Below are 44,829 nucleotides of genomic sequence, written 5' to 3'. Positions count from 1 at the left end.
TGAAATTTATTTAAATTAATAAAATAATACAGTACATGAAATTTCATATGAGATATGTCATATATATTCGTTATATTTTTACTTTTACCTTTTTAATAATAAGAATACAAAAACGACTCTTATCACACGAAAAGAGTCGTTTTCTAACTTTATACTTTTAATACTTTCATGTTAAAAATGCGAAAACTAAAATACTATTACCTAAGAGCCTTAACTATAACTTTAGTTGCCTCTGCAATGAGTTGATTATCATAGGTTGCCTCTTTCTCATCTTTACTAGATAAAATTGCGATGATAATTGGTGCTCTATTCGGAGGCCAAACGATAGCAATATCATTTCTTGTCCCGTAACTGCCAGCACCTGATTTATCTCCAACTACCCAGTCAGTTGGTACGCCTGCACGAATAAGTTTGTCCCCTGTAGCATTTCCTTTCATCCACTCTGTAAGAATTTTACGTTTTTCAGCTGGAAGTGCATTTCCGACCGTAAAAGCTTTAAGATTCGTAGCAATTGCTTTCGCTGTACTAGTGTCACGAATGTCTCCTGGAATAGCTTCGTTTAATTCTGTTTCAAAGCGATCAGACATAGTAACCCGATCCCCCATCTTTCTAAGCGCTTTTTCATATCCTTTAGGTCCGCCTATTTTATTAAATAAAATGTTCCCTGCAGTATTATCACTTGAACGAACAGCAGCCTCAGCAATTTCTCCTAGTTTCATTCCAGTATCTACATGTTTCTCTGTAACAGGTGAATAATCCACTAAGTCTTCTTTCGTAAATGTGATTACTTCATTTAATGTATCAATTGAGTTTTGCTGTAGTAATACTCCTGCTGCTAAAGCCTTGTAGGTTGATGCGAAGGCAAATCTTTCGTTAGATCGATAAGAAATTGTTTGATTTGTACCAGTATCAATCGCATATACACCTACTCGAGCATCAAATTTTTTCTCAAGTTGAGAGAACTCTTTATGCGTCGCCTGATTTTTATGTTTCACTTGTCCAGTCTTTTCTTTCGCTTCAACTTGCAGTGCCCCTCCTGTAAAAGCTTCTAGGCTTGTAATACTTAAACCTAATATACCAACGCATATTCCTATTTTTAGCATCCTCTTATTTTTCAAAATCATCATTCCTTCCAAATTTTTAGCACCTTTTTATACGTACACATAATAGACAATCACCGAACCAAATTTGTTCCATAAACTAAAAAAATTATAGCTAGTATGAGAGTTATTAACAAAATAAGAGATAGTAGCTACGACGCCTCTATCTCCTATTTCATATTTCATTTTTTTACTTATAAATGGCTTTATATGAACAGGTTCTTTCCCTGAGAAAAGTACTCTAATTTTGCTTAGAACTACCTGTACTAGTAGCTTCACCATGTATACGTTGCTGTTTTAAATCAAAGTATACATCTAATACTTCCTTTCCGATTATAGAATTAATTCCATTTTTATCATCATGAAGCCATGGAACTACTACGGAAAATGCTACTTCTGGATTATCATATGGAGCATATCCAACTAACGTTAAGTTGTAACATTCCATACGTTCTCCTTTTGCATTTCTACCAATCGGGTCATCTCCACCATATACAGTTTGGGCTGTTCCTGTCTTTCCTGCTGGTTTATATGGCGCGTTTTTGAAATATTTCACGCCAGTTCCATCACCTTCTTGGAATACCCATCTAAACCCTTCTTTTATCCGATCAATATGTTCTTTCTTCATATCAATTCGATTTAATACGACAGGCTCTATGGAACGTATAACTTTGCCAACCTCTTCTTTTATTGATTGTTCTCGTATTTCTTGTACAATTTGAGGTTGCATTCTATAACCACCATTCGCAATCGTTGAAATATATTGTGCTAATTGCAACGGCGTATACGTATCATACTGACCGATAGAAAAATCTAGTAAAAACCCAGGTTGACTATCTACTTTTCTCGTTTGTCCAATTATTTCATTCGGTAAATCAATACCTGTTGGGACACCTAAACCAAATTGCTTGAAATAATAGCGCATCGTATCAAATGCTCCTTGTTTAATATCCAATGAGCCATTTGGTACGTAATTAACTCCCGCAATTTTTAAAGCTGTCTGGAACATGTATACATTCGAAGATACTTGTAAAGCCCGTAAATCATTAATATTACCAAATCCGGATACATTCCACGATTTCTTAGCTTGTGTACCTTTAAATTTCATCGGCGCGTCATAAAATTGATCTCCTGGATGTATTGCGCCTGTCTCATATCCAGTTAATAAAGTAGCACCTTTTACAGCTGACCCTAGCTCATACGAAGTTGTCATGTTTCCTAATGCCAAATCCTCAACCTCTATTTTCCCTTCTTTTTCTACAATCTTTTTGCCTGCCATTGATAAAATTTGTCCGTTATTTGGATTCGTCATGACAACAAAAGCTCGATCGAGCAGTGGCTCTGAACTCTTAAAAGCTCTCAAGTTTTTCTCTATACTTTCTTCCACTTTCTTTTGTAATTCCATATCAATCGTTAATGTTAAACTATTACCACTTTTTCCTTTAGAGATTATTTCTGTGCTAACAATGTTTCCTGATTTATCAGTAATATTTTTCACTTCTTCTTTTGTGCCGTGTAATACATCTTCATATCGTTGTTCAATATAACTTTTTCCAACACGATCATTACGGTTATATCCACGTACTAAATAAGAATCTAAATTTTCTTTCGGTAATCCTTCTTCACTACTCGTAATATTTCCTAATACAGAACGAAATAAATTACCGTTTACATAATTACGTTCCCAATCAACAGTTGCATCTACTCCTGGAAAATTCGCAAGATTTTCGCTTATCCGCGCATACTCTTCATCTGTTACATCTTTTTTAATGATTTGTGGTGTTAGTTGATAACCTGAACTCATTTTACTTTTAATAGCTAACACCTTTAAATCTTGTGCTGTTAATTCTGCTAATTCTACCTCTGTAACACGACCTCGTCTTAAGTCTTCTATTTTTTTATCTAACTCTTTTCCCTCTATACCCTTTTCTTTAAACTTTTCTATATCTTTCTTAGTAATCTTTGTCTCCGCACGTTTCGAATTCAACTGCATCCAAAAATCTTTTTTATCGATATCTGTTAATTTATTTATATCTTGTTCAGGCATTTCAAGTACTTTCGCCAAGTCTTTTGCTGTTTTTAAAATATCTTCACTCGTAATTCCCTTCACCCTTGTATACGTAATTGTGCGAAGAGATTTATTATTAACAACTGTTTTTCCTTCTCGATCTAAAATTTGTCCACGTGGAACTGGAATACTAGTTATTGCATTTTGACTACTTTCCACTTGGTTCTTATAAGCCTCTCCCTCAACGATTTGTACCTTTCCTAGCTGCATAATAATAGCTGAGAATAGTACAAATATGCAAAGGAACATTATATTTAATCGAATAGATATATATGTCTTCTGCTTCTTGCCTTTTTGTTCTTTCATAAATCCTCCATTTAATCCTTTCAGAAATTGCTACAAATACTAAAAGCATTCCTTATATATTAGATACCGATAATCGGTTATAAATATCGCCTCAATTTTTTGCTTAATCCTTGTAAGCAACCATTCCTTTTCGTTTAGCTACGGAATTAATAACTCTCCCTTCCTGTTTTCTCTCTATTTTTTTGCCACTTGCATGAGAAGTGCTAAACTGTATAATGACTCTTATTAAACTTACATATAAACTTGCTAGTAAATTTTCATGCTAATTATTCCTTTCTTCATGCTGTAATACTTAATAGACAACCTAAACAATAAAGTTGTTCCACATTTACAAAAAAAATAATTAAATATAAGATGAAATAGGCTACATAAGGGAGGGTTATATGTTACATATAAAAAGATGGAGATTTTTTGCGGTTTTTTCTATCGTAGGTTTGATTTTACTAATTTTATTAAAAATCAACTTCATTTCAATTACTATCGCAACTTCTTCAGCTGAAAGAGGAAAGATTTTTGATCAAAATGGTGTAATACTAGCTACAAATAAGAAAATTAAGTCTCTATATTGCACTTCTAATGACGAAAAGCTATCGAAACAAGATACATCAAACACATTAGCTTTTTTTAATCAATTTTCAAGCGAGTTTCAACATGATATTTCTACAGAGAACATAAAATCTCAATTACAACAATCTTGTAAAAAGCAGACTATGAATGATATACCGTTATACTCTGATATAACTGAGAATGAACTTGCATTCATAAACAAAAACAAACCCAATAATGTAATAATTAAAGATGAATGGATTCGATATTATCCTAAACACGAAATTGGTTCACAAGTAATTGGGTATGTAGAAAATGACCTTAATTCAAAGCATAAGGCTGTTGGAAAAAGCGGGATTGAGCTGCAATATGAAAATGATTTAAAAGGAAAACCAGGTAAAACTCTTATTTTTAAATTGAATAATAAAAAATTCTTATGGAATATTCAAAAAGTACAAAAAGGTAAAGATGTACGGCTAGCTTTAGACTCTGAGTTGCAGCAAAAGGCAGAAGAAGCATTAAGATCTCAAATTAAGAAAACACCTGATGCTAAAGCTGGTTATGCTGTAGTAAGCGATGCAAAAACTGGCGCGATTTTAACTATGGTCAACTCGGCAGTTTTTGATCCAAATATATTAAATACACATGTATCTTCTAGAAAAGAAAATATTAAATCTCTTTCGCAAAATAAAGCGATTCAAAAATTAAAGTATGGTGAATCTTATGTAAATATGGCTTCTACTATAAAACCACTTACTATTTTAATTGGATTAAACGAAAAACTTTTTCAACCCGAAGATACTTATTTAGATAAAGGTACTTTTCAGTATGATAATCAAAATAACATTACGAATGCACCTGGAACACCAACAGGTGAGATTACACCGAGGCAGGCTATCATTAATTCATCTAACACATTTATGACAGCAAAAGTAGCTCTGCCCCTATTCAACCAAAATAATGGGAATATAGAAAAAGTGGCACATATATGGACAGATTATTTAATGCAATTCGGCCTACGTTCTAAAACCGGGATTGATTTACCCTTTGAAGAAGACGGACAATATGAATTCCATCCATCTAATAAGTTTGAAAATGGGATTTCTGCTTTATTAAATGCCTCTTGGGGAGGAAATGAAGTGCATACCCCTCTTCAACTCGCTCAATATGCAGCAACTTTGGCAAGTAAAGGTGATAAATATAAACCTCAAACTGTAAGTGCAATTATTAGTCCGGACGGTAAGGAAACAAAAAAGTTTAAACCAATTTTAGAAAGTTCAAATCGTTACCCGATGAACTTTTGGAGTGTCGTGCAAGGTGGAATGAGTCAAAATATAGAGGAAATTAAAAAGTTGCCCTTTGACGTCGCAGGTAAAACAGGTATTACAGGTTTTCCGAATGAGCAAGAAAGAATGATAAATCATTCTCTTTTCATTGCTTATGCTCCTACTGAAGATCCACAAATTGCCATTTCTGTCGTTATTCCTGGTAGTAATTCAGAAAAAAACATTGCCGCTCTCGTTACATCAGAAGTTTTAAAGTCTTGGAATATACTTCAAAAGAAGGATAAAGATAAAGAGGAAGGTTCATTAAAGTGAACCTTCCTCTTTTACCATATAGATTCTATATTCGTTATTTCCCATATACCTTCATGATTCTTTTCGAACATGAAAGAATATTTAATATCAGTTAAAACATACTTTTTTTGTACATATCCAGTAGTATCACCGTTAATAGTCGATATTTTTATATATCCATCATTTTGCACTTTTTCCGGGATCCAAGCTTTTACCATTTCATTAGATACTTCATATAAAACTTTTGATTCTCGTTTTGGTTCAGCTAAAATTTTCGTTTTGTTTCCAGTAACAGTTGCATATATAAAGTGTTCTTGCTTTGATTGATTACTTTCTGTCATTCCACTTGGCACTTTGTAAACTTTCTTCTTATCATTTACAAATTCTCCCCCCATTGCAAGGGCGACTTGCAACTCATGAAAAATATCTTCATCAAACTTCAATTCATCCTTCTTATAACTCTTCCCTTTAAATAGAACTTCATCATTTAATGCTCTATACAAATCATTTTCACTTTTTGAATTTGTGCTTTGATATAAATCATTCATAAATTGTTTTAATGATGGATCTTGAGCAGATTCATCTTTTGTTTTAGGCTTAATTTGAGTACTACTTTCTACCGGTGATTTATTATCATCAGGCCAAGGTTGTTGAACAATAAAAAATAACATTGTACAAACCAAAACAACTACAATAGGTAATGCTTTTTTACGAAATGGTCTTTTATGTTTTACAAAATCCACTTCATTATTTTCATATATAGACTGCTTTATTTTAGAAATAAATTCTTCTTCATCTTTACGATTCTCCATTGGCCCTTTTTTTATTTTTCTATACCAGTCAGGATTTTGTTTATTGTTCATCACTACTACCCTCCCCTATTAATTTTGAAACCTTACTTCTCGCTCTACTTAATCTCGATTTTACAGTTCCAATGGATACTCCTAATGTTTCAGCCATTTCTTCATAAGATAATTCATATTTTGCGTCCAATATAATTATTTCACGGTGCTTTTTAGGTAGTTCTAATACAACCTTCCACACATCATTCATTTCTTCTTGCTTAAAAAATTCTTGTTCTGCTGACAGGGATTGCTTATCGTCACTAAAAAATCCTATTAAAGATATCTTTTTAAAATAGGAGGATTTCAAATAGTTTATTGCCGTATTTCTTGTGATTTTTAATATCCACGTTTTAATAGATGACTCCTTTCGAAATGAATTCCAATTTTTAAACACCTTTATAAATACATCTTGCGTGATATCATCTGATAAGTGTGGATCTTTCGTAATAATAAATGAATAATTCCATACATCTTGCCAATAGTCTTTTATAACATAGTCCAGCTCATCATGATTACACTTTTCAATAAACGTCTGTTCCATTTCCACACCTCAAACTTATTTGAATAAACATAAAAACTGCCCTCACTTTTATTATGGTTTCAATATATAGACAAGATACAAGTTTCATTTGTTCCATTGTTTATCTTTTTTCAAGCAGAATAATACTACTAAAAACAAGTAAAGCATACAATGATAAAATTCCACTCATGAAAATCTGTTTTTTTGAATTTAACGTAACACTCCACTTGTCCATTTCAATTTGCTATACTCTTCTATTTACCATTAGCAATGCCAACTTTTCAGAAATAAAAATTAAGATAAGGTATTAACTTTCTAGAGTCGCAGCAAAAAAGCATTCTCGATTAGAAAGAATGCTTTTTTGAAATTTAATTGTTCTATATTTTCCCCAATTTATATCTTTGAGTTAAGCAAACATGTAATAAATTTAGTCAAAAAATTCACCTTATAATTAAGTATTATTTCTGAAATACATGTTTTACTTTTTCACCTGGAACATTACTTCCTCCTCTTCCTTTTACATCTTCAATCATCATTGTAACAATCATGTCTGGCGCATTTGCATCGAAAGCTGCGAACCATCCCAGTTCTTTTCCGTCTGCTTCTTTCGACTCTTTCAGTTCTGCTGTACCAGTTTTACCAGCAAGCGTTACACCATCAACCTTTGCAATTCTCCCTGCACCATCAGGGTCATTAATGACTTTGATTAATGCACTCTTTAATATCTCTTGATTCTTTTTAGAAACCACATTTTCTTTCCAATTCCCTGCTACTTTTGCTTCTTTTAAAAGATGTGGCGACGGAATATTCCCTTCATTCACAATCGGTGCATATGTTAATGCTAAATGAAGTGGCGTCATTAATACTTGTCCTTGTCCATAGCCCGTGTCTGCTAGTTGAATATCGTTTTTTATCCCATCTTTTGCAATGATTGAAATAGGAAATTCGTATTCGATTGGTAATTTTTCATGAAATCCGTACTTTTTAAATTCCTTTACATACTGATCTTTTCCCATTTTCAAAGCTTGTTGAGCAAAATAAATATTATCAGAGTACTTCATTGCCTTATCAAAATCAATTGGACTTGCATCCTTTACACGCGTTACATAGTAATTTCCCCAAGATGAATCTTTTGTCCACTTCAATCCTTGAATTTTAAATTCTTCCTTCGGATTTATTGTGTTTGTTTCCAAACCAATTGCACCTGTGATCGTTTTAAATACGGAACCTGGTACAAATGCTTGTGTAAAGCGATTCGTCATTGGTAGTTTCGAGTCGTTACTCCATGCTTCTCGTTGGGCTTTCGATGCTCCTCTAACTATTATATTTGGATTATAAGCAGGGCTACTTATAAGTGCGATTGTTTCACCTGTTTTAGGATTGACCGCTGCACTAGACCCTGCTTCAGTTTTCATCTCATTAAAGATTTTTTCTTGAATTGCAGCATCAATTGTTAACGTAACATTTTCTCCTTCTTTTGCTTCTTTTTTTGCTACGTTTTTAATCTCTTTCCCCTTCTCATCTTCTATAAATACGCGTCCACCCTTTTCACCACGCAATTTATTTTCTAACACTTTCTCTAAACCGGTCTTACCTACTAAATCATCTGCTTGATAACCTTGTTTTTGAAGTGATTTTAACTCCTCCGCATTCACCTTTCCTATATATCCAGTTAAGTGTGCCGCTGCTTCACCTAATGGATACGTACGAATATTTACTGGGCGAGATGAAACTCCTTCTAATTCAATATAATCATTCTGTCTGGTTCCCTCTTTTAAAATACCAATTGGTACAAAGGAGTCTGGTTTTATCCATTTTGCTGTGAGCTTTTGTTCGACCTCTTCTATAGACATATCAAGTAATTGTGCTACTATTTCTTTCGTTTGCACTGCTGTTTCGCCTAGTTTCTCTGGAATAATTCCAACCTCAGTCGCTTTACCATTCGTTACAAGCCCTTTTCCATTTCGATCATATATTTCTCCGCGTTTTCCTTGCTCTATTTGCATACGTACTTTGTAATCTTTTTTCATACCTGGGAAGATGAAGTCTGGTGTCCAATCTGTTTTCCAAGACTCTTTATCTTTCACAAGTTTTGCTTCATGGATGAATGAAACTGGTCCTACATCCGTATCCATCTTAACTTCAAAAAGAAAAAGCTCTTTATCTTTCGTATTCTCTCCTTTCATTTTAACTTTTAAATTTTTAGCTCCAATCCCCTCATAGATTTTTTGATATTTTTCTGTGAATTCTTTTTTAGAAATCGATTTTTTTGCATGATCTGATAAATGATCGTACATATTTGCAAAATTTCTATCATTCCATAAATTGATATATTCTTCAAATGCTTGTTTTGGCGGTTCGTTTTTATTACATCCTACCAACAAAACTGCGAAACAAACGAAAAGCAGCATCCATAATTTTTTCAATTCAATCTTCTCCCTTATTTAAAAATGATGATTCCTTTCTTAATTTATTTAATAGAAAATGTTTTAACGCTTAATAGACAGTGTAAGTAATGACATTGTTCCATATTTTAAAAAAATAGACCTAATTGGAATTCATCAGAAATTAATAGATACAAAAAAACGCCATACTTTCTGTAAATTTCTACAAAAAGAATAGCGTTTTCTTATTTTATCTTTCTATATATGCTATACCGTGAGCTCCTTGATTTACAGAAGGATCTGCATTTCGATCTCCTGGATCAACTTCAATGGTATGAACATTCTTGTAATTAACTAAATCTAATACACTTATTGTCCCTGATCTAAGGTTAGAAACAAATCCAACCGTTCCGTCCGTAGAAGAACGCATTGTAATTGGGAGTAAATCTACTTCTATTGTACCTAACACATTTAACGATTCTCCATCAAGAACAGAAACATACCCTGGTGCTGGAGAAAACATATTTCTTGTTCTCTCTCCATTCTTATTCTGAAAACGCGTATGTCCTACCAATACTTTCCCATCATTCGTTACATGAACCGGAGTAATTAAATCTGAAAATGATTTTGTCTTTATAATTTTATCGGTTTCTGTATTAATGATGCTAAGTGTAGGTTGCTCCTCTTTGTAGTCTCCAAGTAAACATGGTGAAGGGATGTAAACTCGATTACCTTTAGGAGAAATAGCTAGTTCTTCACTACCATTGGGCATAGATACTTTTCCAATTAACTCCTTATCATGTGTATCTAAAACCGATATAAAGGGCGCCTCTTTATTAGAGGAATATCCTTTTGTACCATCTGGAGTCGTAACAAACCAATGTGGACCTGCTGCTTCTGTATAGATTCTATCTAGCACTTTTCTCGTGTTAGGATTAATAATTAAAATTCCTCCTTCACCAGATTCAACACTTACATACAATAAGTCTTTTTTTTCATTATAAACTAAACCATGTGGTGCAAATTCCGGCGAGATATCAATGATATCAATTACTTTAAATTGATCAATATCGATAACTAAAATTTCATGGCTTTTTTCCGGATTATTTCTATAAAAACCTGAGCGATAAGTAATACTTACATATAACAATTGACGCTTAGAATCGAAACATAATTCATGAGGTTCTGTAACTGGAGAATCTATAACCCCTATTCTTTCAAAATTTTTCGCATTGAAGAAATGGATTTGATTACCGCTGGAGCTAACGACCGCCAATATAGGATTATTTTCTTTAGAAATATTCATTAATTAAACCCTCCTTGTTATTTGTTCCAAATTTCTTAAGTTCCATAGAAATCAGCATATTTAAGTAATTTGTATTATTACTAAGACAAATTATAAACAATTTTCACCTCCTTTCATTTAAATTAGTTTAACTTATAATAAGCTAGACTAACTTTTATTCCGTAAAAATAAGTTGAATTTAATAATCCAACGTATTTATCTACCTTCTCCAACTTTAGCTTTTATACTTACATGTATTTTATTTAATAACCTTCCAATACTTTACTCCTCAATTAATGATGCACAAAAAGCACAGAAAGTAAGTAATTAGCGAAATACCATTTCTTTGTCTCGTGCATTATCAGATACTCATAACATAAGTAAATCAAGCTTAGCTGCCATTGAATCAGTTTCCTTTGCTGCCGTTTTTTTAAATTCATTCTGCGTACAGCTCTATTCTTTGGGGAATCGTTCTATAGATTGACAAATTTGCTTCAGATTCTTGTTTTTTATTGAACTATTCCTGTGTTGAAAAACTAATTATAATTAGTTAGCTTAACTAACTATAATTATAAATACATTCACATTTTATGGCAAGAGTTTTAAGAATCTTCGAATAAATGAATAGAGAGATAGAATTATTTTCATCCTAAGATACATAATCTTAAGTTGATAGTGATGCATAACGAGAATTTCGTACGTTAAGAAAAAAACTTGCTACATATGTATGTAGTAAAGTTTTTTTATTGTTTACTTCTCGCTCCACAATCAGCTTTTTTAACTAACACTTTAATTGTTTTAACAGCCTTTTGTTTAATTCCCACAAAGCCGTTTTGTTACTATTTCATTTCAAGAAATCTCTTAATCTAATTTAATAAACAACAATTTCAGTTGGTAGCGGGTTTGTAAATCAGGAAATTGAGACGTAGTCTACCATTACTTCTTTTGGAATCATACTCCCTCCTGTTCTTAATACAATATCCCTGTAAAAGCAGGCTCTACGTATTCTCCTAAATTATCAAAATCAACAATATCTAACACAACATCATGGAGCTTGCTCGCGACTTTGACATTGCCATTCACTACATAAATCGCAATTCGTTTTTCTTCCATCTGTTTCATCCTTTCTACACCCTAGTTTTACAAAATAAGAAGTCATCAAAACTTATATTTATTACTTTCTGTTATCTCCTCACTACTGTTCTATGCATTATGTATGTAAATTTTAATTGCCTACTAAAAAATAACGTATTTACAGGATGTATGAAAATTATACAAAAAGTAATAATTCATCGTTTACCCAACAATAGATAATATGGATAAAGAAAAAATACTAGAGAATATCACAGTGTAGTAGTCTCAAGTATCTTTTCATAGTATTTTAACGGCTATGCAATACGAAGGGATAAAAAAAGACCTCTTACGGAAAGATAAGAGGTCATCAAGAAGATAAAAATGTTGTATTTGAAACACGCGAGTTTCTAATTCATATCATAACACAATATATTTATATATTCAATATATACATAAAACAAGGGGTATATGTTCAAAAAACACACGGAATATTAATTTGGAACAGTATGTTTTATTCTTTTAACCTATTTCTTCTACAATGCCGTAATTGTAACAATGGATGGTCTCCTCTATATACTGATGAGCAATTGTAGCAAGTTTTTCTAAATTCTCTTCCGTTACCTCATGAGTAAACAGAACAAAATTACTGTCGGATTCGGAGTCTGTTGAAATGGAACCATCGATCCGTTATGAAATGTTGAGCTTGCATCTCCTAGATTCCATGTAAATATTCGCTAATTCCAATCCCCTTTCGTGTCTATTTTATGTTTAATATAGTCTCGTACCGTATAAACGGGAAATGTTGTTAATTTGAAAAGAGAGCGGAATAAAATTTCTTTATCGCCTCTGTTCTTTCTTCTGTATGATAGAAAAAACGGAGAAAGATGGAATTTTATCTATCCTCATCACTTGTTAGAAAATTCTAATTTGATTAAATTAAAAGAAAATGATATATTGATTTTAGAATAATAATCCAATTAATGGATGACAACCTGATACCTGTAAGTGGACTATGACAATGTCAGATAAACGGGAGGAATTTAATATGAAAAAATTATGTTCATTTGCTTTAATCGGTGCCTTAACCTTTTCGGGTTTTATCGTTTTAGACAGTACGCTACCTGATAAAGCGCGCGCTGAAGTAAATACGATTAAGCAAGCTTCAGCTGTTGTGGATGATTGGCCATGGCAGACGTATTTCTTATTGCATCACAACGTGGACTATCTACAAGAATTAGCCCCTGGTACGTTAAAACAAGGTGATACGTTTGATACGACGGTATATATAGGCGGAAAAGATGTAGGTGTTGTAAAGATTTATCGATTGAACGGAGAAGGTAAATTGCAACGCTACAAAACCATTTCTGCAGGTGAGGCTGGACACCACTACTATTCTAGGTTCAAAACACCAATTACAACGGTTTACACACCAAGTACATATGTGGCAGTACTAAAAGTAGATAATTCATATTATTATGGTGGCTCCTTCCAAATTACAAAGTAAAACATATAGGTATATTTGTCTGAAACGCACTGGGTTACGGTGCGTTTTTGTTATCTAACGAATAAATGATCATGCGGGAAGTCAAAGCATATTATCGAAACGGAGCTGAATGTGATGAAAATTGTAACAGTTAATGCGGATGCAACAGTCCATGTTGGTATTTTAAAAGGGATGACAGGATGTGTTACTAGTTATGATGCGGATACTGGGATGGCCGAAATCTAATTGGATCCATTTACAACGGTTATAATTAGGTCTGTATTTCTAACGCAATAAGGTTTGTATAGGACTCTTTAGAAAATTAATATTTGATTTTTATAGTGACTCAATACATTATATGATTAAAACTGAGTTACATATTTTAAAATCATCAACAGGAGAATCTGCAAATTTACGGGTTCTTATTTAAAACATAATGCCAGAAAAGCTGAGGTGAATAAAGTGCAAATTTTAAAATCTTTAAAACGTGACGTATACATTTTTCTTCCATTGTCTATTTATTTTTCCTCCATTTTTATTTCATTCTATATTATAGAGAATACATTCAACTTGCTAAGTTTTTTACCAGCACTTGGAACCCTGTATGTCTGGGTAACTAGTGTGATAGACATTAAAAATAAAAACTACAAAATAAAATAAAAAAGCATCTGAACTAGATGCTTTGCTCTTAATGTTATAGAATATTGACGCCCATGACCATACAGCTACCAAAAACAATACATACCAAACCTAAAAATATTAAAAAATCTGGCAGATCAAAATGTTCGAGTAACGCGCCTATTAATAATAAAAAGGGATATACTAGAATTTCAATCCAGGTTACGCCCCCTGCTTTCTTTATTTCTCGGTAAGATACAACGCTGACAAGTAAAACGCCTACTACAATCAACCCTATCCCTAACATCATCCATTCATCCTTTTGAAAATTTAGTATTTCACTTTCATATACTGCTCTTTTACGAGCACCAATAATTCCCTCAATTTCTTCTCTACAGGATGTTCTTGATTTTCAGATACTTCTCTCCCGTATGATGAAAAGCTTTGTGAGCAAGCACTAGTTGTAACTTCCAATTTCGCGTATGAGAATGTATGCTCATTTTCTTTACCAATGTTTTCAGTAGTGCTTCCATTTGAACCAACGCGTATACAGCTTTCATCAAGTTTGGTGCGCTTACCTTCCTTGTTAACCGTGTAATACGTGTCATTGACATCCCCATATTTCATATCGGCTGTAGATGTAACTGCGGTCCCGTCTGCAGAAAAAGTGACGACACGAAATCCATCTTCTTCTGGCAACAACTCAGCTCCTGGAACATTATATAGTACCAATAGGTCTCCTTCGTATGCTTCTGGAATGAGATAAATGGTATCTGTAGTGTCTTGTCCGAATCGGATACAACCGCTTAAAAGAATCATAATAAAGATCCCACAATACATTATAACTTTTCTCATAGAGTCTCTCCCGTTATGTGTAAGAATGGTATAGTATGTATTATATAATGCAATATATTTCCTTGGATAGAATAAGTTTCTAGTTTGAAGACGATTTTACTATTGTTATATAAAATATTTATGTCAGTGGATGATTAGCACGAAGAGAAATGGAGTGAATTGATGAGCAGACGTTTTGCATTAACATATGAAAATAAGATTTTGAGAAAGATAATGATTACCGTAAGCATTATCATACTCGTTTTCATTGCAACAGGGTGTGATTCTGTCCAAAATGATGCAAAGGATGTAACGGAGATTCCGCTAAACAGCAAATTAGAATCCCTTATTTCAGAAAGTATCATTGCCTGGAATCAAGACAAATTAAATCATACAGAAAAACAATTTGAGACGCATGTAATCTATGGAACTGAAATGAAGGATGAAAAAATGTATGTCTACCTTCATTCCCTCATGCAAGGATACAACCGCGAAACACAGACAGTTTCTCAAGCAGGACATTTACTTCCAGTCCGTGTGACGGTCACAAAAAATGGGGATGATTACATCATTGAAGATTACCGTGAACCAGGAGATGGTGCTGAAAATGAACCTACTTTGCGCAACATGTTCCCGAAAAAGTATGCGGATCAAGCACTCACTATCTCAAATGAAACGATTCAATCATTAGAATCTCGTATGCAAGAATATGTTTCTAAGTGGCTGGAAGATACAAGTAATAAAAGACAAGATAGATAACAAATAAAATATTCATAATCGAATATTTTACAAAAAAAGGAGAGATATAATCTCTCCTTTTTCTACTTTATACCTAGCATTATTTGTTATATCCACCAAGTTGCTGTTCTGCTATAGCAACGAGACGTTTTGTGATTTCTCCACCTACAGAGCCGTTCGCTCTTGCAGTTGAATCCGCGCCTAATTGTACGCCGAATTCTTGTGCAATTTCATATTTCATTTGATCCAGTGCACTTTCTGCACCTGCAACCACTAAAGAGTTGTTACGATTGTTTGCCATCATATATCACCTCCTGTACGTTTAATATCCTACGAAACAAAGAAAATATTATCGGTAAATAAAACCATTTATAGTTTGTTCTTTTATCCACTATTTTACTTTTCCGTAACGATTTCAGCAGAATAACAGTATGAGTTTCGTTTATTCGCATTAATATACAGAATGGAAAATATGTTTACGAAGAGTTATATTTTTTATAAACATTTATTGATGTAGATGTATTGCAAGTTCTTCTAAAATATTGACAGATAATATGCCACGTATTAAATTCAAAACATTTAAATATTAAGGAGATGAGTGACTGATGTCAGTTAATAAGATAGAAGAATATTGGTATATGTACGCTAAAGAAAATGGGTTAAACATGAGTGTTCCAGATTCGTGGATGTTTGGAGATGGTTCCAAAGAAATGGGAGATAAATTAGGAAGTTTAGTAGTTAAAGGAATCAAAACAGGAACATGCGCTGCACATTGTGTTTATGAGCTTGAAGGGGAAGAAATTCAAAAAGTTGGTCAGTACGATATTGTATTGGATGGAGACAATAATCCATTAGCAATTATAAAATATACAAAGATCGATTTACTAAAAATGAATGAAGTAACAAGTAATTTTGCAAGATCTGAGGGTGAAGGCGATTTAAGCTATGATTATTGGTATAGTGAGCACGTTAAATTTTTCACTTGGGAATTAAGTCGGTATGGACTTAATTTTACTCCAGACTTAATGCTAGTTTGTCAAACGTTTAAGGTAATGGATGTTTATAAAGATTAAACATGAATAAAAATCAAACATGTTTATTTTATATTATGTTTTTAAGCATTTCGTCATGTAAAAAAACAAAATCCCCTTCAGGAAAGCTGCTAAGCTAGCGTAAGGTGCTAAATTCCCTCAAAGTATCTCAAAAGCTGGATAATCATTTAATATTTCTGTACTCTCCAACTTACAACAAAACACATCGCAAAATATTTTTACGATGTGTTTTAAAAGGGAAATCATCATCAAGTTTTTCACCCATATTTTTATAAGGAGTTTTACCATTGAGGATAAACGCCTTCATTTCAAAACAGTTCTTTTCATTTGTATACGATATGTCTCACACATATAGTATACAAATTATTACACTTACTTTTCTTCACCGCTTGCTTGCATGGAATTAAAAGTCCAATTTAATTTCAACGCATCTCCTTGAAATACATTTTGTTCTTCAACGTTATCTACGAATGTAAACATTACATAAAATGTATCATCATCACCTGGAGCAAGTCCATTTCCTTCTCGATCTACAATACCGTTCTTTACAAGATTAGGAATATTTCCATTTTGCGTAGCTACCTTTAATTCAGATAATGTAGTAGACCAAATTGGAACCTCATTTTTATCCAAGTTCCACAAGAAATCAACACGGATATGATCACCAAAATCAGCATTTCCATTATCCCCTTTCGCATCGATTACACTGTAATCTGTCAGGAGTTTCACATCTCCTATTGCTAAGGTTCCTTTGTTTACTAATTGAAAACCACGTTCCATTTCATCACCTGGTTTCAGATTGTCCACATTAATAACAACTTCTGGATTCACACTCAAATCTAAAGTACCCGCCGCAAACGTGTTTTGTGATACTTCCTTATCACTAAAATATGCATATGTTCCCCCGCCAATTAAGGATAAGCCAAGCACTGCAGTTACAACACCCATACCAAGTTTTTTCTTCATACCCATTTCACAAGTCCCCCTATTGTTAAAGTTTAAACTACAAACCTTATTTCCATCCCACAAACAACAATAATAATTAAGCAACTTCCTTGTCCCATAATGAAAGCAAACTTACTTTAAACTAGTTACTTCATGTACCCAAACGACTATGACTCTTAAAATGACCGGTATTGTTACCTTAAATCATTACCGGTCATTTGTTAACCAATCCATTTCATTTAATATCCATTGTCTGATGCCTTTATTTACTCTAGAAGTTTGTCCACTTATTTTTTTGGTTCTAAGCCAATAGAGCGTAAGATTTTATCTAATGTCACTGGACCTACATTTTCTTTCGGTTTCTGATTTTCTTTAGCATCTGGACTCTTTTTCAAGAAGTTTTTCTCAATAAAACGAATATCTGTTTCATCTACAACACCATCTTGATTTATATCTCCATCTTTTACAGATACTTTTCCTTTTCCATACGATAAAGCTGCTATTCTAGCATCTTGAATGTCTACCATTTTATCTCCATTTACATCACCTGCAAGGTTATCATCCATGTCAACTCTAAAGTTTTGTCCCACTAATTCACCGTCTTGCACCTTCCCTATTTTTGTTGTTAATTTACTATTTAAATGACCTGGCATTTCTACGAAAATATCATATTCTTTATCGCTTACTGGGACACTATGAATTTCAAATTGCCCGTTATCACCAATCGTTCCTGTATATTTCTTTCCATCCTTGCCAACTGCGTACACTTTTGCTCCTAGTTTTGTATAGTCTTTCTTACCTAAATACCCCTCTTCATTCAAGAAAGCTTCCGGGCCAATATACCCTGTAATCGTTGAATGTTTCGAAACAATAGCAAAAGATTTATCTTTAAACGCAGGAATCTCAATACCTTCTGATGCAACAGCTTTTGTATAAGAGAACTTCTCTACTCCAAATGCAGTTAAATCATTAAAGTATTCATCGTTCGTCATCTCGAATGTAACATCTAAAAATGGTGTATCTCCATCTAATCCTTTAAATTCTTTTCCTTCTAATGATGCCCCAACTTTCACCTTGTTTTCCCAAGCTCCTTCTTCACTTATCTTCGGATCTTCTAATTTAAGGTTCAGTCCATGTTGTTTTACATATTCCGTAAGTGCTGGATTTGGTTTCACATCTGTAAATTTAAAGAGCTGCTTGTAATAAGGAATTTCAAATGTACCTGACATAAGCTGTTTTACATTATTAAGATTCAAAGTTAATGTAATTTTCTCTCCTAATTTGATTTTATCTTTGTCATAACTTGGAACAGCGTATTCTGTCCCTTCCTTTACAAAGACGTAATCTTTATATCCAGTTGCCATATTCCCTGCAGTTGCAAGATCATATCCAAATAATTTTAAATTTAACGGCTCGTTTATTTCCTCTGGAAGTACTCCAAATTTAAAATCACCATTTGCTTGAATTGTATTCAGCCAACCTGATGGAAAGGCTGAGTTTTGATAATATACAATTTGGTTCGCTTTTTGATCATACTGCAAGCCTTTTGCCTTCAATGCATCTACTGTAGAATCATAAATATTACCATGCACCCATAATGCACGTTGGCCGTCTTCTTCTTTAAACATAGAATCATTGACTTCATGTATACCAGGTTGTACATCCTTAAATTTCATTTCCGGTATAACATTATCAATGATAATGCTATCGCCTTTTGTATACGATTTTCCTTCTTTATCATATCCAACGAAGTTCAATTCGTAATCTCCATCAGGCAACATAACAGGTTTATCCCCAATTGGATGAGCTGGATCTCCTGTGAATGGAAGTACATACCCTCCCATACCAGAAAACATCATATATTCAATATTCGGTGTTAGACTACTTGCATTAAGTGTACCAACGACTCCTAATGCCTTTCCTGTCTTTCGGTCCTTCACAACTGCATCAATAGTTTCAAGAGGACTATTTAGTTTAAATGTCAAAGGCGAACTTGGTCTCTCCATAAACGGATGGAATTTAGATGCATCTGTTGCCATTGCATCTCTCAGTAAATCTACAGACGCAATCCCTTTTTCTGTGAATTTAACTGCAAATGGTACTTGATATACTTCTTTTTCATTGTTTTTATTTGAAATATGAATATAGCCCTCATATCTACCAAATTCAGCGTTTTCTGGAATGATAATTTCAGGGCTAATTTCCTCTGATGTACTAGGAGCTACTTTAATAGAATCTGGTACATTTAGCTTCACACCATACTTCGCTGCATCTTGCACACCTACACTTGTAGATGAAAACTCTACTTCTAATTTAAACTCTTTTCCATCAGTTTTACTGCTGTTCTTAATTAAGACTTTTCGACTATCTTTAATAGGCCCATTTTCAATTTGATTTTTATACCCAAACGCAATAGAACCTGTTTTTTCTTCAATTTCTACTTCTTCATCATCTACAACGTTTGATGTTTTATCGATAACCTCGATAGATGTATCTGCATGAACTGCACGATATGCATCAATTCGTCCAGAGCCCACCTCAAATACAGAACGCTCTTCTTTTAGGTCAACTGCGGTATTCATAAGTGCTTCTTTTACTTCAAATGGACTATAGTTTGGATGTTCTTGTAAAATAAGTGCCGCTACCCCTGCAGTATGAGGAGTTGCCATAGATGTACCTGACATACGTCCATACGCTACCGGATAATTTTCTCCATCTTTTGAATCATTAATATATTCAGGAACAGTTGAGAAAATAGACACACCTGGTGCTACAATATCTGGCTTAATATCATCTGTTTTAGTTGCAGGACCACGGGAGCTGAAATCAGCCAAGTGATCTCCCTCTGTTTTTATATTACTAAGTTCTCCAAATGCTAACGACACATCTCCTTGTACAGCTTTTGCTTGCAATTTCTCACCATCTACTTTTGTTAAGCGGAACGATGGAATAGATGAAGTACTTTCCCCAAGATAACTTGTAATTTCCCCATCTACATTGTTGTATACAATTACCGCCTTTGCGCCTGCTTCCTTAGCATTTTTAATTTTTTCATCAAATGTAATCTCACCACGTTGGATAAGAGCTAACTTCCCTTTTACATCTTTCCCTGTAAAATCACCTGATTTCCCAAGCCCTGCATATACAACCGATAAGGATTGTCCTTTCAAATCTTCAATCTTATCAGTAAAGCTTTTTCCAAGTAGCATCATCTTATCTACATGTACATCACCTGCATCGGCGGAAAACGTTGGAATATTCACTGCAGCGTCACTGGCTCCAACTGTAATTGGAAGTGCTGCTGCACTAGGTGATCCTATAGTACCTTCTTCCGGACCACTATTACCAGCTGCTACTACTGTAACAACACCTGCTAACATCGCATTGTTCACTGCAACAGAAGTAGGATATAAAGGATCATTAATAGACGCTCCTAGTGATAAATTGATAACATCCATATCGTCTTTCACTGCTTTATCAATCGCAGCAAGAATACCGCTTGTTTGTCCACTTCCATATGGACCTAATACGCGATATGAATATAAGTCTACATCTGGAGCAACGCCCTTCACTGCATAATCCACACTATTCTGTTTGTCTGCAGCAATTGTCCCAGCTACATGCGTACCGTGGGATGTATAATATGCACTTCCCTCATAAATCTCAGGATATCCTCCAGAATTTTGCCAATCCTTATACGTTGTCTCCATTGGATCAGCATCATTATTAACAAAGTCCCATCCTTTTATTGAGTTCGGATCTATTTTAGTTGGATCTTCACCTTGTTTTGCACGATACCCTTTATATGCATCTTTCAAATCCGGGTGGTTGTAATCAATACCTGTGTCTAGTACACCTACCTTAATTCCTTTTCCTGTTATTTTTTCATCATGTAGCTTGTCTACACCAATTTGTGGTACACTATCTGCCATTTTTGGTTCAACAGCAGTCTTAGCTGTTTCTTTCGGCAAATCAATTTTAACCTCATGATCTTCCCATACGCGCTTAACGATACCGGTACGAACTAAGTCTTCGATTATATTTGCTGGTAAAGAAATCGCTACACCATTAAAAGCATTCTTATATTCTCTTGTTATCTTTGCAGATTTTACATTTGTCCCTTTCTCTTTATTCTTTTGAAGCTGTTCAAGCTCTGCTTTAAATCCTTTATGTGATGCCTCTACCTTTTGTTCCGCATTTGAAAGAGCTACTTTTTTCCCTTTAGCCGCTTGTTTTAATACCTCTATTTTGCTAGGCGCTTGCTTAAATTCTATAATCACATTCACATTATTAGGACTTGTTGTATTGATACCTGGCGAAATAACAAAACCTGGTTTTGTATCTAACGTTTTTAAGGCATTACGTTGTTCCTTTGTAAGACCTTTTAAGATAGCATTTGCATCATCAATTCCAGTTAAAGTAGATGTATTTACCTCTTCCGCTAATACGTTATATGGAATTCCTTGAGACAATAACATTCCAACTGTTAACGTTCCAATAAGAATCTTTCCAAATTTCCCTCGTTTCATATTACATCTCCCCATTATTAATATTATTTTTTGAAACAAATTGATTCTTAAATTCCCATGTAGCATTGGAAACTCTATTAATCTTAATCTTTTGTATCATGAAAGATTTCCAACACTACTACCATCCCCATACCTCACATAGCTAACCACTCACTTTACTCTTTCTATAAGAGCCCTCCGTCATTTATTTCCAACAAAAGATTTTCACAAAATGAATTATTAACAAGATTAAAATGTAATTCTATTTTTATTATTCCACATTTTGATTATTCTGAAAATTGAACAAAAGGAGTATCTTTTCTCTAAGGATTCTATGCCTACATAGTACAAAAGAACTACCTTGTCCTTTATTCTTTGTAATACAGAATAAAGCGACACGATAGTTCTTTGATAGATTTCTTATTTAATCTAGCGGAACTAATTGATTTCGGACTGCATAAATCACTGCTTGCGATCGACTTTTCACATTTAGCTTTTTAAAAATTTTATTGATGTGAATTTTAACTGTTTTATCACTAATATATAAAACTTCAGCAATTTCTTTATTACTAAGTCCTTTTACTAGTTCAAAGAGAATTTCCTTTTCACGTTCCGTCAGTTCATTTTCATTTGATTCTACTTTCATTTTTTGCTGATGATATGTAATTAATTTTTTAGTCATACGCGGATGAATGACTGAATCGCCTCGATATAACATTCGAATTGCTGCTACTACCTGATCTGATGATGAATCCTTCAATAAATAACCATCAGCACCGGCCTGGAGTGCATCCATTAAATACTCATCATGTTCATACATTGTAAACACAAGTACACGGCAACTCGGATATTTTTTTTTCACTAACTCTGTAGCTTCAATCCCATTTTTCCCTGGAAGATTAATATCCATCAAAATACAATCTGGTCGGCATTCTTCTACTTTTCCCAATACTCCATCCCCAGAGCTAGCTTCTCCAACCACTTTCATATCAGATTCATCCTCTAGTATGCTCCGAATTGCATCCCGTAAAAAAGCATGATCATCTACTACTAATATTTTAATCATTTTACGCACCCCTTGTTTGTGAATCTGGAATTAACAGTGTAATTTCTGTCCCTTTTCCTACAGAACTATCAATCTGTAAAGTAGCCCCTAATTGGTCAGCTTGTTCATTCATATGTAATATACCATAATGTGGCTCATTCTTCGTTTTAACCATAGACTCAAATAGTGAAAAGCCAACTCCATTATCCTTAATCCTTAAAAGCACGTGTTCACTTTGATAGCTGAGTAAAACATCAGCCTTTTTTGCCTGTGCATGTTTTACAATGTTTTGCAAACTTTCTTGTAATGTATCAAATATAACTCTTTCTTTTGAAAAACTAAGCGCACGTGCATGACCTCTTTCATGATATGTAATGTCTAGTTCATATTCTTGTCTTAAAGATTTTATTTTACTTGCTATCGCCTGCTTAAGTCCCAATTGTTGTGTCGGATATGGTTTTAAAGCATAAATAGAATAGCGAACTTCTCCTAGGCTTCCTCTTAAATCTTTTATGCTTTTCTCTACTACTTGCTGCATATCTTTTGGTTTATCACGGTATTTTTTCTGCGCGGATTCTAGTTGGAATATCACCCCGGCTAATGTTTGCGCAATACCATCGTGAATTTCTCGAGCAATTCTATTTCTTTCTTCTAAAATCATTCTTTTTTCCTGTTCAGAAATTAATATCCTTGTTTTAACTACGTTAGCTAATTGGTTAGAAAATGTAGCTAACGACTGTACATCTTCTGGAAAGAAGCCTGCATTTCTACTTTTCCCTGCAACAAACATTCCGACTAGTTCATCATTAACAATAAGAGGAAAATATACAAGTGAGCGTATGACACTTTCAAATATTTCATCTCCAGGAGCCGTACCAATTTTCCAATCATTAAATACAAGGTTTTTAGAAAGTCCCTCAAACGCATCGTAATTTTCTAAATGATCAGAAATATCAAGACGAACTTTCCCATCTTTTAATAGAATATTCCAGTTTCCATCATCTTTTGTCCATATTACATATGCTTGTATGCCAAAAAAACCTTTAAGTGCTTGTTTAATATGCTTCAAGTTTCCTCCGGTTAATCCTCGACTAATTTCGGTCGTAATAAGAAATAACTCATATAATCGTTCTTTCTCCATCCTTATCCGTACAGAAAAAGAACTAATAACGGAAGTTGCTACAAGTGGAAAAAAGAAAAACAGTACTGTAACTTCGTTTACTTCCACACTATATGTACTAATTAGTACATGCATCAGTGCCGCATAAGAGAAACCAAAAGTTTCGCAAAGAAATACCGTAATAGTTTTTTTATACCATTGGTAAATTGAATATGGCTGCGGAAGAAGTATCATTAACAAATCGTAAAAACGATTGTTGAAAAAACAAAAAAACACGCAAAATAATAACAAAGATATTAAATTCTCATACAGAACTGACATACCTATCTTATTAATTATTAAGGACATACATTTGTCTGAAAACCATTTGGCAAAGATCAAACTAAGTGCATGTTGAGTACTATTAAATAACATTCTTTGTATCGGTGAACGACGATGCATGTGAATAATTAGCGTGACAAGTACAATAGCAACAATAGTTATATGGATTCCAAACTGCCAACTCATAGCGTAAATTATCGGAAAGGTAAGCGAACTAGTTCCTCTCCAAAATCTTACAGGAAAATACTCTGCAATCCCCATAAAAAGTAACAACAATATTAGTATTGTTAGATGAGAAGGGATTTTAATTTCAAGTAAAGATATAGTTATAGTAACCAAACCAAGAAAAGAAATAAAATAAAGATAAAAACTAGCAATCTTTTCTCTCATAAAGATAGAATTTACATCTTTCAAAACAACCCCTTCTTTCCTTATAAAAACTTCATTTTCTCTATTATCCAACAAAAAACCGGCACTGGCAAAATGGAAGGACATCCACTAGCCAATCACCGGCTGTGTACTACACCTAAAAAGGCAAGACACAATACTAGTATATATCAGTTTGTGAAGTTTACCCATTAGTCAAATGGTGTAATTGTACATACTTTTAGACTTAGGTCTACTAGTACAAAAGATGTATACGCAATTTAAATTTTGATTCACTAAAAAAATTCTAAGAAAAATAGGAAGGCAATCGTAGTAAATACTTATCTATATTAATTTCATCTAAATCTTTAGGTTATGTATGTGTCAAATACTCCCCATCTAATATTTGCAAATAACCCATGAGATAATCTCCTTATATACTATATATGAAGTTTATCACTTAATATTTATTGAAGAAAAAGCGATGCATACAATAATCAAATCTAATTAACATATTATTTGATTATCGGTAGCGAGATTAAAGAGACTCCCTACTCTCAGGAAGGAACCTCCAATTCATATTATTCCCCCTATTTCTATGTTTCTTATTTGATTCTAATTAACTAACTGATTAGGGTTATTGCAAATCAAAATAATAAAACCACATCTCCAATTATTAGATAACTATCTAATACATTGGAGGTGCGGTTCACTTAGATCATTGATGTTTCAGCTATTCTCTTTATTTGAAAATTACATCTACCATACTAATTTAATATTATATTCCTGAAGCCAACTATTAACTTGAAGTAAATAATCTATTATACCTCGTGCATCATTACCTGAAATTACTTCGTCTTTTCCTTCTGCAATAGCACGAACTCTTTCTACATTAATTAATGGCAAAATAGGTGATTCAGGATTGTTCAACACATGTAACATCCAATCACTAATACCTTGTACATAAGAGGCATCCTTTGTGCTTGGATATGCACTTTTTTTGCGATAACGCACATCTTCTGGAAGTACATTTTCAAAAGCTCGACGTAAAATACCTTTTTCAATATTGTCTATGCTTTTCATTTCGAATGGAACATTCCATAAGTATTCTACAAGCCGGTAATCGCAAAATGGAACTCGTACTTCAAAGCCATTCATCATACTTGTGCGATCTTTTCGTTCTAGCATAAATGGCAAGAAACGTGTAATAAACATGTAAGACATTTGACGTTGCTTCATTTGCAGATCACTTTCACCTTCTAAAAAAGGAACCTCAGCAACCGCATCTCCAAATTTTTGTTTTTGATATTTTTCAGGGCTAATCTTCGCTTTAAAATCCTCTGATAGAATTTCTGTGCTATACCATAAATTAACACTCCAAGGGAATATCTCTGCATCTAGAAACTTCTCTTGATGGAACCATGGATATCCTGAGAATACTTCATCTGCGGATTCGCCTGAAAGTGCAACTGTTGCATCTTTTTTCATTTCCTTAAATAACAAATAAAGAGACGTTTCTAGTTCTCCAACTCCAGGTAGATCACGCGCTCGCATTGGAGTTAATAAATACTCTATTAAACTATCTGATCCTACCTCTATAGAATGATGCTTTGTTCCTACATATTCAGCCACACGTTTCACCCAAGGCTCATCACGATCAAAACGAAGGAAGTCTTGCTCAAAATCTTTTTCATCATTGATGAAGTTCAGGGAATATGTATGAAGACGTTCCCCTTTATTCCCAAATTCGTTTCCTGCTAAACCTGTTAAACCACTGGAATCTAAACCTCCGGAAAGCATAGATACCACTGGTTTATCAGCAATTAACTGACGTTTAACCGTATCTTGTAAAATGGAGCGGATTGTCTCGACTGTTGTATTAATATCATCTACATGTTTTTTACTTTCAAGTTTCCAATACTGTGTCGTAGTCGAGCCATTAGAGGTAAACGTCATATAATGGCCAGCACGCACTTCATGTATATCCTTGAAAATAGCATGACCAGGAGTACGTGTTGGTCCAAGACAAAATATTTCAGAAAGTCCTTCTTTATTTACCTCAGCATCTACAAGTGGATGCGAAAGTAAAACTTTTAACTCTGAACCAAAGAGAATTGCGCTTCCCCTTTGAGCGAAAAATAACGGCTTCACGCCTAGATGGTCACGACCAAGCATCAATTTCCCAAATCTTTCATCCCAAATACCAAAAGCAAAAATCCCATTTAAGTGTTGAACACAATCTTCTTGCCATTCTAAGTAAGCGTGTAGTAATACCTCTGTATCCGATTTGGTCTGAAATTCATGACCTTTCTCCTCAAGTTCTTTACGTAATTCTTGATAGTTATAAATTTCTCCATTGAACGTAAGGCCAATCGTATCATTTCCATCTTTATACAGCATAGGTTGAAGGCCACCTTCAGGATCAATGACGATGAGACGTCGATGACCTAATGCCGCTCGTTTTGAAAACCAATGCCCCTCTGCATCTGGTCCTCGGTGAATGATAGCATCTGTCATTTTTTTTAACGTTTCTTGTTCATGAGACAGGTCTTTAGACCAGTCTATCCACCCTGCAATTCCACACATAGTGTCTACCTTCTCTCAAATAGTATAGAAACCGACTAAAATCAAATATCAGTCGGTTTTCCGTAAAAAAATCCGACTAAAAACATCTTTTAGTCATGTTTATATAATAAAATGAATTGAACAAAAAATCAAATAATTCAATCAAGAAAGAAATCACTTTCCCCTTCACTTGAATTCTCATCGTCCGATTAAAAAATTATTACCTCAAACTTTCAACTTTATCCCTAGGTTATAAAGTTGCATTCTATTATAGTTATATACTAGAAATAAGAATGGTGTATGTTATTCTATAAGAAGCAAATAGAGGACTTTCTATTAGGAGTTACAAAATTAAAAATGAACTGATACAGAATGTAAAAACTGAAAACTCGCTAAATATTTCAAGGATAGGGTGTAGACAATGATCAAATTAAAAAAAGAAAATAAAAAAATGAAAATCATTCAATCTGCCACAATACTGTTCTCTACGCGTGGTGTCCGTAACACAACGGTTGATGAAATTGCAAAGACAGCTAAAGTTGGTAAAGGTACTATTTATTATTACTATACAGATAAAACTGAAATATTATGCGACTGCTATATGCGTCATATTCAGCTTAAACGCTCACAATTATTTAATTTATATAAAGAAGAAAAAGATGTTTTACTTCGAATACAAAAAATTCTTCATTATATCAGCCTAGAATATCATCAAGATCCATTTGTTTCTACACTCTTTCAAGAATATAAAGAGTACCATTCACCTGAAATTACAACTTGTTTTAAACAATCTGAAGAAGAAGCAATTAACATGATAAGTAAATTACTCGAAAAAGGTTATCAGCAAGGGGCTTTGCATAAGGTCCCATTACCGCTTACAGCTTTTATGTTAGTACGAATGATTTTTAACTACGAACAGGATTATATAAAAGATGATAAAAGTGATACAGAATTTCTGCAGTTGCTAAAACATATGCTTCTTAAAAACTAGTTTTAACCACATACAAAAAATAAGTGCGGTGCAATTATATGAAGAAGAACGTGAATAATGGCGGTTTTTTATGAGTTCTTTTCACTCTAGACAAACATACGAAATATCCAACGCTTATGTAAAAATGAATGAAAAAATCATATAAATTTTTCTGAAATTAGAAAGCCTATACTTAAATCTACAATAAAATAGTTCAGTAAAAAGAGCGTGTTTTCATCTATCTAAACACGCTCTTACAAATATTTAAACCCTATATGAATTGCTTATTCCATTCTGATTTTCTTTTAACTAATATATCTCTTTATATACGATTATCATGCCAGAAGTTTATTGGAAAATGATTGTTCTCATCATAAGCTTCAAATTCATACCCTTTTTCTCTTAATCCTTTTATAATTGCTGGAACTGCCGCAACAGATTGTGGATGAATATCGTGCATTAAAACAATTTCCTTTGAAGACGTCGCACCTGCTAAGACATTTTGAACAATTTTTGCGGCCGCTACATCCACAGGTAATTTATTGTATTTCCAATCTAGAGAATCAATTGTCCAATCCCATACTTTTAAATTATTTCCGACCACTTCATTTCGAAGTGATTCATTTAATCCAGGCATTGACCCATATGGTGGGCGTGTTAAATTCGGGGAGTTTCCAATAACATTTCTAATTAAAGATTGATCCTCTTTCATTTCCTTCACATATTTCTGATTGGTGTATAACTTTTTAAAATCATGTGTCATACTATGCATGCCCACATAATGGTTTTCTACATGCTCTCGTTTCACTAAATCTGGGAACCTTTTCACATTATCGCCAATTAAAAAGAACGTTGCTTTCACATCATTTTTCTTTAATACATCTAATAGGTTAGCTGTATATTTTCCTGGTCCATCATCAAAAGTTAAATATGCAACTTTTCTTTCTTTACCATCAAAACGATTAGGTATTGGTTTTTTTAATTCATTTTTAGGTAGACTGCTCACTTGTTGAACACTGTTTCCCTCTTCCGCATTTACCAGCTTAGGATTTGTAATAGATTGAAACATGTAATACCCTATTGCTACTAATGTAATAGCCAACAATACACTTATAATTCTTTTTTTCTTAAGCTTAATTTTCATATTATAATCTTCTTTCTATCAAATCATTCCACTTTATGTCGTTTAGTTTTACTATCCTATTAGCTTATTAAGTTTTTTAACTTAACCAATCTCAATTTTGGACTAATCATTTTAATAATCTATATAGGTGAAAATTAGTGCCCTGCACTAACGTTCATGGCATTTCCTATAATAGTTAGAACTACTGGAAATAATACTGGTCCTAAGGTAAGGACAATGTTTAAAAGTATAATAAAACTATATAGTAAGCTGTAATTTTTACTATTACCGTTTTCGAATACTAGGATGACTAATGTTATTACAGTAATTAAATGTAGTAATAAAATTATCAACCAATAATACATCATTATAGTAAGATTCCACTTTCCTAATAGTTGGTATGTTACCCCTATTATTATCCCTAATATAGTAACATTAAAGGAAATAAACAAAGTTCTTTTTAGTATTTTAGGAAATGTTTTGTGATCCACAGTTTTATTATATAAACCGATTAAAATGCCCAAAGATAGATATGCTAGTAATAGCCCTACCCAATTCCAGATCCAATCTTGATCCCCCATTAAATTAAACAAAAGCGAAAGGATCCCTCCTACTGCAAAAATCGAGGAGATCATAATACTATTTAAAGCTGATTTCATACTTTTTTCACTTCCTTAAAAATTTTACAATACAGCATTGAAGTCTACTCTTAAGTTGTCCTTTACTTATTAGAATCCTTTTCATTAAAAATCTTGTATGGGAATCCCATCATATAATCCGGTCATCATACCTATTAGCATATACGAAGAATGGGTAGCCCAGCAAAAATTACATGTACATGATCCCATACCATAATTTTTAAACTAAACGAAGCTCCACCAAATCCTACTCCACATGGTAGATATACAAATAGAGGATGCGATCCATCAACTTTTATTTGTATATCAATTATTCAGACGAGTAGCAACTACTGCATTACCTTAACATACATGCTTTGATTTTTCATCGTTAATAAAATAGCACATTTGATTCTTATTAACTTATGTTCCTCCTTCTTCTACTGCTTTACTATAACCAGCTGTATATTCAAAAATAGTAGCCCCTTTGTTTCTAAGTAAATCTTTTTCCCACTTTTTCGCAGCTGCTGCCATATGTACATACAATATTTTAAAATTAATCATAATTTATTATAATTAAGTATATATTAACAACATATTAAGTATAAGTAAATTAAATTAATAATAATTTAATTTACTTATTTAAAGGGGATTACATATATGAACGATATTAATGTTGGTCACAAAATTATGACATTTAGAAAAGGTGCCGGATTAACCAGTAAGCTTTTAGCGGAGTTAGCTGATATAACACCTTCCATGTTAAGTCAGATTGAAAAAGGAATTACAAACCCTTCATTACAAACACTAAAATTAATTTCTGTAGGATTAAATATTCCATTGTTTAATTTTTTCTTAGAGGATACCAATACAGAAGAATTAGTTGTACGAGCTAACCAAAGGAAAAAAATAACTTTTCCTGAAAGCGGCAATGTTTCGTATGAGCTATTATCTCCTAATTTAGATGGAGCACTAGAATTGGCTTTAATGAATCTGTTACCTCAAACTGCTTCATCTATGGAGCCTGTGGCACATAAAGGGGAAGAAATAGCATTTATTATGGAAGGACAAGTGAAACTATATCTAAATGATGAGGTTTTACTTCTCAATACAGGTGATAGTGTTAAAATCCCACCTTATGCAAAGCATAAATGGGAAAACAACTCTTTAAACAAAGTCACTGTTATATTTGGAGTAACTCCACCATCTTTTTAATTTCAAATACTAGCGAAGAAAAGTTAGAGAAAATAATTCTCTAACTTTTCTTGTATACATAACTTTATTTTAAGAAAGTAAAAAACTTATCTCTCAATTATATGAGATTATAATCTAAACGATTAAAAGTAGTGAAATAGATCTTTTTAATTACATACTTAATTTACTTTTTAATGTCCAGTATTTTTCTCCATTCGCTTCAAAAGAGAATTCTACCCATCCATTTGGATCTTCACGATAAATAAAGATGGTTGTTCCAGGAGTTACTGTACCAACTTTATTCTCCTCGACAGCTACATCTGGTCTACTTTTAATTTTTAAATTAAATGGATAAGGTACCTGATAGTAAGTAGCTGATGATACAACATTTGAGCTTGAATCGTCTGCATACATTTTATATGGAATTTCATTAGATAACGCGTCGACATCTAATGTTTCAGGATTCTTTGGTAATTTTTTTGCATATGTATAGTCTTCTACACGAAACGGTTTAATACGTTCCATAATGCCTGCAATTTTCTTAGCCCAGCCTTTATCTGATGCATATTTCACGTTCATGCCAGTTAATGTTGGCCCGTTATAATACATACCGCTTTCTTCCAAATATCTTTCTCGTACATAATTAGCATTATAAGCAATGCTATCGCCGTAGCTTGGTAAATATTTCGCATATTTAAACGGATCTCCATCATATGCACGTAGACCGAATAGATTATGTTTTTGATATGCGATTTCTGATTTTCCGTATCCAGATTCTAAAATCGCATGTGCTGCTAAATAATGAGCACTCACACCATATTGATTTTGCGCATTGATAAAATCTTGCCCATGGCCAACTAAAGGACTATCCGAATGATATTTCGCAATAAAACTATCAATCTCTTGAGCTGTAATTTTCGAAGCCACTGTTAAATTTAAATCTTCATATGAGGTAGCAGTAATAATCTCTTTTTCATCGTTTAAATTTTGTTGTAACATATCTGTTTTTGCAGTAAGTTGAGCAGCTTCAGCACGTGTTATAAATCTATTTGGTTGCCAACCGTTCTCGGTACCATTAGAGATTTTTAAATCTATTAAAATATTGGCGTATTTTTCTCCCCAATGCCCTTTTAAATCTTCAAATCTAACCTGCTCGTTATGATTTGCTGTGCTTTGTAGTTTATATGCATTTACTAGCATCGTAGCCATAGCAGCGCGAGTTACTTTTCCAGATGGATTGAAGATTCCATTACCTTCACCCTTAACAATACCAGCTCTTTCAGCAGCAGCAATATAAGGAGTAGCCCAGTGATTTTGTGAATCAGTAAAAGATGGTTTTGCATTAGGATCAATTTGTATCCCTAAAACTTTTGTCATAATTTTTGTAGCCGAAGCTCTGTCCAATGAGTCATTTGAACCAAAAGTTCCATCTGGATAACCATTCAATACCTGTTTATCAACTAAATAATTAACAGATTTATCGGCCCATACAGGAACATCAGGGAATGTATGAGTATCTGCTAAAATATTAGAAGAATAGGATAATATAGATCCTGCAAGGATACCTGTTGCAATTAATTTGTGCTTCATTAAAATAAACACCTCTACCATTGTATTTATCAAATTGGGATTTTCTATTTACATGTTTGTAATAATAATAAAATCGTATTATCACACATTCAATTTGATGTAACGAGTATAGTTACTTATATAAACAAGTGTCAATGAATGTCTTTTACAAAAATGTATAATGTTTACATTATTTTAAATTTACATGATCTTATAATTGACTTATGTATAAATTTTGTAAAGGACCTTTTGATAGATTACTTATTAGCTTACCTGAAGAAATCTCTTTAGTAGTTAATTTGCCAACCTTTCTTGTTTACTATTAATCAATTAAAAAAAGAATTTTTTTGTTTAAGAGCTACTTTAAAATCTTAAGTTGATGGATGTGTGAACGTACCGCTACTAAAATTCTTGCTTTTAAATCATTATTAATGTATTATGTTTACGTATCAATATAATGATTATAGTATATAAAAAGGAATCAAATCTATAAGTAAGATTTAAATCCTTTTCCAAGTCAAAAAGACTTTGCCAAAATCTCATATAATTTATGCTTGTCTTTTTAATATGTATCTAGTAAAAACATATTTTTTATCAATGGAATTCTGTTTTCAATATAAATTGAAACTTTTAAATAGATGTTTATTTAGTTTCGATAATAGAAATTAGTGTTCTAAACAAGGAATTATACAAAGTGATCTGAAAAACCTGAGAGATATTGTATGTAGTTTGCTCATCTCCAGGTACTACAATAAAAGAGCCTTACCTCTCTAGGCAAGACTCTACTAGTTTAGTTGTATAATATTTACATGATAACTAAGAAACAGAAAACATATAACACCAAATAACAGCACCCTATTACTCCTCCTACAGCTAATACCTGTTTAACCCAACTCTTAAATTTTTGATTACTGTAAATCGCTTGCACTCTTTCCATATTTCCTCCTATTAAGGAGAACCCTTAAAGACTCTCACCTCGCTATAGTACCATTTAAAAATGAATAATAGAGATCTAATGTATAAATATGCAATATTGCATACGAAAATGTATTGTTATAATTGTAAGCGCTTACTATAATAAGGTTATAAAGATTTATCACATCTTAATACGAAAAAGAGGAGAGAATAATATGGAAATCGCAATGGCAGTTTTAAAATTTATAGGTGGAGCAATCCCATTAATTCAAGAACTTCTAAAAGCATTTATGTAAATTCACTATTTAGCAATTATTTATAAAAATTATCATACAAATAATCTGTATATCAAAAATGAATTGGCTTACATATCATTTGCGTGATCAAGGTCCCTTTAACATGACTAAGGGGCCTTTTTAAAATTTTTAAATAATTAAGGTTACGTCACATCACCATCAAGTTAGCAAAATAAAATGAAACTTTAACTTGATGGTGATGGGGTAACAGTTGTGATTTAGAGATAAGATCAGATTATACAAAGTTTTGCACGTCAGCGATACCGGAAATAAAGTTCGCCTTTAGTAGCAAGGATCCCCAATAAAGATAGTCAACTTGCCTATTTAGGAATAGGAGTGTCCATTTAAATGATGCGTTCCAAGGCACTACTCTTCTTCTAAAATAGCGTAATAATATTCATCCCACCATTCATTCCCATGTGGTATACACTTCCTGAAATAGCCTTCTCTTCTCATTCCAATCTTCTCCATTACTCGATATGATGGGGTATTTTGTGGCTGACATGTAGCTATAATCCTATGTAATTTCATTTCCTTAAAGCCATATTTCAAAGTAGCTTGTGCTGCTTCAGAAGCATATCCTTTATTGAAATATTTAGGATTGAACACCCAACCAATCTCATATGTATGCTCACCAAAATATTTATGAAAAACTATATGACCAATCAGAATATCTTTATCAATTAATACTACAGGAAAGTTCTTAGCGTTTTCACCAATGTTTTCATTCACAAAGTTTCTTGTATTTTCTTCAGTAAAGACCCCTTCAGGTATGTATTTCATAACATTGATATCTGATGTATACTCATGAACAGCTTGCCAATCTTTGAACTCAAATTTTCGTATTAATAATCTTTCTGTTTTTATAAACATTTACTTTTCCCCCTCAAAAAATTGCAACTATATTTAAACTCTACTTTTAAGGTGAAAATACGGGCCAAACAAACTATCTTACAGCTTGAATTTAGAAACTTTAGGGTTAATGCTTTGACAAATATATTATATAACAAATATTAACATCCACGGGATTTGTTTTTGAAAATTATGCGAATTAAGAAAGAAAGTAGTTTTTTCTTAGATATTATTGTTAATAACTGATGGTATCATTATATTTCATTCTGCAACTTATTTAGAAAGGCTATGTACATTTCGAAGAAGTTTTTCAATAAGTTTTGTTTTTTCATTTACCTTTGTGGCATATGTGAAATCACCATAACAATATGGATACCTAAAATTATTTTTATTTCCACCACAAGTATACATCGCTGGTTTTTGATCAACTTTCATCTTAGAAAATTTTTTGGCCGAATCCTCCGAGTGTTGTTTAACTTCTTGACTAGCAATAAAATCAATATACCCTGGCCCCATATTATAACTTTGAATAATTGTATCTATGCTAACATCCTTGTCCGTTCCATATTTGTACATTTTAGCAAAGTGCTTTACCCCTTGTTTAATGCTCAAGCTTGTCTCTTGAATTTCATTTGGCTTTAATCCAAGTGATTCGGATGACTGCATAGGGTCGTTTCCCTCACCTCTACTCTCTTGATACATAATTCCTAATAAAATTGGTGTTTTCTCTCCTAAATTATATTTTTCTAATTCTTTTTTTAAGGTGGACTCATATTGCAATACACGTTTTTCAGTGGCTTGCGCTTTATTTTGTTGAATATTGGTTTTATGATTAAAATATAGCATTCCAAGTATTGTTCCTAAGCCTAGAATACTAATAAGGAACACTTTTATAATTTGTTTTTTACTTGTATCCTTCATATATTCCTCCTCGTATAAGAAATTCAATTTTTCAAAGGTAATTGGTTATATACAAACTATGTAATGAACATCTATCTCCCGCCCTTTTAGACTCATACATCAATACTTTAAGGTTTCAAGTTTAATATAAAAATTTAAAGATAAGGTAAAGATAAGATAAAGTTAAAATAAAGGGTATTTTTAGCGTGCTTTAAAAGATATTGCTACAAAGGGATATGGGGGACAACTTGTTGATATGAATGGATTTAGTGATAATTGAAAAGTTATTGTGCAAGTTATTAATTATGGAGATATCATTCCATAAGATTTAACCCATCTTTTCAATATACTTTATATAAAAACTACAACGTAACATATAATAAAAAACGGCGAACCCTCCACCTAGGAGAATCCACCATCACAAATAACTGATTATTTCATACCTAGTTTTTCTTTTGCTTTTTTAGAGCGCTCGTCTTCCTGCACTTCCTCCCAAGCTGTTACACCTTTTTTATCTGAATGATATACAGGTAGGAATGCTTCTTTACGAAGATTCTTTTGTGCAATAAATTCTAACTCTTTTTCTTTACCTTCCTTATCAAAACCCGAGAATATATATTCATACTCCTTTCCCATCACTTTACCATCCATAGATTTTGAAACTCCTCCTTTTCCATCCATGGCAATTTAAACGTAATATTCACCTTTACCAATACAATTGATATCACACCCAACTAAAACACTTGCAAATACAACTTCCTTATTTTTTACGTACCTGTGTATTTTTATCTTTTTACTCACTTTTATTTTTCTTTCTTAACTAACTTATTTAAGATAATCTCATATAAATTAATTAACGAATTAATGCTATTTGCGGCATAAAAAAGAGAGGCGTCTGCCCCCCTCTTAGAAATGAAATTCAGCTTGCTGTTCTTTTGTAATTGTCCATCCCCCTCATCGCTAAAGATTAACTTATCTAATATAATCTCCTCAGGCTTCCCCTAATGAATAGACCTACGCTACCTTCTTTCTTCACCTTGAATTTGTTAACATTATCATTTTTCTCCTAACTAAGATCTTTTACTTTTACTAATTTCATATGAGAAATTCCCTCCAAATGTACACACTAAGAATGAGATTTGATAGAAGATGCTTGTCTACATTTTGATTTTTCCAAAATACGAATAATATACCATTCGTTAATGGTCTGATTCGACTTTCTCTATTAAAACTGGAACATTTAGTAAAATGTATTAAGCACGCAAATAACTTGATATCGTATCTCATGATTTTTAAGAATGATTCTGTTTTTCATTGTAGTAGTAAAGTTATTTATCTCATATTGAATTACCTTTCATTTTTCTTACAAGCTCGCAATGTTTTTGAAAATACAGTTTATAAAGCCGAGAATTATTATTTTTTGAGAGATAGCATTGAGGAGTTTTTCATATGCACTGTACTATACGGTACTAGATTCCCGTACAGATTTCATTTACAATTCATTGTATTTTCTTTACCGTTCGCCAAGTTAAAATGGAACAAATTTATTACTTAGAGTGTCTATTATGTGTATTCCTAAAAATATGAAAGGACTTATTATTCTCAAAAGTAAAGTGATGTAAAAAAAGTGTGTATTGAAATACTTCATATAAATGTTACGAGTTTAATACTTTCACAGGTAAACTATTTCAAATGTAAGCAAAAAAGAAACACCCTAAACAGTAACCGTTCATTCATATAAACACTTTGGTTCTGCTTAGCCTGTTAAAATTCAACTTCAGAAGTATTGGTATCCAACACCCACTTTAAATTAACATCGGTATTTAAAATACCAAAACAAAATCCATATATTTTTGAAAGAGGTTGAAAATTCATGTACGTTTTAAACAAGTTCTTTACCATTTCACATTACAAAAAGATTGTACCTGTCGTATTACTTTCATGTGTAACACTAATAGGGTGTTCTAATAGTAATACTCCATCTGAACCACCTAAGCAAACAAAACAAATAAAGCAAATTAAACAAGAAAATACAGGTCATGATTCTTTTGCTAAGCTTGAAAAAAAATATAATGCTAAGCTTGGTATTTATGCTCTGGATACAGGTACAAATCAAACTGTTGCTTATCATTCAAATGATCGTTTTGCATTTGCCTCTACATCTAAATCATTAGCAACGGGAGCTCTTTTACATCAGAACTCAATAGAAGCTCTTGATGAAAGGATTACGTATACGCGTGAAGACCTTTCTAATTATAATCCAATTACAGAAAAGCATGTGGATACAGGAATGACGTTAAGAGAACTTGCAGATGCTTCTGTTCGATATAGTGACAGTACAGCACATAATTTAATTCTTAAAAAGTTAGGTGGTCCATCCGCATTTGAAAAAATCTTGAGAGAAACGGGAGATACGGTTACTAAATCTGAACGATTTGAACCTGAATTAAATGAAGTACACCCTGGAGAAACGCGCGATACCAGTACACCAGAAGCGATCGCTAAGACACTTCAATCATTTACATTAGGATCTGCACTTCCAACAGAGAAACGTGAATTATTAGTAGATTGGATGAAGAGAAATACGACTGGAGATAAGTTGATTCGTGCGGGCGTACCAAAAGGATGGGAAGTGGCTGATAAAACAGGCGCAGGATCTTATGGAACAAGGAATGATATTGCAATTATTTGGCCACCAAATAAAAAGCCAATTGTTCTTGCCATCCTTTCTAATCATGATAAAGAAGATGCAGAATATGATGATAAGCTTATTGCAGACGCTACTAAAATCGTGTTAGATACCTTAAAAGTTACGAATAAAAACTAATAAATTAATAGTTTTCCGTGTTAGGGGGGGATATTCTCTGATAAGAGTAACCATACATGAACGTCAAACGATGCTAGAAAACGATAAAACACGCAGTTCCATTTGGAATTGCGTGTTTTTATTTTGCTAATTTATTTTGGATAACCGCTTGTGTCATCCAGTGCTGATTGGTTTGCACATGGTCTTTTCGAACAAATTACCTTTTCATTATAGGGGCCCCGATATAACAATGGAACGTGTGCAAGGCCTAACTTTTTACACCATGCAACTGTTGCATCCCACGATAAACATTCATTTTTCTCATTCCATATTGAAAAGACATAAAAATAGGACGTCAGTGCTATATAGTGAATACTATGACAAGCATACACATTTTCACCACATATCCGCCAGCCTTCTGGAATTCTATACCCCATACTTCCTTGTAACGTTTTTACCCATGTTCTCGATGGGTGATGACCACTTGATAATCACCTTGCATGAATAGCATCTTTATAAAGTGATGTAGTTTCACCATCTAACTTTTCTAGTACGACCACTTCTTGAGTTTCAAATCCGTCCATATTTTGTAGAACACGGTCATCACTTGTTACCCCTATCGACCAAGGAACGTGCAATGTTCATGAATATTTTACAAGCATTTTTTCACCTCTCTACTTCGCAAATACATCTGCATCTCGGAAAAAATATAATTTTGTAAGCATCTCATCACCGCAGTAATAATAGATTTCACGTGCTGCCTCTTCCCCGCCATGTAACATCTTCATATGAAAGCCTGTAATCATTAATACTTTCTCAATAAACTCCCATTTGAAACCAAGTTCCATTAAAAAGTGACAAGCGATATGGGTACTAACATATTCGTGACCATAATACGAATGGTACCCTTTGAGCTTTTTAAATACACGGCAAAACGGTTTACCTGTATCATGGAGTGCTGCAGCACTTTGCAGAAGAAATAAATCTTCCCCTACATAATTCTCTGTTAAATGAGCGTATACCATATATATGTGCTGACATAATGGTAAGGAATGATAGGGGTTTCCTTGATCATATTGAAATATATCAGAAAAGAACGGGATGTTCTTCATGACAAATTGAACACCACACCCATGCGTCTCCTCCTGTTTCACCATTACAGTTTGCTGTAAGTCCCGCTTTACTTGTACGTTCATGGTTTCTTGTAGTTCGAATAAGACGATACACAATCCGCTCTGGTTTTATGTAATCTATTGGCTTGAATCGTTACTTATATATATAGAGTGTCTCGTTAACACATCCTTTTTTTCCTAAAGCAGTGTAAATGGTAACCTCTGAATAACTCATAAATATCTTTATACCGATTATGATATTTATAATTTTCTCCCCAAGCAGCAATCAATATATTCTCCATTAAAGTTTTTTATTTCCAATATTTCATCTAACTTCGTACAATTAATTACTTCCTGTAGTAGTCTTTCTACTGTATCTATTTTTATCTCATTTGGTTTTCTCAATATTTTTCACTTCTATTGTTTGACTGATATGACAGGTACTTGCTCAGTGTCGGAAATTTTACAGTAACCAAAATAAAGTAGAAAAAACAATAAAATAATTGTCCAAATAAATATAAACACTTTATAACTATACTTCATATGAAAAACCTCATTTTTCCTATTTAAATGAATGTACATACACCGTAAATTTATTTACACAAATTTTTGGATGTTCCAAAAGTAGAGAATCATTAAGTTTTAGAAATTGTTATTCCTAAACACATACAAGAATTCTTCAAAAAAATATCATCTAGGCATTTTAACATTTCATCAAAATGCACAGATGATATTTTGTACGTTTAGCTTGGTAGTGCTTTTTATGTAATGAATTCTTATCTCTATTTCACCTTAATGTTTATATGTACAAGAGTCTGTGTAGCAACTAGACTGTACTTTAAATATGTACTACATTGTGTGTGGGAAAGGAAGCACATTTTATTTAAAGTGGTTACTTTAAACCCCTTAATTAGTTGGTAGTCTTCTTCATTCAGACAGAAAGGAAATTTAAAGTGTGCACGTATTATCAACTCAGACTCTTTACTACACACACTCCTATACACATAAAAACATCTATAGTTTTTTGTAACAATACGGAAATTACAAGAAATGTAATTGAAATAAATTTAACATTAATTAACGACTTCGTAATACAACTGTAACATATCATATTTAATCGTACAATACTTTTTTAACTAATTATCAACAAAGTTCTGTTAATATCGTTCAAATTTAATAATGTTCCCATAGAGTATTACAATTAGAGTTGCTTGTGTTTTATTTGGATAGATACGAAATTTATATGCTTTATTAATTATCATTCATTTCAGCTCCATTTCGGCATGTGTCTCTTATACAATAAACATATATTTGAAAGATAGTGGAGTAACAGTTTATGTATGTCGAACAATTAAGATAGCTTCCTGCCATCTATTGTCCAAAGCCAATTCATCTCCACCTACTCAGTTCGCGGTCTTTAAGGAAGGAGTCTTCTTGGCTAAAAAAAGTGTTAAATGGTTATACAATACAACAAAATATTCTATCTAAACATTATCGAATTTTAAATAAAGAAAATTAGTGATATGGCTATAAAAGTATAAAAACTATTAACAAAGCATCTTAATGTTTATGAAATGCTTTGTTAATAGTTTCTCTTCTCCCTAATCTCCTGCGAGACTATATTTTTTATTGAAATTTTCCATATCTTATTTGATTTATTTATTCTGTAACACCAGATTGGGTTACTTTTACATCAGCTGTTACACGAAAACGTAAATGTTTATAGGATTCTTCCCATTCTTGACTGTTCCATTTTCTTACGTGAGTTCTACCAAGCTTTCTAAGTCCTATAGGATCTGTGTCTTTTTTAATAAATCTCTTTATCAATGTAGTTGCTTTTTTTTCTATTTCTTTTTCCATAATTTTTTCTAATTTTTTTATTTCTTTAGGATTATCTAGATTTTTTGTTTTTGTAAATTCTTGAATTTCAGCTTTAACTTGAATATGAGCATTTACGAATGGATGCTTACTATTCCCCTCCATCTTATATTTTGTTCTAGCTTTTATATTCTCTATCGTGGCATAAGTATTTGAAGAACCAGGTAGTTTGAATTGGTATGTACCTTGTTTAAAATTATCTGTCAACAATTTAAATACAAATAAATCTTTAGGGTTCACTTTATCAACCATTTTACATCTTTTAAAAAGTGCTATTCCATTTAACTCCAACACATTCCCTTTTTTAGATATCATCGGTAAATAGGAATCTCTCGCATCATCATCAAGTTGATTTAAAAACATAAAAAAGTTTGTTTTTGGTTGCGTTCCATTGTTCATATTTTGCTCCAGTAAAGAGGATAGATAAGAAGCAATTTCTTTTTCTTTAGAATAGTTCCCCTTTAATAGTGATTCCCCTTTTACATTTGTAATTGCTAAATAAATTGCATTTCCTACACTAGGATTGCGGTTCAAAGTCTCTAAAATTTCCTGCATTCCCTTTTCAATTATTTTTTCATTAAAAATAATAACACGCAATTGCCCCAACTCTAGAGGTCCAGAAGATTTTTCGGATGCTCTTGCAAGAACTTCTCTACCAGTCTGGCCTGATGCTGAATAGATTTTTGTTTCACCTTCCCCGCCTCCTTTATAAGCTGAAATCGCAAAGATTCCTTTTAGCTTACCTTCTGCTTCAGTATCATATGCCGCAACTTGAACTAAATCAATGTCATCCACAATTTTTGTTTTAGCACAACCTATTAAGAAGACACCTAATATAAGGAAAAGTATCCAGCGCTTCATGTTTATCTCCTTAACTTTATTTTGGCCGTTTGAATTAGCCATAGTACAGGTAGGTATACATATATATATACAAAGCCAATTTGACCTGTCCAAGTATTTAATAAGTTAATTTTATTACGGTTATTCAAGAAAAATGACAAAATAAAGATGAATATGATGATAACTGGCAAAACATATTTTTGCTTTATTCCCAGTGCCTCTTTTATACCACGACTTACTCCCCATAATGTAAAGGAAACATTGGGTAATATAAAAAAAGCCCAAACAGAAACAATAATGTATTCAAACCGCTCTATAAAGGGGAATTGTATAATTTTAATCATGCTTAAATATGCCCATATCGCGTTCGCAAGTTGCTTTTCACTAAAAAACGCAAGAGTTAAAATCATAAGGTATGTGTAGACAATAGTCGTTACTAAATTTGCATAGTGCGCATATTTTTGAGACGTTCTTGCCTTTTTAATAAATGGGTAGTACAACAATAACATTTCAAATCCAAAAAAACTAAACATATTTCCTTTCATTCCTTTCATAATTTCTAGAAATGAATGCTGTGCAATTGGAAATAAATTCCGGAAATCTGCATACTGCAAAGGATAAAAAAATGTGAAGATTAGAATGCTTGGGATAACGATTCCAAAGAAGCCGATTCCGGCAACTACACGAAATCCTCCAGTAACAATGTAATAACATAGACCCAAAAAAGCCCCCGCTATAACCCAAGATGAAATTGAAGGAAACATCCAAACATGTACTACTTCGATATAAGTATGTAGTGTTGTTGCACCTAACAATACAATATAGGATAAAAAAATGAAGTTGAGCAATCCACCAATCCATTTTCCAAGTACGTTTTGATTGATTGCAATGATGTCTCCATTACCCTGATTTAAAATCTGATATATGATCCAAATCATAACATTAACAGATATTCCAAAAAGTAGCGTGCTAATCCACGCATCATTTCCAACTAATTTTGCACTAATCCTTTCAAAACCAAGCATACCAACTCCCAACTGTATAGTAATAATTAAAAAAAATACCATATATGGCGAGACTTGATACTCAATTGGGATCTGTTTCATAATGCTCCTCCCTGTTAAATTCAATCATCAAAATCATTTCGTGATAGTATTTTATTTTTCTCTACCTCTTCTGGATTAAAGCGAAAACGCTGTTTAGACCTTGAAAAAATAGGACGTCGAAACATCGCTGAGATTGGCATACGTATAATGCTGTCTTTCCAATCTGTAGGACGTGTAGGATAAAAAGGGAACAAATAAGGACGTCTTAATGATTCTGTACGTAATAAGCGTACTAAAAGGAAAGAACTTGTTAAAACAATTCCTAATAAGCCCAATAGGTGTGCAGATATTATAAAAGGAAAACGAATTACTCGAATTGTATTACCAATTCGATATATTGGTGCTGTAAATGAACTAAGAGCTGAAAGTGCAACAATGATAATAAGTACGTTACTTGTAAGACTTGCTTCTACCGATGCTTGTCCAATCACAATACCACCTACTATACCGACAGTTAAACCCACTTTAGTTGGTAAACGTGCCCCCGCTTCTCTCAGTAATTCAATTGTTATTTCTAAAAAAAGTGCTTCAATTAATGGAGGAAAAGGTACTTTACTTCTCGATATGATTAACGTTTCAAGAAGTTCTTTTGGGATAAGCTCGTAATGATATGTTAAGATCGAGACATATAATGGAGTCGTTAAGACAGAAAATATAAAAGCAAAAAGCCTTAATAGACGAAAAAAAGAGGCTATAATCCAAGGCATGGTGTAATCTTCTGTCGTAGAAAAAAAATCAATTAATGTTGTTGGAAGAGTGATGGCATAAGGTGAGCCATCTACAAAAAGTGCAATTTTCCCTTCTGCTAATACAGCTGCCACACGGTCCGGACGTTCTGTATTCAAAAATTGAGGGAATATAGAATTCGGGTTGTCTGCAATTAACTGCATCAAATAAGTACTATCCAAAACATGGTCTGTTTTTATTTGACTTACCCTTTTTATAATTTCTTGTAGATTTTGATCATTTACAATTCCCTCAATAAATACAATCGCAACAGTTGTGTTAGAGAGAGATCCTACTTTCAATTCTTTCATTTGTAAATACGGTGTTGGAAGCTTTCTACGTACTAAATTTAAATTTACATCTAAATCTTCGACAAATGCGATTTGCGGACCCACAATATTGTATTCAATTTCAGCTTTTGTAATATCCCTTTTTTCTTTCTTTGACACATTTACTAACAAACAATTTAATTTATCTGTATCGTACTGAATAAGTATATAGCCATTTAAAATACTATCCTGAATATCTTCCATTTGATTTGTTATTTTTGAATTCTCAAAAGGTAAGACAGAGTGAATATCTTGTAACGAATTGAAGCTCTTCTCTTTTATATAAGTCAAAACCT

The 44,829-nt window shown here is 32.9% G+C and carries 35 protein-coding genes and 2 pseudogenes; 9 read left to right on the top strand and 28 right to left on the bottom strand.

Annotation, left to right across the window (positions count from 1 at the left end; genetic code table 11):
* Nucleotides 1-197 precede the first annotated feature (197 nt).
* Nucleotides 198-1,124 carry a class A beta-lactamase Bla1 gene (gene bla, locus ACO6VI_RS25880; RefSeq protein ID WP_063549314.1) on the bottom strand — a complete coding sequence of 309 codons (927 nt, stop codon included), beginning with the start codon at nucleotides 1,122-1,124 and terminating at the stop codon, nucleotides 198-200.
* A 217-nt stretch (nucleotides 1,125-1,341) separates the two neighbouring features.
* Nucleotides 1,342-3,474 carry a peptidoglycan D,D-transpeptidase FtsI family protein gene (locus ACO6VI_RS25875; RefSeq protein WP_000662990.1) on the bottom strand — a complete coding sequence of 711 codons (2,133 nt, stop codon included), beginning with the start codon at nucleotides 3,472-3,474 and terminating at the stop codon, nucleotides 1,342-1,344.
* Nucleotides 3,475-3,857: 383 nt separating this feature from the next.
* Here ACO6VI_RS25875 and ACO6VI_RS25870 point away from each other — a divergent pair, with 383 nt between their 5' ends.
* Nucleotides 3,858-5,618 (top strand): peptidoglycan D,D-transpeptidase FtsI family protein, encoded by a 1,761-nt coding sequence (locus tag ACO6VI_RS25870; protein WP_063547334.1) that lies wholly within the window; start codon nucleotides 3,858-3,860, stop codon nucleotides 5,616-5,618.
* A gap of 11 nt (nucleotides 5,619-5,629) precedes the next feature.
* Here the strand turns inward: ACO6VI_RS25870 and ACO6VI_RS25865 are convergent, their stop codons facing one another.
* The 5 genes from ACO6VI_RS25865 to ACO6VI_RS25845 form a co-directional block, all read right to left on the bottom strand.
* Nucleotides 5,630-6,460 (bottom strand): hypothetical protein, encoded by an 831-nt coding sequence (locus ACO6VI_RS25865; RefSeq protein WP_063547333.1) that lies wholly within the window; start codon nucleotides 6,458-6,460, stop codon nucleotides 5,630-5,632.
* Nucleotides 6,450-6,983 carry an RNA polymerase sigma factor gene (locus ACO6VI_RS25860; protein ID WP_063547332.1) on the bottom strand — a complete coding sequence of 178 codons (534 nt, stop codon included), beginning with the start codon at nucleotides 6,981-6,983 and terminating at the stop codon, nucleotides 6,450-6,452. Before ACO6VI_RS25860 ends, ACO6VI_RS25865 begins: the two co-directional genes overlap by 11 nt.
* 437 nt (nucleotides 6,984-7,420) lie before the next feature.
* A complete protein-coding gene (locus ACO6VI_RS25855; protein WP_063547331.1) occupies nucleotides 7,421-9,388 on the bottom strand; it encodes a penicillin-binding transpeptidase domain-containing protein in 1,968 nt (655 codons plus the stop codon).
* A gap of 208 nt (nucleotides 9,389-9,596) precedes the next feature.
* The gene (locus ACO6VI_RS25850) at nucleotides 9,597-10,652 is read right to left on the bottom strand and encodes a hypothetical protein (protein ID WP_063547330.1); all 1,056 of its coding nucleotides are present in this window, start codon (nucleotides 10,650-10,652) and stop codon (nucleotides 9,597-9,599) included.
* A gap of 948 nt (nucleotides 10,653-11,600) precedes the next feature.
* Nucleotides 11,601-11,753, bottom strand: a complete 153-nt coding sequence (locus ACO6VI_RS25845; protein WP_000812117.1) for a hypothetical protein — start codon at nucleotides 11,751-11,753, stop codon at nucleotides 11,601-11,603.
* A gap of 997 nt (nucleotides 11,754-12,750) precedes the next feature.
* Here ACO6VI_RS25845 and ACO6VI_RS25840 point away from each other — a divergent pair.
* Complete coding sequence (locus tag ACO6VI_RS25840; RefSeq protein WP_063547329.1) at nucleotides 12,751-13,209, top strand: DUF5065 family protein; 459 nt, start codon at nucleotides 12,751-12,753, stop codon at nucleotides 13,207-13,209.
* 673 nt (nucleotides 13,210-13,882) lie between these two features.
* Here the strand turns inward: ACO6VI_RS25840 and ACO6VI_RS25835 are convergent.
* Together ACO6VI_RS25835 and ACO6VI_RS25830 are read right to left on the bottom strand one after the other, a co-directional pair.
* Entirely contained in the window at nucleotides 13,883-14,116 is a 234-nt protein-coding gene (locus ACO6VI_RS25835) for a hypothetical protein (RefSeq protein ID WP_002094019.1), read from the bottom strand.
* Between the two features lie 20 nt (nucleotides 14,117-14,136).
* Nucleotides 14,137-14,661, bottom strand: coding sequence for a DUF6843 domain-containing protein (locus tag ACO6VI_RS25830; protein ID WP_063547328.1), 525 nt, complete (start codon nucleotides 14,659-14,661; stop codon nucleotides 14,137-14,139).
* Between the two features lie 162 nt (nucleotides 14,662-14,823).
* On the opposite strand from ACO6VI_RS25830, the gene ACO6VI_RS25825 reads away from it, so the two are divergent.
* The gene (locus tag ACO6VI_RS25825; protein ID WP_088020323.1) at nucleotides 14,824-15,399 is read left to right on the top strand and encodes a peptidase M56; all 576 of its coding nucleotides are present in this window, start codon (nucleotides 14,824-14,826) and stop codon (nucleotides 15,397-15,399) included.
* 79 nt (nucleotides 15,400-15,478) lie between these two features.
* Here the strand turns inward: ACO6VI_RS25825 and ACO6VI_RS25820 are convergent, their stop codons facing one another.
* A complete protein-coding gene (locus ACO6VI_RS25820) occupies nucleotides 15,479-15,679 on the bottom strand; it encodes an alpha/beta-type small acid-soluble spore protein (protein ID WP_088020337.1) in 201 nt (66 codons plus the stop codon).
* Between the two features lie 304 nt (nucleotides 15,680-15,983).
* Here ACO6VI_RS25820 and ACO6VI_RS25815 point away from each other — a divergent pair, with 304 nt between their 5' ends.
* Nucleotides 15,984-16,451 (top strand): ASCH domain-containing protein, encoded by a 468-nt coding sequence (locus ACO6VI_RS25815; protein ID WP_000115719.1) that lies wholly within the window; start codon nucleotides 15,984-15,986, stop codon nucleotides 16,449-16,451.
* Nucleotides 16,452-16,802: 351 nt separating this feature from the next.
* Here ACO6VI_RS25815 and ACO6VI_RS25810 read toward each other — a convergent pair whose 3' ends face one another.
* The 5 genes from ACO6VI_RS25810 to asnB all read right to left on the bottom strand — a co-directional run bounded on the left by ACO6VI_RS25810 (nucleotide 16,803) and on the right by asnB (nucleotide 27,321).
* On the bottom strand, nucleotides 16,803-17,402 hold the full coding sequence (locus tag ACO6VI_RS25810) for a TasA family protein (protein WP_063547325.1): 600 nt from the start codon (nucleotides 17,400-17,402) through the stop codon (nucleotides 16,803-16,805).
* Nucleotides 17,403-17,662: 260 nt separating this feature from the next.
* Nucleotides 17,663-21,904 carry a S8 family serine peptidase gene (locus ACO6VI_RS25805; protein WP_088020325.1) on the bottom strand — a complete coding sequence of 1,414 codons (4,242 nt, stop codon included), beginning with the start codon at nucleotides 21,902-21,904 and terminating at the stop codon, nucleotides 17,663-17,665.
* A 403-nt stretch (nucleotides 21,905-22,307) separates the two neighbouring features.
* Nucleotides 22,308-22,949, bottom strand: coding sequence for a response regulator (locus ACO6VI_RS25800; RefSeq protein WP_016100091.1), 642 nt, complete (start codon nucleotides 22,947-22,949; stop codon nucleotides 22,308-22,310).
* Between the two features lies 1 nt (nucleotide 22,950).
* Complete coding sequence (locus tag ACO6VI_RS25795) at nucleotides 22,951-24,783, bottom strand: GAF domain-containing sensor histidine kinase (RefSeq protein WP_063549312.1); 1,833 nt, start codon at nucleotides 24,781-24,783, stop codon at nucleotides 22,951-22,953.
* A gap of 711 nt (nucleotides 24,784-25,494) precedes the next feature.
* The gene (gene asnB, locus ACO6VI_RS25790) at nucleotides 25,495-27,321 is read right to left on the bottom strand and encodes an asparagine synthase (glutamine-hydrolyzing) (protein WP_063547323.1); all 1,827 of its coding nucleotides are present in this window, start codon (nucleotides 27,319-27,321) and stop codon (nucleotides 25,495-25,497) included.
* A 400-nt stretch (nucleotides 27,322-27,721) separates the two neighbouring features.
* Here asnB and ACO6VI_RS25785 point away from each other — a divergent pair, with 400 nt between their 5' ends.
* The gene (locus ACO6VI_RS25785; RefSeq protein WP_016077693.1) at nucleotides 27,722-28,291 is read left to right on the top strand and encodes a TetR/AcrR family transcriptional regulator; all 570 of its coding nucleotides are present in this window, start codon (nucleotides 27,722-27,724) and stop codon (nucleotides 28,289-28,291) included.
* A gap of 301 nt (nucleotides 28,292-28,592) precedes the next feature.
* Here the strand turns inward: ACO6VI_RS25785 and ACO6VI_RS25780 are convergent, their stop codons facing one another.
* From ACO6VI_RS25780 to ACO6VI_RS25770, 3 genes are all read right to left on the bottom strand, one after another.
* Entirely contained in the window at nucleotides 28,593-29,414 is an 822-nt protein-coding gene (locus ACO6VI_RS25780; RefSeq protein WP_063547322.1) for a peptidoglycan-N-acetylglucosamine deacetylase, read from the bottom strand.
* A gap of 134 nt (nucleotides 29,415-29,548) precedes the next feature.
* Complete coding sequence (locus tag ACO6VI_RS25775; RefSeq protein ID WP_000833540.1) at nucleotides 29,549-30,052, bottom strand: DUF3902 family protein; 504 nt, start codon at nucleotides 30,050-30,052, stop codon at nucleotides 29,549-29,551.
* Nucleotides 30,053-30,433: 381 nt separating this feature from the next.
* Nucleotides 30,434-30,574: a hypothetical protein gene (locus ACO6VI_RS25770; protein ID WP_063547321.1), complete on the bottom strand. Its 141-nt coding sequence runs from the start codon at nucleotides 30,572-30,574 to the stop codon at nucleotides 30,434-30,436.
* Nucleotides 30,575-30,670: 96 nt separating this feature from the next.
* Between ACO6VI_RS25770 and ACO6VI_RS25765 the strand changes: the two genes are divergently transcribed.
* The gene (locus tag ACO6VI_RS25765; protein WP_000997922.1) at nucleotides 30,671-31,225 is read left to right on the top strand and encodes a helix-turn-helix domain-containing protein; all 555 of its coding nucleotides are present in this window, start codon (nucleotides 30,671-30,673) and stop codon (nucleotides 31,223-31,225) included.
* Between the two features lie 150 nt (nucleotides 31,226-31,375).
* Here ACO6VI_RS25765 and ACO6VI_RS25760 read toward each other — a convergent pair whose 3' ends face one another.
* Entirely contained in the window at nucleotides 31,376-32,794 is a 1,419-nt protein-coding gene (locus tag ACO6VI_RS25760; protein ID WP_063547320.1) for an S-layer homology domain-containing protein, read from the bottom strand.
* Between the two features lie 1,004 nt (nucleotides 32,795-33,798).
* Here ACO6VI_RS25760 and ACO6VI_RS25755 point away from each other — a divergent pair.
* Entirely contained in the window at nucleotides 33,799-33,984 is a 186-nt protein-coding gene (locus ACO6VI_RS25755; RefSeq protein WP_063547319.1) for a hypothetical protein, read from the top strand.
* Nucleotides 33,985-34,350: 366 nt separating this feature from the next.
* On the opposite strand, the gene ACO6VI_RS25750 is transcribed toward ACO6VI_RS25755, so the two are convergent.
* The 3 genes from ACO6VI_RS25750 to ACO6VI_RS25740 all read right to left on the bottom strand — a co-directional run bounded on the left by ACO6VI_RS25750 (nucleotide 34,351) and on the right by ACO6VI_RS25740 (nucleotide 36,417).
* Nucleotides 34,351-34,857, bottom strand: coding sequence for a GNAT family N-acetyltransferase (locus ACO6VI_RS25750; protein WP_000470146.1), 507 nt, complete (start codon nucleotides 34,855-34,857; stop codon nucleotides 34,351-34,353).
* Between the two features lie 252 nt (nucleotides 34,858-35,109).
* The gene (locus tag ACO6VI_RS25745) at nucleotides 35,110-35,757 is read right to left on the bottom strand and encodes a lysozyme family protein (RefSeq protein WP_063547318.1); all 648 of its coding nucleotides are present in this window, start codon (nucleotides 35,755-35,757) and stop codon (nucleotides 35,110-35,112) included.
* 411 nt (nucleotides 35,758-36,168) lie between these two features.
* Nucleotides 36,169-36,417 (bottom strand): YxeA family protein, encoded by a 249-nt coding sequence (locus ACO6VI_RS25740; RefSeq protein ID WP_230387344.1) that lies wholly within the window; start codon nucleotides 36,415-36,417, stop codon nucleotides 36,169-36,171.
* A gap of 1,192 nt (nucleotides 36,418-37,609) precedes the next feature.
* Here ACO6VI_RS25740 and blaIII point away from each other — a divergent pair.
* Complete coding sequence (gene blaIII / locus ACO6VI_RS25735) at nucleotides 37,610-38,563, top strand: class A beta-lactamase BlaIII (RefSeq protein WP_161520453.1); 954 nt, start codon at nucleotides 37,610-37,612, stop codon at nucleotides 38,561-38,563.
* 118 nt (nucleotides 38,564-38,681) lie between these two features.
* Here blaIII and ACO6VI_RS25730 read toward each other — a convergent pair.
* The 3 genes and pseudogenes from ACO6VI_RS25730 to ACO6VI_RS25720 all read right to left on the bottom strand — a co-directional run bounded on the left by ACO6VI_RS25730 (nucleotide 38,682) and on the right by ACO6VI_RS25720 (nucleotide 40,916).
* A pseudogene (locus ACO6VI_RS25730) lies at nucleotides 38,682-39,126 on the bottom strand (RNA ligase family protein).
* Between the two features lie 90 nt (nucleotides 39,127-39,216).
* Nucleotides 39,217-39,738 carry an HD domain-containing protein gene (locus ACO6VI_RS25725; RefSeq protein WP_230387343.1) on the bottom strand — a complete coding sequence of 174 codons (522 nt, stop codon included), beginning with the start codon at nucleotides 39,736-39,738 and terminating at the stop codon, nucleotides 39,217-39,219.
* Nucleotides 39,739-40,811: 1,073 nt separating this feature from the next.
* Nucleotides 40,812-40,916 (bottom strand): helix-turn-helix domain-containing protein, encoded by a 105-nt coding sequence (locus ACO6VI_RS25720; RefSeq protein WP_080469798.1) that lies wholly within the window; start codon nucleotides 40,914-40,916, stop codon nucleotides 40,812-40,814.
* 182 nt (nucleotides 40,917-41,098) lie between these two features.
* On the opposite strand from ACO6VI_RS25720, the pseudogene ACO6VI_RS25715 reads away from it, so the two are divergent.
* Nucleotides 41,099-41,170 (top strand): annotated as a pseudogene (locus ACO6VI_RS25715) (transcriptional regulator); the annotation flags it as partial.
* Between the two features lie 143 nt (nucleotides 41,171-41,313).
* Here ACO6VI_RS25715 and ACO6VI_RS25710 read toward each other — a convergent pair.
* The 3 genes from ACO6VI_RS25710 to ACO6VI_RS25700 form a co-directional block, all read right to left on the bottom strand.
* On the bottom strand, nucleotides 41,314-42,393 hold the full coding sequence (locus tag ACO6VI_RS25710) for a Ger(x)C family spore germination protein (RefSeq protein WP_063547316.1): 1,080 nt from the start codon (nucleotides 42,391-42,393) through the stop codon (nucleotides 41,314-41,316).
* Between the two features lie 2 nt (nucleotides 42,394-42,395).
* Nucleotides 42,396-43,478, bottom strand: coding sequence for a GerAB/ArcD/ProY family transporter (locus ACO6VI_RS25705; RefSeq protein WP_000809695.1), 1,083 nt, complete (start codon nucleotides 43,476-43,478; stop codon nucleotides 42,396-42,398).
* 20 nt (nucleotides 43,479-43,498) lie between these two features.
* Nucleotides 43,499-44,829: spore germination protein (locus ACO6VI_RS25700; RefSeq protein WP_422424406.1), on the bottom strand; the 1,331-nt coding region annotated here is incomplete at its 5' end.

The organism is Bacillus sp. PSXD-155 (assembly GCF_049310765.1).
GTDB classification, from domain to species: Bacteria; Bacillota; Bacilli; order Bacillales; family Bacillaceae_G; genus Bacillus_A; species Bacillus_A cereus.
Note: the sequence above shows the minus strand (reverse complement) of the source record. Positions and strands in the feature narration are given on the sequence as shown.

Coding starts and splice junctions, on each gene's coding strand:
- ACO6VI_RS25725 (WP_230387343.1), bottom strand. CDS start 39,738: ATGAACGTACAAGTAAAGCGGGACTTACAGCAAACTGTAATGGTGAAA.
- ACO6VI_RS25770 (WP_063547321.1), bottom strand. CDS start 30,574: ATGATTAATTTTAAAATATTGTATGTACATATGGCAGCAGCTGCGAAA.
- ACO6VI_RS25755 (WP_063547319.1), top strand. CDS start 33,799: ATGCAATATTGCATACGAAAATGTATTGTTATAATTGTAAGCGCTTAC.
- ACO6VI_RS25780 (WP_063547322.1), bottom strand. CDS start 29,414: ATGAAAATTAAGCTTAAGAAAAAAAGAATTATAAGTGTATTGTTGGCT.
- asnB (WP_063547323.1), bottom strand. CDS start 27,321: ATGTGTGGAATTGCAGGGTGGATAGACTGGTCTAAAGACCTGTCTCAT.
- ACO6VI_RS25705 (WP_000809695.1), bottom strand. CDS start 43,478: ATGAAACAGATCCCAATTGAGTATCAAGTCTCGCCATATATGGTATTT.
- bla (WP_063549314.1), bottom strand. CDS start 1,124: ATGATTTTGAAAAATAAGAGGATGCTAAAAATAGGAATATGCGTTGGT.
- ACO6VI_RS25845 (WP_000812117.1), bottom strand. CDS start 11,753: ATGAAACAGATGGAAGAAAAACGAATTGCGATTTATGTAGTGAATGGC.
- ACO6VI_RS25775 (WP_000833540.1), bottom strand. CDS start 30,052: ATGAAATCAGCTTTAAATAGTATTATGATCTCCTCGATTTTTGCAGTA.
- ACO6VI_RS25815 (WP_000115719.1), top strand. CDS start 15,984: ATGTCAGTTAATAAGATAGAAGAATATTGGTATATGTACGCTAAAGAA.
- ACO6VI_RS25850 (WP_063547330.1), bottom strand. CDS start 10,652: ATGAATATTTCTAAAGAAAATAATCCTATATTGGCGGTCGTTAGCTCC.
- ACO6VI_RS25865 (WP_063547333.1), bottom strand. CDS start 6,460: ATGAACAATAAACAAAATCCTGACTGGTATAGAAAAATAAAAAAAGGG.
- ACO6VI_RS25740 (WP_230387344.1), bottom strand. CDS start 36,417: ATGGATGGAAAAGGAGGAGTTTCAAAATCTATGGATGGTAAAGTGATG.
- ACO6VI_RS25745 (WP_063547318.1), bottom strand. CDS start 35,757: ATGAAGGATACAAGTAAAAAACAAATTATAAAAGTGTTCCTTATTAGT.
- blaIII (WP_161520453.1), top strand. CDS start 37,610: ATGTACGTTTTAAACAAGTTCTTTACCATTTCACATTACAAAAAGATT.
- ACO6VI_RS25750 (WP_000470146.1), bottom strand. CDS start 34,857: ATGTTTATAAAAACAGAAAGATTATTAATACGAAAATTTGAGTTCAAA.
- ACO6VI_RS25785 (WP_016077693.1), top strand. CDS start 27,722: ATGATCAAATTAAAAAAAGAAAATAAAAAAATGAAAATCATTCAATCT.
- ACO6VI_RS25870 (WP_063547334.1), top strand. CDS start 3,858: ATGTTACATATAAAAAGATGGAGATTTTTTGCGGTTTTTTCTATCGTA.
- ACO6VI_RS25765 (WP_000997922.1), top strand. CDS start 30,671: ATGAACGATATTAATGTTGGTCACAAAATTATGACATTTAGAAAAGGT.
- ACO6VI_RS25805 (WP_088020325.1), bottom strand. CDS start 21,904: ATGAAACGAGGGAAATTTGGAAAGATTCTTATTGGAACGTTAACAGTT.
- ACO6VI_RS25835 (WP_002094019.1), bottom strand. CDS start 14,116: ATGATGTTAGGGATAGGGTTGATTGTAGTAGGCGTTTTACTTGTCAGC.
- ACO6VI_RS25810 (WP_063547325.1), bottom strand. CDS start 17,402: ATGGGTATGAAGAAAAAACTTGGTATGGGTGTTGTAACTGCAGTGCTT.
- ACO6VI_RS25825 (WP_088020323.1), top strand. CDS start 14,824: ATGAGCAGACGTTTTGCATTAACATATGAAAATAAGATTTTGAGAAAG.
- ACO6VI_RS25800 (WP_016100091.1), bottom strand. CDS start 22,949: ATGATTAAAATATTAGTAGTAGATGATCATGCTTTTTTACGGGATGCA.
- ACO6VI_RS25875 (WP_000662990.1), bottom strand. CDS start 3,474: ATGAAAGAACAAAAAGGCAAGAAGCAGAAGACATATATATCTATTCGA.
- ACO6VI_RS25710 (WP_063547316.1), bottom strand. CDS start 42,393: ATGAAGCGCTGGATACTTTTCCTTATATTAGGTGTCTTCTTAATAGGT.
- ACO6VI_RS25840 (WP_063547329.1), top strand. CDS start 12,751: ATGAAAAAATTATGTTCATTTGCTTTAATCGGTGCCTTAACCTTTTCG.
- ACO6VI_RS25860 (WP_063547332.1), bottom strand. CDS start 6,983: ATGGAACAGACGTTTATTGAAAAGTGTAATCATGATGAGCTGGACTAT.
- ACO6VI_RS25830 (WP_063547328.1), bottom strand. CDS start 14,661: ATGAGAAAAGTTATAATGTATTGTGGGATCTTTATTATGATTCTTTTA.
- ACO6VI_RS25820 (WP_088020337.1), bottom strand. CDS start 15,679: ATGGCAAACAATCGTAACAACTCTTTAGTGGTTGCAGGTGCAGAAAGT.
- ACO6VI_RS25720 (WP_080469798.1), bottom strand. CDS start 40,916: ATGATAATTAATAAAGCATATAAATTTCGTATCTATCCAAATAAAACA.
- ACO6VI_RS25760 (WP_063547320.1), bottom strand. CDS start 32,794: ATGAAGCACAAATTAATTGCAACAGGTATCCTTGCAGGATCTATATTA.